This is a genomic window from Stutzerimonas stutzeri, from assembly GCF_024448935.1.
GTDB lineage: Bacteria > Pseudomonadota > Gammaproteobacteria > Pseudomonadales > Pseudomonadaceae > Stutzerimonas > Stutzerimonas stutzeri_AO.
On the sequence record NZ_JAMOIE010000039.1, the window covers coordinates 1 to 42,219 of the forward strand.

A 42,219-nucleotide genomic window follows, 5' to 3' on the forward strand; every position below is an offset into this window, starting at 1 on the left:
GCCCATCAGGGTGGCGGCTGGTGCCGATAGGCTGTCAAGCTTTTTCTGCTTTCCCGCTGTTACTTGCAGCTTGTGGCTTGCAGCTTGCCGCTGCTTTTAAACGTCAAGGTAGTCGAGGATGCCTTCGGCAGCCTGACGCCCTTCGAAGATCGCCGTCACCACCAGATCGGAGCCGCGCACCATATCGCCACCTGCGAAGATTTTCGGATTGCTGGTCTGGTGTTTGAACTGGCCCAATTCCGGCGCCACGACGCGGCCCTGGTTGTCGGTCTGGATGGCCTGACCTTCGAACCAGTCGGCCGGGCTCGGACGGAAGCCGAAGGCGATCACCACGGCATCCGCCGGCAGCACTTCCTCGGAACCGGGAATCGGCTCGGGGCTGCGACGGCCACGGGCATCCGGCGCGCCGAGACGGGTCTCGACCACCTTGACGCCTTCGACTTTGCCTTCGCCGACAATGGCGATGGGCTGCCGGTTGAAGAGGAACTTGACGCCCTCTTCCTTGGCGTTCTTCACTTCCTTGCGTGAGCCCGGCATGTTCGCCGCGTCACGCCGGTAGGCGCAGGTCACGCTCTTGGCGCCCTGACGGATCGAGGTACGGTTGCAGTCCATGGCCGTGTCGCCACCGCCCAGCACCACGACCTTCTTGCCCTTCATGTCGACGAAATCTTCCGGCGACTTCTCGAACCCGAGGTTGCGATTGACGTTGGCGATCAGGAAGTCCAGCGCGTCGTGAACGCCAGGCAGGTCTTCACCAGGGAAGCCGCCCTTCATGTAGGTATAGGTGCCCATGCCCATGAACACGGCGTCGTAGTCGGCGAGCAGCTGTTCAATGCTGATGTCCGTGCCCACTTCGGTGTTCAGGCGGAACTCGATCCCCATCCCGGTAAAGATTTCACGGCGGCGGCTGAGGACCGTCTTCTCCAGCTTGAACTCCGGGATACCGAAGGTCAGCAGTCCGCCGATTTCCGGATTCTTGTCGAACACCACCGGGGTCACGCCGCTGCGCACCAGCACGTCGGCGCAGCCCAGACCGGCCGGGCCAGCCCCGATGATGGCGACCTTCTTGCCGGTCGGCTTGACCTTGGACATGTCCGGACGCCAGCCCATGGCGAAGGCGGTGTCGGCGATGTACTTTTCCACCGAACCAATGGTGACCGCGCCGAAACCGTCATTCAGCGTGCAGGCACCCTCGCACAGGCGATCCTGCGGGCAGACGCGGCCACAGACTTCCGGCAGGGTATTGGTCTGGTGCGCCAGTTCGGCCGCGGCGAGGATGTTGCCTTCCGAAACCAGCTTCAGCCAGTTGGGAATGTAGTTGTGAACCGGGCACTTCCACTCGCAGTAAGGGTTGCCGCAACCCAGGCAGCGGTGGGCCTGCTCGCACGCCTGCTGCGGCTTGAAGGGTTCATGGATCTCGACGAACTCTTTCTTGCGCTGTCGCAGCAGCTTTTTCTTCGGATCCTTGCGCCCGACTTCGATGAACTGGAAGTCGTTATTCAGACGTTCAGTCATTTCAAGACCTCTCAACGGCAGCGGCAAGCCATAAGCTGCAAGCTGCAAGATTCTTTGCGGCAGCCGCAGGCCTCTTCACTTGTCGCTTGAGGCTTGCGGCTTGCGGCTGCTTTATTGCGGATTGGCCCGAGTGCTCGACAGCAGTGACGCCAGGTTGGCCGCCTTTGGCTTCACCAGCCAGAAGCGACGCAGATAGTCGTCGAGGTTTTCCAGGAGTTTCGCGCCCCATGCGCTGCCGGTTTCGGCGACATATTCGCGCAGCACTTCCTGTAGATGGCTACGTTGCGCTTCCATGGCCTCCCCCGTGATCCGCTGCAGGTTGACCAGCTCGTTGTTCACCCGGTCGACAAAGCTGTTGTCCACGTCCAGCACATAGGCGAAACCGCCGGTCATGCCGGAACCGAAGTTGTAGCCGGTCTTGCCGAGCACACAGACGAAGCCGCCAGTCATGTACTCACAGCAATGATCGCCGGTGCCTTCCACAACCGCATGGGCGCCAGAGTTACGCACGGCAAAACGCTCACCCGCGGTACCCGCAGCGAACAGCTTGCCGCCGGTGGCGCCATACAGGCAGGTATTGCCAAGGATGGCCGAATGCTGCGATTCGAAAACGCTGTTCCTGGGCTGGGTAACCACCAGTTTGCCACCGGTCATGCCTTTACCGACGTAATCGTTGGCATCCCCTTCCAGATACAGGTGCAAGCCGCCCGCGTTCCAGACGCCGAAGCTCTGACCGGCGGTGCCCTTGAAGCGGAAGGTGATCGGCGCGTCTTTCATGCCCTGGTTGCCGTGCACTTGGGCGATCTCGCCGGAGACGCGGGCGCCGATGGAGCGATCGCAATTGCAGATGTCCAGTTCGAACTCACCGCCGCTCTTGGCATCAATGGCAGCACGAGCGAGCTTGACCATTTCTTCGGCCAGCAACCCCTGATCGAACGGTGGGTTCTTCTCCACCTCACAGAACTGCGGCTTGTCGGCTGGAATCTGATCGCTGCCAAGCAACGGCGACAGATCCAGATGGTTCTGCTTGGCGGTTTCACCTGGCAGCAGCTCGAGCAGATCGGTACGCCCGATCAGCTCCTGCAGGGTGCGCACACCAAGCCGAGCCAGCCACTCGCGGGTTTCTTCAGCCACGAAGGTGAAGAAGTTGACCACCATGTCAACCGTGCCGATGAAATGGTCCTTGCGTAGCTGATCGTTCTGCGTGGCGATACCGGTGGCGCAGTTGTTCAGATGGCAAATACGCAGGTACTTGCAACCCAGCGCAATCATCGGGGCGGTGCCGAAACCGAAGCTCTCGGCGCCAAGAATAGCGGCTTTGACCACGTCCAGGCCGGTCTTCAACCCGCCGTCGGTCTGTACGCGAACCTTGCCCCGCAGGTCGTTGCCACGCAGGGTCTGGTGCGTTTCGGCCAGGCCGAGTTCCCAGGGTGAGCCGGCATAACGAATGGAGGTCAACGGCGAGGCGCCTGTGCCGCCATCGTAGCCGGAGATGGTGATCAGGTCGGCGTAGGCCTTGGCAACGCCAGCGGCAATGGTGCCGACCCCAGGCTCGGCCACCAGCTTGACCGAAACCAGCGCCTTGGGATTGACCTGCTTGAGGTCGAAGATCAGCTGGGCCAGATCCTCGATCGAATAGATGTCGTGGTGCGGCGGTGGCGAAATCAGCGTGACGCCCGGCACCGCGTAACGCAGCTTGGCGATCAGGCCGTTGACCTTGCCGCCCGGCAGCTGGCCACCTTCGCCGGGCTTGGCACCCTGGGCAACCTTGATCTGCAGCACCTCGGCGTTGACCAGGTATTCCGGCGTGACACCGAAGCGGCCAGTGGCCACCTGCTTGATCTTCGAGCTGCGTTCGGTGCGATAACGTGCAGGATCTTCGCCGCCCTCACCGGAGTTGGAGCGTGCGCCAATGCGATTCATCGCCGCGGCAATCGCTTCGTGCGCTTCCGGGGACAGCGCGCCGAGCGAGATGCCGGCCGAGTCGAAGCGCTTGAGGACCTGTTCCAGCGGCTCGACTTCTTCGAGCGCAAGGGGCTGCTCCGACACCTTGAGCTTGAGCAGGTCGCGCAGCATCGCCACGGGACGCTGATCGACCAGCGCGGTGTATTCCTTGAAGCGGTGGTAATCGCCCTCCTGCACCGCAACCTGTAGCGCTGCCACCACGTCCGGGTTGTAGGCGTGATACTCGCCGCCGTAGACGAACTTCAGCAGACCGCCCTGCTGGATCGGCTTGCGGGGACTCCAGGCCTCGGTCGCCAGCGCCTTCTGCTCGGCTTCCAGATCAGCATAGCGCGCGCCCTTGATGCGGCTGGCGACCCCACGGAAACTGACCTCGACGACCTCGTCCGCCAGACCCACGGCTTCGAACAGCTGGGCGCCGCGGTATGAGGTGATGGTTGAGATGCCCATCTTCGAGATGATCTTCAGCAGCCCTTTGGAGATCCCCTTGCGGTAGTGCTTGAACACCTCGTAGAGGTCGCCGAGCACCTCGCCGGTACGGATCAGGTCGCCGAGCACTTCGAACGCCAGGAACGGATAGACTGCGGTCGCACCGAAACCGATCAGAACGGCAAAATGATGGGGGTCGCGTGCAGTGGCGGTTTCCACCAGGATGTTGCAGTCACAGCGCAGGCCGGTTTCGATCAGGCGGTGGTGCACCGCACCTACGGCCAGCGATGCATGCACCGGCAGCCTGCCCGGCTGGATGGCGCGGTCGCTGAGGATCAGCATGACCTTGCCGCTGCGCACGGCCTCTTCGGCCTGGTCGGCGATATTGCGCACCGCCGCTTCCAGGCCGAGGGACTCGTCGTAGTTCAGGTCGATGAGATGGCGCTCGAAGCCAGGGCGGTCGAGCTCCATGATCGTCCGCCACTTCGCCGGAGAGATCACCGGCGTGGTCAGGATCGCGCGATTGGCGTGCTCGGCGGTTTCCTCGAAGACATTGCGCTCGGCACCCAGGCAGGTTTCCAGCGACATCACGATGGACTCGCGCAGCGGGTCGATCGGCGGGTTGGTGACCTGCGCGAACTGCTGGCGGAAGTAATCGAACGGCGAACGTACCCGCCGGGACAGCACGGCCATCGGGGTGTCGTCGCCCATGGAGCCGACCGCTTCCTGGCCCTGCTCGGCGAGCGGACGCAGAACCTGATCACGCTCCTCGAAGGTGACCTGGAACATCTTCATGTATTGCTTGAGCTGGCCGGCATCGTAAAACGCCGAGCCATGGTCGTGATCGTCCAGGGTCGACTGGATACGCAACGCGTTCTGGCGTAACCAGGTCTTGTACGGGTGCTGAGACTTCAGACGGTTATCGATGTCATCGGTATGCAATACCTGTCCGGTTTCGGTATCCACCGCCAGGATCTGCCCCGGCCCGACACGACCCTTGGCGATCACGTCTTCCGGCTTGTAATCCCAGACGCCCACTTCGGAAGCCAGGGTGATGTAGCCATTCTTCGTCGTAACCCAACGCGCAGGGCGCAGACCATTGCGGTCGAGCAGGCAGATCGCATGGCGGCCATCGGTGAGCACTACGCCCGCAGGACCGTCCCAAGGCTCCATGTGCATGGAGTTGAATTCATAGAAGGCGCGCAGATCGGGATCCATGGTCTCGACGTTTTGCCAGGCCGGAGGAATGATCATGCGCAGGCCGCGGAACAAATCCATACCGCCGGTGACCAACAGCTCCAGCATGTTGTCCATGCTCGAGGAATCGGAGCCCGTACGGTTGACCAGCGGATCGAGGGCTTCCAGGTCGGGAAGCAGCTCATTGGCAAACTTCGTTCGGCGCGCCTGCGCCCAGTTGCGGTTGCCGGTGATGGTGTTGATCTCGCCGTTATGAGCGAGGAAACGGAACGGCTGGGCCAACGGCCATTGCGGCATCGTGTTGGTGGAGAAGCGCTGATGGAACACGCAGATGGCCGTGGCCAGACGCTCATCGCCGAGATCGGGGTAGAACTGCGCCAGGTCCGCCGGCATCATCAAACCTTTGTAGATGATGTCTTTGTCGGAGAGGCTGCAGGCGTAGAATTCCTTGTCACCGGCGAGGGCAACTTCGGCACGGCGACGAGCGAAGAACAGCTTGATGCCGAAATCACGTTCGGACAGGCCTTCCGCCGAGACGAACAGCTGTTCGATGCGCGGCAGGCGCTCCAAGGCGAGACGGCCCAGAACGGTGGTATCGACCGGAACCTCACGCCAGCCAACCAGGGTCAGACCCTGGGCAGCGATCTGTTCGTTGAGGCTGGTTCGGGCCGCTTGCGCCTTGGCCGCGTCCTGGCTGAGGAAGATCATGCCGACCGCATAAAGCGCCGGCAGATCGGCGTCGAAGTGCTGCTTGGCCATGGCGCGAAGAAACGCGTCAGGCTTCTGCATCAGCAGGCCGCAACCGTCGCCGGTCTTGCCGTCAGCGTTGATGCCGCCGCGATGAGTCATGCAGGTGAGTGATTGAATCGCGGTCTGAAGCAGGTGATGGCTTGCCTCGCCTTGCATGTGGGCGATCAGACCGAAGCCGCAGTTATCCTTGAACTCTTCAGGACGAAACAGACCTGCTCTCATAGGCACTCCACCAGCTAAATGCGTTGTAAATCAACCCCTTATTGACGGCGCACAGAATCGCCCCGTCATACACGTGGGCAAAAGGGGGAGCAGTTTACAAAGCCCGGTAGAGCGACACAATTTTATTTTTGCAAGCCCCAAAACAGGGCGCTGCGCGCTATTTTGGTGCAGTTACTGGCGAGTCGGCGAAATTTCCTGCTGGACGCTGGTGAAACTCCGCACCCAAGGCTTACCCGCCTGTAGCGAGGGCGGCAATTTCTTGATGGCCTCCAATGCAGCATTGCGACTGGGGAAACTGCCGTAGGTCACCACATATAGGGGCCTACCCTCATGCTGCTTGACAAAATAACGGAAACCGTCACCTTGCCGTTTGACCAAGGCCTCAGCGTTCGCCTGGGTCCGCGTACCCAGCACCTGAACCAGGTAGTTGGTTTTGGACTGGTTGGCGTACCAGCTCGCAGGGGAGGCAGGCGCATCCGCGACAACTTGACGCACAGGCTCCCGCGGCACCTCGGCTACGCGATTGGGCTGAGCGGCCGGAGGCTCCACAGCCACCGGGGCAGCGATTTCTGCAGGCGCCCGGAGACTGTCGTCAGCCAGTTCCCCAACAGGCGCCGGCTCCTCGACAGCCTGCGTCGATGGATCATCCGCCTCGGCACTACCAGCAGCAGCAAGCGGCTCGCGGATGACCGGCTGAGCAGGCGGCACCGGGACGATCTCCGACGCCGTATCGGCCTCCTCGTCAAGCGCCTCGGTTACCGGTGCCGTCCCCAGCGGCAATGTGGTGGTGACAGGCGTCGCTGACGAGTCATCCGAGTCACGCATCAGCAAGCTGATCAAGACGATAAAAACGACGACGACCAGTGCCAGCACGTGCTTCATGGGTAGCGGCAAGCTCCATCCGGCCGACTTCCGACGCCCTTTCGATTGTTGCATTGCCTCAAGAAGCTCCTCTCTAGCGGTCTGATTTATGGCACCCGGCCAACCGCCGGAATCGACATGAATTCGCTCGACCTGCTCTTCAGTGAAACAGTCCAGCCCAGATCCAGCCCCTTCGAGGCGCTGCGCGAGATACTCCCGAGTTTCATCTTGCTCGTACGGTTGAAGCGCAATCACATGGAAGCGTTCTTCACCTTCCACCAACGCCTCCAGACGCGCCACCAGTGCAGGCTCACCGAAGAGAAAGACGTGCGGCCGTCCTTCAGGGCTACCCTGAGCCAGTCGCAGCAAGGTTTCGACGGCCGCCCCCGTAAGCCGTTCGGCATCGTCGACCAGCAGATACACGTCCTGACCGGTCAACGCCAATTGAATGATCTGCGCCATGATCGAGTCGAAGTCGGCGCGCTGAGTGCCGAGCGCCTGGGCGATCTGCTGCAAAAGAATGTTCGAATCGAGCGTTTCCTGGGGCGAGATGACCACGCTCTGAACCGCCTGCTTGTTACTGCTGGCCACCAGGGCCTGACGCACCAGTGTCTTGCCGCCACCCTCGGGGCCCGTCACTACCAGCAGTAACTGGCTGTAGCGCGCCAGGTGATGCAACTGCCCCAGCACGGGCTTGCGCCGAGCCGGGAAGAACTTGAAGCTGGGCACGCGTGCAGCAAAGGGATCATGGCTGAACCCGTAATGATTCAGATACGAATCGTCGGCAGACAAACTGGACATGGACATCTCTTAGGTTCTGACTATTGCGTAAGCGCGTCGTAGTTGACGTTCAATGTGGCCGCCAGCACTTCACGGGGGAAGTCCCCAGTCACCACGGCTTCGCCCAGGTGCTTGAGCAGGACCAATCGCAACTGGCCGTTCAGCACTTTCTTGTCGACTGCCATGTGCTTGAGGAAATCCTCGGCGCACATATTGGCCGGGGGCACTACCGGCAAACCGGCACGCGACAGCAAGCTCACGGCACGGTTTCGCTCGGCAATGGAGAGCCAGCCGAGCCGGTGCGACATTTCCAGGGCCATGACCGTGCCCGCCGAGACTGCCTCGCCGTGCAGCCATACACCATAGCCCTGATGGGTCTCGATGGCATGGCCGAACGTATGACCGAGATTGAGCGTGGCACGAATGCCTGACTCTCGCTCGTCTGCGCCAACCACCTTGGCCTTGGCCATACAGGAACGTTTTATCGCCTCGGTAAGCGCCACTTGATCCAACGCGCGAAGCCTGTCGATATTGTCCTCGAGCCAGCCGAGGAACGGCTCGTCACAGATCAACCCGTATTTGATCACCTCGGCGAGGCCGGCGGACAACTCGCGCGCCGGCAGCGTTACCAGGGTAGCAGTGTCGATCAGCACTGCCTGCGGTTGGTAGAACGCACCGATCATGTTCTTGCCGAGCGGATGGTTGATACCCGTCTTGCCGCCCACCGAAGAATCGACTTGAGATAGCAGCGTTGTCGGAACCTGAATGAAGTCGACGCCTCGCTGGTAGCTGGCCGCTGCGAAACCGGCCATATCGCCGATCACGCCGCCGCCCAGCGCGACAATAGTGGTGTTGCGATCATGCCTGGCCGAGAGCAACGCATCAAAGATCAACTGCAGGGTCTGCCAGTTCTTTTGCGCCTCTCCGTCGGGGAGCACGATCGGAGTCAGCTTGAATTCGCCGAGGCTGCGCGAAAGGCGCTCGAGATAGAGCGGCGCAACGGTGTCATTGGTAACGATCGCAACCTGCCTGCCACGGATATGGCGGGCCAACAGCTCACCCTGATCGATAAGCTGCGCAGCAATCACGATCGGGTAGCTTCGCTCGCCGAGATCGACCTGTAGAGTCTGCATGGGGCCCCCGTGATTAAAGGGGCTAGGATAGCGCAGATCGGTCCAGGCTTTCACGAGGCCCGGGAGACTGGAGCTGACTGAGGATCTCCTGCACCACCCTGCGCGGGGGGCGCTCGTCCGTCTGGATGATGATGTCGGCAATTTCGCGGTACAACGGGTCCCTTACAGCCATCAATCCGGTCAGTACCTCGCGCGGATTCGAAGCTCGCAGCAACGGTCGATTGCGGTCGCGGGAGGTACGCTCAAGCTGCTGATCGACCGAGGTGCACAGGTAGATAACATATCCCCCTGCGCGCAACACTTCGCGAGTGTCCTTTCGAAGCACCGCACCGCCGCCCGTTGCCAGCACGACGCCGTGCATCTGGCAGAGCGCCTGGATGGCGACGTGTTCCCTCTCGCGAAAACCCTGCTCACCTTCAACATCGAATATCAGCGGAATGCTGGCACCGGTGCACTGCTCGATCTCCTTGTCGGAGTCCCGAAAGGGGAGACGAAGCTCCTTGGCAAGCAGGCGTCCGATGGTGCTTTTTCCAGCGCCCATCGGACCTACGACGATAATATTTTTCAATGATGTCAACGATTCACGGCGATTGCCTGATGATTCAGGATTCTGGGTGTAAGGAACACCAACAGTTCAGACTTGGCATCCGTCACGACATCGCGACGAAACAAGCGGCCAAGATAAGGCACATCGCCCAGAAACGGAACCTTGTCGACGCTTTTCGACTGGCTGTTGGAGAACACCCCACCGATCACGACAGTTTCTCCATCGTTTACCAGAACCTTGGCATTGACTTCGTTCTTATCGATTGGCGGGACGCCGTCAATCGCGTTGCGGAAATCTGGCGCATCCTTCGTCACCTTGACCTCCATGATGATGCGGTTATCCGGCGTAATCTGCGGGGTCACCTCCAGGGACAAGGCCGCCTCTTTAAAAGAGGTGCTGGTCGCACCGCTTGAGCTGGCCTCCTGATAGGGCACTTCCGTGCCTTTCAGAATCTTCGCTGTTTCTTTGTCCGCTGTCATGACCTTGGGCTGGGACACGACTTCTCCATTTCCGGTTTTCTCCATCGCAGAGAGTTGAAGATCCAGTAGGAGATGATCCGAAATAAAGCCGATGCCCACACCGGAAGTGCTCCCTAGTACCCCCATGTCAACAAAGGGAACTGGGGCCACGCCTTCGTCGAGCGTGAAGTTGCCAACGGTATCTGAACCCGGCAGCCGCAAAACCCCATCATCATCGATAGACCTGCTGCCATCCTTGCCATAGACACTCCACTGATCGTTCGCAAGTTGACCGCCCCAGCGCACCCCAAGCGCTTTATCGTAGCCAACGTTCGCCTCAACAATCCGCGCCTCGATCATGACCTGGCGAACCGGGATATCCAGTTGGGTTACGATACGGCGCAGTTCATCCAAACGTTCCTGGGTTTGGTAGGCGATTATGTTGTTCGTGCGGTCATCAACCGCGATGGAGCCCCGTTCGTCAGGCTGCCCATCGACCGCAGTCACCGACTGAAAGAGCTTGGCAATATCCGCAGCCTTAGCGTAATTCACCTGCACGACTTCACGACGCAGCGGCGCCAGCTCGGCAATTTGCCGCTTGGACTCCAGCTCCTGACGCTCCCGCGCGGCAATCTCGTCTGCCGGGGCCACCAGCAGAACATTGCCCACCTGACGTTTGTCCAGGCCTTTGGTTTTCAGCACCAGATCCAGCGCCTGATCCCAGGGTACGTTCTGCAAACGCAGCGTGATATTGCCCTGCACGGTATCGCTAGCCACCAGGTTCAGGTCGGTAAAATCGGCAATCAGCTGCAGAACAGAGCGAACGTCAATGTCCTGGAAGTTCAGCGACAGCTTCTCCCCGGAATAGGTGAAATGTTCGGCCTTGCGTTGCTCGGCATCTGCCTCGCTGAGCGGCTTGACGCTGATGGTCAGCTTGTCGTCGGTCTGGTACGCCAGGTAGTCGTAGCGACCGCTGGGCTCGATGGCAATACTGGCGCCATCGGCCTTGCTGCTCGAATCGACAAACTTAACTGGGGTGGCAAAGTCCTGGACGTCCAGCCGAACACGCAGCGATTCCGGCAATTGCGTCCTGGCGAAGAAAACCCGAATTTTGCCGCCTTGCTCTTCAATGCTTGGACTGATCGACGGATCAGACAAGGTGATGACCACATTGCCGGCCCCGTCATCCCCTCGGCGAAAATCGATATTGCTGATGGATTGTCCAATAGCCAGGGGAAGGTTCGGCGTGGCCGATGTCTTGGCGGTTGCGGCAGCAGCCGAAGCAGCCGCCGGGGCACCAGCGGATTCGCCGAGCACGACGAACAGGTTGTTGCCGTCAACACGGGTCGAATAGGGAACCAGAGAAGTGAGATTGACGATGAGCCGGGTACGCCCCTGCGCCTCCACCACGGTCACGCTTCGTGCATTACCGACACCCAGCTCATGGTTTTTCGACCCCAGCTTGCTGGAGACGCCTGGTAGATCAAGGGCGATGCGGGCGGGCTGGTCGACTGTGTAACCGCGCGGAGTCGCTACCGGCTCGTCGAAAGCCAGCTTCAACTCAACCCGGTCGCCAGGCAGTGACGCGACGTCGAGGGAGTTCAGATTTGCCGCCAGCAGAGCAGGCGAGATGAGCGCTGCCAGCAACGACAAGCCGAGACGGGTGAGAGTGGTATTCATAAAAGGCTTCCGTTGTGCAGACCGGTACAGGTTTCCATTTTTGCCATGACTCAGGAGCGCTCTTTCAAGGTCAGGCTACGCGGGCGCTCAAGCCACCCACCCTCTCCGTCCGGAACGATTTCAAGCACATCCACCTCGGCCTCGCTGATCTCAACGATACGGCCATGGTTGCGCCCCAGATAGTCACCGACCTTGACTCGGTGAACCCCGTCACCCCCTTTGATCAAGGCGTAGCTACCTGCGCCATTGGCCAGCGTGCCCACCATGACGAAGTTCTCAATGTTGAATTCCTCAAGAAACTGCTTGATACGGCTTTCGTCGGGCCTTACATCCTTTGTCCCTTTCTGCCGCCGAGTCAGATCGATCTTCATAGGCGGCTGGAAGGGATGGCGCAACGACGCCGCGCTGTAGGTAAACGCCTCGTACGGCAGAAACGCGGGCAGCGGCTCGATCGAGCCTTTCGGCTTGGCTCGCACCTCATCCATGTAACTGCGCAGATCGTCGAAATCTCCGCTGACACCGCACCCGGCCAGCACCAGCATGCCCAGGCCCATCGCCAGACATCGGGCTCCTTTCATTTCTGCAGCCCCTTGTCGTTATAGCGATAGGTCTTTGCCAGGATGCTCATGTGCAGCTTGGAAGGCGAATCCTTACTGTTCGGCTTGATCTCGAAATCGTGCAGGGTAACGATGCGTGGCAAGCTCGATACGCCGCTGACGAAAGTGGCGAGGTCGTGATAAGCGCCGACGACCTTGATCTGTATCGGCAACTCGATATAGAACTGCTGGGTCACTTCTGGCTGCAGCTTGATTTCTTCGAATTCGAGCCCGCTGCCCAGGCCAGTACGGGTGATATCCTCAAGCAAACCCGGCACCTCGGTATCGCTTGGCAACTGGCGCAGCAGAGCGCCAAAAGACGCTTCCATCTCAAGCATCTGCGCCTTGTACGCCTCCAGATTCGCCGCCTGAAATGCTTTCGTGGAGAACTGTTGCTTGAGCCGGTCTTCCTCTGCCGCTTGCTGGTCGAGGCTGGCCTGCAAATCACTGAGATAGAAGTAGTAACCACCGCCAAGAATCAGCACCATCAGCAATATCGCAGCGATGGCTTTTACCGCTGCGGGCCAGGACCCCAGGTTGTTCATGTCCAGATCAGACAGATCGACGCTACGGAGATTCTCCAGCGAGCTCGCCAGGCTCATGGTTTCTCTCCTTCGACGGCAGCAGCCGGCTGGGTCTGCTGTACCGTTAACTGGAACAGGTTCTCCTGGTCGACCGCCCCTGCGGTGACGGCCTTCACTTCGTTCAGGTTCGGCGCATCCAGCCAATCAGAGCCATCCAAGTTACGCATCAGGTTAGAGACTCGGTTGTTTGACTCGGCAGCGCCAACGATGGCGATGTTTTTCCCGGTCATCTTCAACCCGGTGAAGTAAACGCCATCGGGAAGCGTGCGCACCAGTTGGTCGAATACACGGCCGATGATCGGCCGATTACCCTGCAGGTCCTGGATGATCTTCATCCGCTCGAGCAGTTGTTGCCGACGTTCTCTCAATTCCTTGATTTCTGCGATGCGGGTATCCAGAACGGCAATTTCCTTGCGAACGAAATCATTACGCGCGCTCTGTCGCTCGATGGCATGGGTGTAGTACTGGTCTGCAAGAAACAACAGACCCACTGCCGCAACCGCGACCCCGGCCAGCGACACCAGGAAACGCTGTTTACGCTCTTCGCGCAGCTGCTCGCGCCAAGGTAAAAGGTTGATCCTGGCCATCAGTCGAAACTCCTCAAGGCCAACCCACAGGCGATCATCAGGGCCGGCGCATCACTGGCGAGAGCGCCAGCGTTGACCTTGCTGCTCAATGCCATATCGGCGAACGGGTTGGCGACTGAAGTCTGGGTACCGATTTTCTGCTGAATCAGCCGATCCAACCCCGGGATCGATGCCGTGCCGCCCGCCAGGAGAATGTAATCCACATCATGGAACTGCCCGGCAGCGAAGAAGAACTGCAGGGAGCGCGAAACCTGTTGAACGACCGCCTCCTTGAACGGCTGCAACACTTCGCTATCGAAATCGTCTGGAAGGCCGCCCTGTTTCTTGGCCAGGCCCGCCTCTTCCATCGACAACCCATAACGCCGTTGTATTTCCTCGGTGAGCTGGCGGCCGCCGAACAGTTGCTCGCGCGTATAGATGGTACGGCCGTTGTGCAATACGCTGAGCGTGGTCATGGTCGCACCGATGTCGACGAGCGCGACGGTCAGCTCGTCATGCCCAGCACCCAACTGGGGCGCCAGCAAGCCATAGGAACGCTCCAGCGCATAGGCTTCGACATCAACGACCCTTGCCGTCAGCCCCGCCAAGGCGAGTGCTGCTTCACGTATTTCCACGTTTTCCTTGCGGCACGCTGCCAGTAACACTTCAACCCGGCCAGGCGAACGAGGGGCCGGACCCTGCACCTCGAAGTCGATGGCAACCTCTTCGAGAGGGTAGGGAATGTACTGGTCAGCTTCGATCTTCAACTGGTTTTCCAGCTCTTCGTCGCTGAGCCCGGCTTCCATCTCGATGCTTTTGGTAATGACCGCCGAACCAGAGACCGCCACAGCAGCAGACTTGGCCCCAGTTTTTGCTTTGCCTAACAGTCGGGAAAGCGCCTGCCCCACGCCCTCCAGCTCAGCAATGTTTTTTTCAACCACGGCATTTGGCGGAAGTGGCTCAACCGCATAGGACTCAACCCGGTACCGGGAACCTGAGCGGCTTAGTTCCAGTAGCTTGACGGACGTCGAACTGATGTCGATCCCAAGCAGCGTCTGCGCTTTCTTAGTGAATAGCCCTAGCACGGCTGATTTCCTATCTTTATCCGCTACTTATGGATTAATCATGGATGTCGGCATTAGATAACAGCCTTGACAGAAGCGCAAATGGCTCCCTTGCGGAAAAACCGCTTATAATGTGAACGGTTTTTCCTTTCAGCAGCGTCTGCGGCACACACCTCGTTCCCATCCTGGATTCAACAACCCCGATGCGTTTTCTGAAGTTTTTCCTATGGTCGTGCTTGGCTATTTTCTGCGGTCTTTTGCTCAGTCTCAGCGGCGCGTTTCTCTACCTCAGCCCCAACCTGCCGTCTGTCGACTCGCTACGCAGCATACAGCTGCAGATTCCGCTGCGGGTCTACAGCCACGATGGCAAGCTGATCGCCGAATATGGCGAAATGCGCCGCTCCCCTATCAGCTTCGATGAAATACCCAAGGACTTCATCGCCGCTTTGCTGTCGGCAGAAGACGATAACTTCGCCAATCATTATGGCGTCGATATTTCCAGCCTGATGCGCGCTGCCACGCAATTATTGAAAACCGGCCATATTCAGACCGGCGGCAGCACCATCACCATGCAGGTGGCGAAGAATTACTTCCTGACCAGCGAGCGCAGCTTTTCGCGCAAGATCAATGAAATCCTCCTCGCTCTGCAGATTGAACGAGAACTGAGCAAGGATGAAATCCTCGAGCTGTACGTCAACAAGATCTACCTGGGCAACCGCGCCTATGGAATAGAAGCTGCAGCACAGGTGTACTACGGCAAATCAATCAGCGAGCTGAGCTTGGCGCAGATGGCCATGATAGCCGGCCTGCCCAAGGCACCTTCAGCCTTCAATCCGCTCGCCAACAAGGAACGCGCCAAGGAGCGACGGGACTGGATTCTCGGGCGAATGTACCGGCTCGGAAAAATAGACGAGCCCCGTTATCACCAAGCATTGGCGGAACTCGTCGATGCGTCTTATCACGGCTCCTCGCCCGAACTTGACGCACCTTACATTGCCGAAATGGCACGCGCCGAAATGGTCGGCCGCTTCGGCAGCGCTGCATACACTGACGGATTCCGCGTCTATACCACCGTCAGCAGCGAACGTCAGGTCGCTGCCAACCAAGCCCTTGCCCAGGGACTGATCGAATACGACCAGCGCCACGGCTATCGTGGCCCGGAAGCTCACCTGGCTGGCACGGATGAAGCAGACTGGCTGAGACAGCTCGGTGACTATCGCAGCCAGTCCGGGATGCAGCCGGCAGTCGTAACTCGCATCTCAAAAGAGTCCGTCCAGGCGCGACTTCGAGACGGCAGCCAACACAGCATCGCCTGGGACAGCATGAAGTGGGCCCGCCCATTCATTAATACCAACAGCCTGGGGCCACAACCCAAGGCACCGTCCGACGTGGTCAAACCGGGAGATGTCATTCGGATCCGCATTGTCGAAGGTGAAGCGCTATTCGGCCAGATACCCCAGGCGCAGGGCGCACTGGTATCTCTCGATCCGCTTGACGGATCCATCGAAGCGCTGACCGGAGGGTTTTCCTTTGGGCAAAGCAATTACAACCGCGCCATTCAGGCCAAGCGCCAGCCCGGCTCAAGCTTCAAACCCTTCGTTTATAGCGCCGCACTGGATGCAGGGTTCACCCCTGCCACGCTTGTTAACGACGCCCCCATCGTGTTCGTTGAAGAAGGCCTGGACCGCGCTTGGCGACCCAAGAATGACAACAACACCTTCCTCGGCCCGATCCGCTTGCGAGAGGCACTGTACAAGTCACGCAACCTGGTGTCGATTCGCCTGCTGCAAACGCTCGGCATCCCGCAGACCATCAACTACATCACACGTTTTGGATTCAAGCCCGAAGACCTGCCCGCGAACTTGTCGCTTGCGCTTGGTACAGCAACCTTGACACCCATGGAAATCGCTACCGGCTGGACAGTATTTGCCAATGGCGGCTACAAGATAGAGCCCTATCTGATAGAGCGGATCGAAGACAGGGACGGGAAGGTGATATTCAGCGCAGACCCTGTGCGCGTGCCAGAACGCAACACCGCAGGTCCAACCTCTGGAGCCGCGACCGAGGCGACGGCCATTTCCTACGCACAGAACGACTCGTTCATTGCCGACAATAGCTCAGAGCTGCCCCGCCGCCCCCCCAGGTACGCCGAGCAGATCATTGATGATCGGACCGCGTACATCATGACCAGCATGCTGCAAGACGTCATCAAACGAGGCACGGGCCGAAAAGCCTTGGCGATGGGCCGTGGCGATATCGCGGGAAAGACCGGGACCACCAACGAATCAAAAGACAGCTGGTTCTCGGGCTATAACGCCGACATCGTCACCACCGTCTGGACCGGGTTCGATCAGCCTCAGAGCTTGGGTCGCCGTGAGTACGGCGGCACGGTGGCCCTGCCCATCTGGATGAAATACATGAGCGCTGTGCTGGAGGGCAAACCTGAACATGCCCCGGCTGAACCTGAAGGCATCCTGACCCTGCGCATCGACCCTGACAGTGGCCGCGCAGCGGCACCAGGAACACCAGATGCCTATTTCGAAATATTCCGAAACGAGGACTCACCGCCAGGCATGAACGATGAGCTGATGCCAGGCGCAACCATCCCCGGCAGTCCGCTACCGGCCAGCGAAACGGCACCTATGGATCTTTTCTAAAGTCGAGTACGACGTGAGCGCGTAGCCGTGCTCCGCCAGGTGTCTGCGGGATTTCGATGGTAAGAAACCGGCCATTTGGCCGGTTTTTCTAACTACAGCCCCGTCAAAGCGGAGCCATACGACCAATCAACCACCGAATACGTCATCGACAGACTTAAGCGGGTAGTTCGAGGGGTAGGGCAGGGTCGCCACGCCGCTTTCAATGGCAGCCTTGGCGACCGCATCGGAAACCAGCGCGAGCAGGCGCGGATCCATCGGCTTCGGAATGATGTACTCCCGACCGAACTCCAGACTCTCAACGCCATAGGCGGCCGCCACCTCGGCCGGCACCGGCAGCTTGGCAAGGTCACGCAGCGCCAGCGCGGCGGCTATCTTCATTTCCTCGTTGATGCGCTTGGCCCGGACGTCCAGCGCACCGCGGAAAATGAACGGGAAGCCCAGCACGTTGTTGACCTGATTCGGATAATCCGAACGGCCGGTCGCCATGATTACATCGGAGCGCGTCGCGTGCGCCAGCTCCGGACTGATCTCAGGGTCCGGGTTGGAGCAGGCAAATACCACCGGATTGGCCGCCATACGCTTGAGACCTTCGGCACTCAGCAGATTGGCGCCAGACAGGCCCACGAAGACGTCGGCACCGTCTAGCGCGTCATCCAGGGTGCGCTTGTCGGTCTCATGTGCAAACACTGCCTTGTACTGGTTTAGATCGTCACGACCCGCATGGATAACACCCTTGCGATCGATCATGGAGATGTTCTCGATTTTCGCGCCCATGCTAACCAGCAACTTCATGCAGGAGGTTGCAGCGGCGCCGGCGCCGAGGCAGACGATCTTGGCCTGTTGCAACGTCTTGCCGGCAATTTCCAGCGCATTGAGCATGCCCGCTGCAGCGACGATAGCCGTGCCGTGCTGATCGTCATGAAACACGGGAATGTCGCATTGTTCGATCAAGGTCCGTTCGATTTCGAAGCATTCAGGCGCCTTGATGTCTTCCAGATTGATCCCGCCAAAGGTGATGGAGATACGCTTGACCGTATCGATAAAGGCCTGCGGACTCTCCGCATCGACTTCGATATCAAACACATCGACCCCGGCGAATCGCTTGAACAGCACACCCTTGCCTTCCATAACCGGCTTGGATGCCAATGGCCCAAGGTTGCCAAGACCAAGAATCGCGGTGCCATCGGAAATCACCGCAACCAGATTGCCTTTGCCGGTGTATCGATAAGCCAACTCCGGATCTCGGGCAATCTCCCGGACCGGCTCCGCCACACCAGGACTGTAGGCCAGCGAAAGATCGCGAGCGGTGGACGTGGGCTTGGTCAGCTCGACGCTCAACTTTCCCGGACGGGGTTGGGAATGGTAGTCGAGAGCGGCAGTTTTCAGGTCAGTCATGGGGGCAGTTCCGCTTATTGTACTGGGACAGACAGGTGGTCGAGGATACGCCAAGACCGAGCGCCGTCACAAGGGAACGGAAAACCTGGCTGTCAAGGCCTGGCCGTACGACTGTGGCGACGGCTTCAGGACAAAGGCATGCGCATCGATGGGTGGCCTAGCCTCAACAGCCAACGCGCCCGCCGCGACCGATCACCACGACTCTTTCGATCGATGACCCACCCCTGGCCTCGACATCCTTCCCAGACAGGCCCCTCAGCGCATCATCGAAAGCGGCAACGACCTGAGGAGTGATCTGCACCACAAGCGAACCACCCAGTTCCAACCAGACACCTCCCCGGTTGGTCTCCACGCGCGCGACTCGCTGGCCGGGCAAAGCGCGGCAGCCTGCAAGCTGAAGAAGCTAGAAAGCGAAAAAGGCGCCCATCAGGGACGCCTTTTTCAGGTGCTCGGAGAATCCCATCGGATTCCCGGAGCGGCGACAGCTTGTTACTTGGCGCCAAACACACCAAAGCGCTGCTTGAAGCGGTCGATACGGCCGCCGGTATCCAGCACTTTCTGCTTGCCGGTGTAGAACGGATGGCACTCAGAGCAAACGTCGATGCTCAGGTTCTTGGCCAGCGTAGAGCGAGTCTTGATGACGTTGCCGCAGCTGCAAGTGGCGTCGATTTCTACGTAATTAGGATGGATATCGGCTTTCATGGAAAAATCCTCTAGGACTTGTGCCGCCACCCGACCCTATGTCGAGTACCGCACGGAAGGACGCGAATGATAACAGAGCAAGGAAGCGATGCAAGGGCTGCTGATCGGCCAGATATCGCGCACCCCACAGCCCGAGACTACAGGCCAGCCTGCTACCCCGCCGGATCGTTTAAGATCGGCATTCGCCGCCAAGGACTTTCGCGTGCCCCGATCCATACTCCGCCTCGCGCTGCCCTCGCCATTGCGCAGACTCTTCGACTACCTCCCGCCTGCTGGCGTCTCAAACGCCGGGCTGCAGCCTGGTATGCGCCTGCGCGTGCCGTTTGGCCGACGCGAGGTCATCGGGATATTGGTAGAGGTCGTCAGTCACAGCGAAGTCCCCGAGGCGAAGCTCAAACCGGCTCTGGAATTGCTCGATGCGCGACCTCCCCTACCGTCGCCGCTGTTCAAGCTATGCCTGTGGACTGCCCAGTATTACCAGCACAGCCTCGGCGACACGCTCAGCTGGGCGCTGCCAGTCCTGCTGCGCCAGGGCGAACCCGCCGAGGCGAGACAGGAACGTTTCTGGCATGTGGTCAACGGCGCGCGGCCCGAAGACCCGAGACTGAGCCGGGCGCCACGCCAACGCGAAGCATTGAAGACCATCGCTCAGCATCCTCACGGCATGGCGCATGCCCTGCTTTCGCAGCTGCAGCTGAGCAAGGACAGCCTCGATCTGCTGTTGCAGAAAGGCCTGCTGCGCGTCGAGACCCGGCGCTGCCAGCAGACTCCGCGGCACCAGGGCAGCTGGCTGCTGCAGGCGGAACTACCGCTGAACCAGCAGCAACGCGCCGCCTTTGAAGCCATTCGTGCAGGCCTGGATGGCTTTCAGGCATACCTGCTCGCCGGCGTCACCGGGAGCGGCAAGACCGAGGTTTACCTGCAACTGATCCATCAGGTGTTGGAGGCTGGCAAGCAGGCTCTGGTGTTGATTCCCGAGATCAACCTCGGGCCACAGACCCTGGCGCGCTTCGAAAAACGCTTCAATGCCCGCATCGCCCTGCTCCACTCCAATGTCAACGACCGCGAACGTCTGGGTGCCTGGCTTGCGGCGCGGGACGGTGAGGCCGACATCATCATCGGTACCCGCTCAGCGTTGTTCACCCCGATGAAAAACCCGGGGTTGATCATTCTCGATGAAGAGCACGATGCCTCTTATAAACAGCAGGAAGGCCTGCGCTATCACGCGCGCGACCTCGCCGTGGTCAGAGCGCGCCAAGAGAACGTCCCGATTTTGTTGGGGTCGGCGACACCGTCGCTGGAAAGTCTGCACAACGCCTACAGCGGGCGCTACGGACTATTGAAGCTGACCGAGCGTGCCGGAGGGGCACAAGCGCCACGCTTGCTGCGCCTGGACATAAAGAGCCGCCCGCTCGATTCCGGCATTTCCGGCCCGTTGCAGCAGGCCATGGCGCAGACACTTGCCGCCGGACAGCAGGTGCTGGTGTTCCTCAACCGGCGCGGCTTCGCCCCCTCGCTGCTGTGCCACGATTGCGGATGGATCGGCCAGTGCCCTCGCTGTGACGCCAGGATGACGCTGCATCAGCGGCACAACGAGCTGCGCTGCCACCACTGCGGCCATGCCGAACGCCCGCCGCATAGCTGTCCAGACTGCAACAAGCTCGACCTGAGGCCCGTAGGCGCGGGCACCGAGCGAGCGGAGGAGCGACTCGCAACGCTCTTTCCCGACTACCCGGTGCTGCGCATCGATCGTGACAGCACCTCGCGCAAAGGCTCGATGGAGCAGCTGCTGGCCACCATCAACCGCGGCGAGCCATGCGTGCTGGTGGGCACTCAGATGCTCGCGAAAGGCCACCACTTCCCGCGCGTGACCTTGGTCGCCATTCTAGATGCGGACGGTGGCTTGTTCTCGGCCGATTTCCGCGCCAGCGAACGCATGGCTCAGCTGATCGTACAGGTAGCCGGCCGCGCCGGGCGGGCCGAGGAGCCCGGCAAAGTGATCATCCAGACCCACTTGGCGGACCACCCGCTGCTGGTTCAGCTGTCCGAGCAGGGCTACTTCGCCTTCGCTGAACAGGCGCTGAGCGAGCGTCGCGCGGCCGGCTTGCCACCTTTCAGCCATCTTGCGCTGTTGCGGGCCGAGGCAGTGAAACCCGGCCAGGCCGAAGATTTCCTCGATCAAGCCTGTATTCAGGCCGAACAGCTGATAGCGCAACTCGGCCTGACGGGTGTCGAGCTGCTGGGGCCGGTGCCCGCTCCGATGGAGCGACGAGCCGGGCGGTTTCGTGCGCAGCTGCTGCTACAAGCCAACGCCCGCGCACCACTGCATAACCTGATGAGCGCCTGGATGCCGCAGGTAGAGGCACTGCCGGCTAGCCGCACCGTCCGCTGGTCGTTGGATGTTGACCCGATCGACCTGTTCTGAAGTCGGCCTGTCGCACAGACTCCAGCGCAACTAAGCGCCTTAAGCCTTGAAGGTTCGGCCTCGAGGCACCGATAATGCCCAGTTTTCGACCAAAGCCTTCGGCCGACCGAGCACATCATGAAAGACAGCATCCGCCATCTGATCCAGCAAGCCCTGGCCCGTCTCACCGCTGACGGCGTGCTGCCGGAGGGGTCGAACCCGACTATTCAGGTGGAGTACACCCGCGACAAGACCCACGGCGACTTTGCCAGCAACGTCGCGATGATGCTGGCCAAGCCCGCCGGGATGAAGCCGCGCGAGCTGGCGCAAAAGCTCATCGAAGCATTGCCAGCAGACCCCGGCGTCAGCAAGGTTGAGATCGCCGGCCCGGGCTTTCTCAATTTCTTCCAGAACAGCGCTGCGCTGGCGCAGCGGCTGGACGCCGCCCTCGCCGACCCTCATCTCAGCGTCAGCAAAAAGGGCTCCAAGCAGCGCGTTGTGGTCGACCTCTCCTCACCGAACCTGGCGAAGGAAATGCACGTCGGTCATCTGCGCTCGACCATCATCGGCGACGCCGTGGCGCGCGTGCTCGAATTCCTCGGTGACGAGGTTATCCGGCAGAACCATGTGGGCGATTGGGGCACCCAGTTCGGCATGCTGCTGGCTTACGTGAAGGAACAACCGAAAGGGTTCGACTCACCGGAGCTGGCAGACCTGGAAGGCTTCTACCGCGCAGCGAAGCAACGGTTCGACGAATCGGCAGAGTTTGCCGAACGCGCGCGCAAGCTAGTCGTGGAGCTGCAAGCAGGCGATGCCGAATGCCTGCGGCTGTGGAAGCAATTCAACGAACTCTCACTCAGCCATGCGCAAGAAGTCTACGACCGCCTCAACGTCAAGCTCACCCCGGACGATGTAAAAGGCGAAAGTGCCTACAACGCCGAACTTGCCGACATAGTCGCCTCGCTCAGGGCCAAAGGGCTGCTGAGTGAGAGCAACGGAGCCCAATGCGTCTTTCTCGATGAATTCAGGAACGCCGAAGGCAACCCGCTCCCGGTGATTGTGCAGAAAGCCGGTGGCGGCTATCTCTACGCCACCACTGACCTGGCCTCCATGCGCTACCGCAGTCAGCAGCTAAAGGCCGATCGCGCGCTGTATTTTGTCGATCAGCGCCAGGCGCTGCATTTCCAAATGACCTTCGAGGTGGCTCGACGCGCCGGCTTCGTCCGCAGCGACATGCAGCTCGAGCACATGGGTTTCGGCACCATGAACGGCGCTGACGGTCGCCCCTTCAAGACCCGTGACGGGGGCACGGTGAAGTTGGTCGATCTGCTTGACGAAGCCGAACAACGCGCCTACAGCCTGGTTAAGGGAAAAAACCCCGATCTTGACGAAGGAGAGCTGCGGCAAATCGCCCACGCTGTGGGCATCGGCGCAGTGAAATATGCAGACCTGTCCAAGCATCGCGCCAGCGATTACAGCTTCAACTTTGAGCAAATGCTCAGCTTCGAGGGCAACACCGCCCCTTACCTGCTCTATGCCTATACCCGAGTGGCCAGCGTGTTTCGCAAGCTGGGAACCAGCATGGACGAATTGACCGGGGAGATAAGTCTGGAGGCCGAACAAGAGCAGGCGTTAGGTGCGAAGCTTGCTCAGTTTGCCGAAGTGCTTAACGCTGTGGGCGAGAAGGGTGTCCCCCACTTGCTGTGCAGCTATCTCTATGATCTGGCGGGGCTGTTCTCCAGCTTCTACGAGCACTGCCCCATCCTCACGGCCGAGCACGAAGCTGTAAAACAGAGTCGTCTGCGCCTGGCCGCCCTGACCGGCAAGACGCTGAAACAAGGCCTTGCCCTGCTTGGCCTGGAAACGCTGGAGCGGATGTAAGTGGCAGCCAGGAAAAAACCCGCCCCGAAACGTGGCGCGAGCCGCTACCAGGCGCCCGCCAAGAAGCCGGTACCTGGCTGGGTCTGGCTCCTGTGTGGCCTGGTCACCGGTGGCTTCATCGTGTTCCTGATGAACCTTGAACCTGGCGGCGATGAGATCAAGCGCAGCAAGGCCACAGCCAAGTCCAATGAGCTGCCGAAGCGTTCGCCTCCCGCCACGGGCCAGCCAGCCAAGCCGAAGTACGACTTCTATACGCTGCTGCCTGATTCGGAAGTGATCCTACCGCCAGACGCATCAAAGCCGGAACCGCCCAAGCCGGTCACACCGGAAGAGGCTGCCAAAATCGATGCGGCGCGTGCCGAAGCCGCCCTGAACGGCCAGGTCCCGCCACCTCCACCAACCGTGGCCAAGGCACCGGTGACCCAGTTCTTCTTGCAGGCCGGCTCGTTCCGCAAGAAGCCGGAGGCGGAAAAGGTCAGGGCGCAGATCATTCTGCTCGGCCAGGATGTCCGGGTGGAGAATGTGAGCGTGCGTGACGAGGACTGGTACCGGGTGTTGGTCGGGCCGTTTGCCGACCGGGAAAAACTGGGTCAGGCCCAGAAGGCGCTATCGGCGAGTGGCTACAACAACCTGCTGCTTCAACAGCGCCAAGCGCGCTGAACCGGGCCTCTACTCAGGCGCAGAAACGCTGTAAACCGCGCGGCTCTGTCACTGACTCACTGACCTGCAGGACAGGGCGAACGCTCGGTCCTAACGGTCCCGTGGTGCGTAGGCGAAAACGTCTGCACGCATCTGCTTCGCATCCATCCCGGCCTCTACCAGCGCATCCAGCGTGCCGTAGACCATCGCGGGGGAGCCGCTGGCGTAGACATGAACCGGCTGCAGATCGGTGAAGTCCGCGCAGACAGCCTGGTGCAACATGCCGCACCGCCCAGCCCACTCACAAACGTCACTGACAATCTGATGCAGAAACAGATTGGGCATCTGTTGCCATTCCTGCCAATGCGGCAACTGATAGAAGTCTTCCGGGCGCCGCACCCCCCAGTACAGATGCACCGGATAAGCGAAGCCCTCGGCTCGGCAATGCTCGATCAAACTGTGCATCTGCGCCATCCCGGTGCCTGCAGCAATCAGCACCAACGGTCCCTCTGGCAGTTCGGCGAGGTGGGTATCACCGAACGGCATCTGCACGCGGGCCGTCCCGGTGCGCCTGATTTGCTGCAGCAGGTCGATCGCTGACGATTCACGCGCCAGCACATGGAGCTCCAACTCACGCCCGCGCCCTGGCGCCGACGCCAGCGAAAAGGCGCTGTATTCACCATCCTCCCGCTCGATCAACAAGTACTGCCCAGCGTGGTAGCGCGGCAGTTTTCCGGCCGGCGCACGGAGCAGCAGGCGAAACACGTCGCCTCCCACGTCTTCACAGCTGACGAGCTGGCAGCTGAGCGTGCGCACCGGTAACTCCCCCGGCGCAAGCACACCATCCCACAGCAGCACGCAATTTTCCTCTGGCTCAGCCAGGCAGGCGAAAATTTCGCCATGATCATGGCTTTCACCACGCTGACGCACCCGGCCATCAACCAGCAGGGCAGCGCATATCAGGCAATTACCGTTGCGGCATGCTTGCGGGCAGTCGTAGCCCAACCGGCGCGCGGCGTCGAGGATCAACTCACCCCGCTCGACGTCGAGCACTGCCCCGGAGGGTTGCAGGGTTACTTTCATCAATTCAAAACCTGAGTAAATGCGCGGCTGTCATCAGTCGATGCCAAGCTCGGCCCAGAGTTCGTCGACCCTACGCTTCACCGCCTCATCCTGCACGATGGCGCGTCCCCATTCACGAGTAGTCTCGCCGGGCCACTTATGCGTGGCATCGAGGCCCATCTTGCTGCCGAGACCGGACACCGGTGAGGCGAAGTCGAGATAGTCGATGGGTGTGTTCTCGATCAGCACCGTATCGCGCTTGGGATCCATGCGCGTGGTAATGGCCCAGATAACGTCATTCCAATCCCGTGCGTTGATGTCATCGTCGGTCACGATGACGAATTTTGTGTACATGAACTGCCGTAGAAAGCTCCATACACCCAGCATCACGCGCTTGGCGTGGCCGGGGTACTGTTTTTTCATGGTCACCACCGCCATGCGGTAGGAACAGCCTTCCGGCGGCAGATAGAAATCAGTGATTTCCGGAAACTGCTTCTGCAGGATCGGTACGAAAACCTCGTTGAGCGCGACACCCAGTATCGCCGGCTCATCTGGCGGCCGACCGGTGTAGGTGCTGTGATAGATCGCGTCGCGACGTCGGGTGATGCGCTCCACGGTGAACACCGGGAAGCGATCGACTTCGTTGTAGTAGCCGGTGTGATCACCGTACGGCCCTTCATCGGCCATCTCGCCAGGCTGAATGCAGCCTTCCAGAACAATTTCGGCACCGGCCGGCACCTGCAGATCGCTGCCCCGGCATTTGACCAGCTCGGTACGGCTGCCGCGCAACAAGCCAGCAAAGGCATATTCGGAGAGCGAATCCGGAACCGGTGTAACAGCACCGAGGATCGTGGCCGGATCAGCGCCGAGCGCCACCGCCACTGGGTAGGGTCGGTCGGGATACTTCTCGCACCACTCACGAAAGTCCAGCGCACCGCCTCGATGGCTGAGCCAGCGCATGATCACCTTGTTGCGACCGATCACCTGCTGGCGATAGATACCGAGGTTCTGCCGCTCCTTGTTAGGGCCCTTGGTAACGGTCAGCCCCCAGGTGATCAGTGGCCCAGCATCGCCTGGCCAGCAGGTCTGAACCGGCAAGGTGGACAGGTCGACATCGTCACCTTCGATGACCAGCTCCTGACAGGGCGCATCCTTGAGCACCTTGGGCGCCATGCTGATGACCTTTTTGTAGATCGGTAGCTTGCTCCAGGCATCCTTCAGCCCTTTTGGCGGCTCCGGCTCCTTGAGAAAAGCCAAGAGCTTGCCGATCTCACGTAGCTCGGACACTTCCTCCGCCCCCATGCCCAGGGCAACGCGCTTGGGTGTGCCGAAGAGATTTCCGAGAACCGGCATATCGAAGCCGGTCGGATTCTCGAAGAGCAGCGCCGGCCCCTGCTTGCGCAGGGTTCGATCGCATATCTCGGTCATTTCCAGCACGGGGGACACGGGAACGGCAATACGCTTTAGCTCGCCGCGCCGCTCAAGGGCACGAATAAAATCGCGCAGGTCGGAATATTTCATCAGGCTTCTCGATAAAGCGCTGAAGGCTGGAGGCTGGACGAAAAGCCACGCACCGTCCTGCCTTCAGCCTTCAGCCCGGGCGGCTTGCCGTCTGTCGATCACTTTCGCTTCATGGACATGAAGAATTCTTCGTTGGTCTTGGTGTCCTTGAGCTTGTCGAGCAGAAACTCGATGGCAGCGCTTTCGTCCATCGGATGCAGCAGCTTGCGCAGAATCCAGATGCGCTGCAGCTCTTCCTCGCTGGTCAGCAGCTCTTCACGACGGGTGCCGGAGCGGTTGATGTTGATCGCCGGGAATACCCGCTTCTCGGCGATACGACGATCAAGCTGCAACTCGAGGTTACCGGTGCCCTTGAACTCCTCGTAGATCACCTCATCCATCTTCGAGCCGGTTTCCACCAGGGCGGTGGCGATAATGGTCAGACTGCCGCCTTCCTCGATGTTTCGCGCGGCGCCGAAGAAACGCTTGGGCTTCTCCAGGGCATGGGCATCGACACCACCGGTCAGTACCTTGCCGGAGCTAGGAATCACAGTGTTATAGGCACGGGCCAGACGGGTAATGGAATCCAGCAGGATGACCACGTCCTTCTTGTGCTCGACCAGGCGCTTGGCCTTCTCGATCACCATCTCAGCGACCTGCACGTGGCGGGTCGGTGGCTCGTCGAAGGTAGAGGCGACCACTTCGCCGCGCACGGTGCGCTGCATCTCGGTCACCTCTTCCGGGCGCTCGTCGATCAGCAGAACGATCAGGTGGCATTCGGGGTTGTTGCGGGTGATGTTGCTCGCAATGTTCTGCAGCATGATCGTCTTGCCCGCTTTCGGCGGTGCGACGATCAGACCGCGCTGGCCCTTGCCGATCGGCGCACAGAGGTCGATCACCCGGCCGGTGAGGTCTTCCGTGGAGCCGTTACCGGCTTCCATCGTGAGTCGCTTGTTGGCGAACAGCGGAGTCAGGTTCTCGAACAGAATTTTGTTCTTCGCGTTTTCCGGGCGATCGAAATTGATCGTGTCGACCTTGAGCAGCGCGAAGTAGCGCTCGCCTTCTTTCGGCGGGCGGATCTTGCCGACGATGGTGTCGCCGGTACGCAGGTTGAAGCGGCGGATCTGGCTCGGCGAGACATAGATGTCATCCGGGCCGGCGAGATAGGATGAATCCGCGGAGCGCAAGAAGCCGAAGCCGTCTTGCAGGATCTCCAGCACGCCATCACCGGAGATTTCCTCACCGCTTTTCGCGTGCTTTTTCAGCAGAGAGAAGATCACGTCCTGCTTGCGCGAACGGGCCATGTTGTCGATGCCCATCTGTTCGGCCATTTCCAGCAGTTCGGTGATGGGCTTTTGCTTAAGTTCGGTCAGATTCATAGAAAGAGTCAGAAGGGATGAAGAAAGCGATTAGCTTGAGAAGCCGCGCAGCAGGAAACGAACAGGTTCGTTGTGCTTTAAGAGGCTGAAGTGCGTCGGCGACGGCATGCAGAGGACGACGGAGAAGCGTCGCAGGGCCGAATTTAGCACCGTGCAGGCGAAGCGTCCACCCTGCAGGGATAAAAAAGCCCCCGCATTTGCGAGGGCTTTTGCAAGCAGCAACCGTAAATCAGATATTGCTATCGAGGAACGCTGCCAGCTGTGACTTCGACAGAGCGCCCACCTTGGTGGCCTCGACATTGCCGTTCTTGAACAGCATCAGCGTCGGGATGCCCCGTACGCCGTACTTCGGCGGGGTTCCCTGGTTCTCGTCGATGTTCAGTTTGCAGATTTTGAGCTTGCCTTCGTACTCCTTGGCGATCTCATCGAGTACCGGAGCAATCATCTTGCACGGGCCACACCACTCGGCCCAGTAATCGACCAGAACAGGACCATCGGCCTGGAGCACGTCCTGCTCGAAGCTGCTGTCGCTGACATTGTTGATGTATTCGCTCATGGAGTTTCTCCAGGGTCAAAATCAGAAGTGACGCCATCATAGCCCGGCTTGGTGTGGATCGAAAGTCGCAGCCCGTCGCTTGGACAATAGAGCATGGAAGGCACAATGGATCAATGACGGCGCGCTATGGCGCAGCGCTGCGCGTTGGCGGATGAGGGCGATCATGTCAGGATGTCGGGGTTTTGCACAGAGACTGATTACCCCATGCGCCCAACAGCCGCCGTACCCTTCCCGATGATCGCCGCCCTTGATCTTGGCTCGAACAGCTTCCACATGGTGCTGGCCCGCACCAGCATCGGCGAGATGCGCATCCTCGAGCGGCTCGGCGAAAAGGTCCAGCTGGCCGCCGGCATTGACGAGAACAGACAGCTCGACGAAGCTGCCATGCAGCGCGGCCTGGACTGCCTTCGGCGCTTCGCTCAGCTGGTCAATCATCTCCCCCAGGGCGCGGTGCGCGTGGTCGGCACCAATGCCCTGCGAGAGGCGCGCAACCGCGCGCAGTTCATTCGCCAGGCCGAGGCGATCATCCAGCATCAGGTCGAGGTGATTTCCGGCCGAGAGGAAGCGCGACTCATCTACCTTGGCGTATCGCATACCTTTCCCGCCTCTAGCGGCAAGCGCCTGGTCGTCGACATTGGCGGTGGCAGCACCGAATTCATCATCGGGGAAGGTTTCGATTCGCTCTTGCGTGAAAGCCTGCAAATGGGTTGTGTGAGCTTTACCCAGCGGTTTTTTCAGGACGGCAAGATTACGCCGGCCCGCTACGCGCAGGCCTATACCGCCGCGAGGCTGGAGCTGATGAGCGTCGAGCACGGCCTGCACCGGCTCGGCTGGCAGAATGCGGTGGGTGCGTCCGGTACCATTCGCGCCGTCGGTCTCGCAATCAAGAGTGCCGGGCTTAGCAACGGCGAAGTCACGGCCGATGGCATCGGCTGGCTCAAGCGCAAGCTGTTCAAGCTGGGCGATGTGCAAAAGCTCGACATGGACGGTATCAAGCCGGACCGCAAAGGCATCTTCCCGGCGGGCTTGGCCATTCTCGAAGCGATCTTCGACGCCCTGGAGCTGACCCGCATGGCGCACTCCGAAGGCGCACTGCGCGAAGGCGTGCTCTACGATCTGATTGGTCGGCACCACCAGGAAGACATCCGCGATCGCACACTGAGCTTTCTGATGGAGCGCTACCACGTCGACACTGACCAGGCCGCCCGGGTCGAAAGCAAGGCGCTGGAAGCCTTCGATCAGGTCGCCAGCGATTGGGCATTAGATGAACAATGGCTGCGAGAACTGCTCAGCTGGGCGGCGCGGATACATGAGGTCGGGTTGGACATCGCGCACTACCACTACCATAAGCACGGCGCCTACTTGATCGAGCACTCGGACCTCCCCGGTTTCTCACGTCAGGATCAACAGATGCTGGCGCTGCTGGTTCGCGGCCATCGCCGCAATATACCCAAGCAGAAATTCGAGGAAATGAGCGAGGACGGCGTGAAGCTGACCCGGCTTTGTGTATTGCTGCGTTTCGCGATTCTCTTCCACCACATCCGCGGGCCGCAGCAAGCGCCAGCGTTTCAGCTCAAGGCCGGCGATAACAGTCTGGACGTGGCTTTTCCTGAAGGCTGGCTGGCTCAAAACCCGCTGACACAAGCCGATTTTGCCCAGGAGGCAGATTGGCTCAAGCGGATCGACTTCACCCTCGGCGTGCGCTGAGTTTGGCAGCGGTGGCCGAACCGCCGCCCCTCCCAATAACCCCGGATGTTTATCGCGCAGTCGGGCTTCCCAGACGCTCCAGCAACGCGTTCTGCACGTTGCGTGGATTCTGATTGCCGCTTGGGCTGTTACGCAGATAACTGCCGTCGGACTGCAGCACCCAGCTCTGGGTGTTGTCGGTCAGGTAGCCCTCCAGCTCCTTCTTCACCCGTGTCACCAGCTTCTTGCCCTCGACCGGGAAGCAGGTCTCGACCCGCCGATCCAGGTTGCGCTCCATCCAGTCGGCGCTGGACAGGTACAGCTTCTCGTCGCCGCCGTTGAGGAAATAGAACACTCGGCTGTGCTCTAGGAAGCGACCGATGATCGAGCGCACGTGGATGTTGTGCGAGACCCCGAGAATGCCAGGGCGCAGGCAGCACATACCGCGGACGATGAGCTCGATGCGCACGCCGGTCTGGCTGGCCTTGTACAACGCCCGGATCATTTTCGCATCGGTCAGCGAATTGACCTTGAGAATGATATGCGCCGGCTTGCCTTCGCTGGCGTGCTGTGTCTCCTGCATGATCATGTCGAGCAACGCCTTCTTCAGGGTGAAGGGCGCGTGCAGCAGCTTTTTCATGCGCATGGTCTTGCCCATGCCGATCAACTGGCTGAACAGCTTCGACACGTCTTCGCAGAGCGCATCGTCCGAGGTCAGCAAGCTGTAATCGGTGTACAGCCGCGCGTTGCCGGCGTGGTAGTTGCCCGTACCGAGATGGGCGTAGCGGCGCAACTCGCCATTTTCCCGACGCAGGATCAACATCATCTTGGCGTGGGTCTTGTAGCCCACCACACCGTAGATCACCACGGCCCCGGCCTGCTGTAGGCGGCTGGCCAATTGCAGGTTGGACTCCTCATCGAAGCGCGCACGCAGTTCGATGACGGCAGTGACCTCCTTGCCGTTACGTGCGGCTTCAACCAGCGCATCGACGATCTCCGAATTGGCACCAGAGCGATAAAGCGTCTGCTTGACGGCCAAAACGCAGGGATCCTTCGCCGCCTCGCGCAGGAGGTCAACGACGGGCGTGAAGGATTCGTAGGGATGCAGCAGCAGGATATCCTGCTTGCCGACCACGCTGAAAATGTTCTCGCTGTTCTGCAGCAACTTCGGGATGGCTGGCGTGAAGGGGGTATATTGCAGTTCGGGATGACTATCCAGCCCGGTGATGCTGAACAGCCGGGTCAGGTTGACCGGTCCGTTGACCCGATACAGCTCGCTTTCACTCAAGTTGAACTGCTTGAGCAGGAAATCAGCGAGATGCTTCGGACAGGTATCCACCACCTCCAGCCGCACTGCGTCGCCATAGCGCCGTGAAATCAGCTCGCCACGCAGTGCCCGGGCCAGATCCTCGACGTCTTCGGTATCGACCGAGAGGTCGGCGTTACGCGTCAGGCGAAACTGGTAGCAGCCCTTGACCTTCATGCCGTGGAACAGATCATCGGCGTGCGCGTGGATCATCGAGGAAAGGAACACGTGGTTGGCGCCAGGCCCGCCCACTTCCTCCGGCACCTGGATGACCCGGGGCAACAACCGCGGCGCCGGAATGATCGCCAGCCCGGAGTCGCGACCGAAGGCATCGATACCTTCAAGCTCGACAATGAAGTTCAGGCTCTTGTTGACCAGCAATGGGAATGGGTGCGTCGGGTCCAGACCGATTGGCGTGACGATCGGTGCGATCTCGTCCCGAAAGTAACGGCGCACCCAGGCCTTGATCTTGGGTGTCCAGTTGCGCCGACGAATGAAGCGCACCTGATGCTTGGCCAGTTCCGGCAGCACGATCTCGTTGAGGATCGAATACTGTCGGCTGACCTGCTCGTGAACCAGTTCGGAAATACGCGCCAGCGCCTGGTGCGGCTGCAGACCGTCGGCACCTGCCTGCTCGCGCGCGAACGTGACCTGCTTCTTCAGCCCCGCGACACGAATCTCGAAGAACTCATCGAGGTTGCTGGAAAAGATCAGCAGGAATTTGAGCCGCTCCAGCAGCGGATAGGACTCGTCCAGCGCCTGTTCCAACACGCGAATGTTGAATTGCAGCTGTGACAGCTCGCGGTGAATGTAGAGGCTGTTGTCGTCCAGATTCGGCGGCGGAGCCGGTGGCGCTGGCGCTGGCGCTTCCTCTGTTTTCTCCACTACAGGCGCTGACGGGGCCATTTCCTCGAGAGGTTGCGCCTCGAAGGCAGCAGCCTGCGATTCGCCTTCGCTGAGTCCCTGATTAGTCATCGATCTGCCTCGGCGGGGCTCATTGCCCCTGTTTTAATTGTTGTGCCGCCTGCTTGGCGAAATAGGTGAGGATGCCATCGGCACCGGCGCGCTTGAAGGCGGTCAGCGATTCGACAATCACGGCATCGCTCAGCCAGCCGTTCTGAATCGCCGCCATGTGCATCGCATACTCGCCGCTGACCTGGTAGACGAAGGTCGGCACTCGAAAGGCATCTTTAACCCGCCAGAGAATATCCAGATAGGGCATGCCCGGTTTGACCATGACCATGTCGGCGCCCTCTGAAAGGTCGGCGCCGACTTCGTGCAAGGCCTCGTCACCATTGGCCGGGTCCATCTGATAAGTGCCCTTGCTGCCCTTGCCCAGATTCGCCGCCGAACCTACCGCATCGCGGAACGGCCCGTAGTAGGCACTGGCGTATTTGGCCGAATAAGCCATGATTCGCACAGTATGATGTTCGGCCACTTCCAGCGCCTCGCGTATCGCCTGGATGCGCCCATCCATCATGTCCGATGGCGCAACCACCTGCGCGCCTGCCTCAGCATGGGACAGGGCCTGACGGACCAGCGCGTCGACCGTGACGTCGTTCTGCACATAGCCATGCTCGTCAAGAATCCCGTCCTGGCCATGAGTGGTGAAGGGATCCAGCGCAACGTCAGTGATGATGCCAAGTTCCGGGAAGCATTCGCGCAGTGCCCGGGTGGCGCGCTGGGCGATGCCTTCGGGATTCCAGGCTTCCGCCGCATCGAGGGATTTCTTCTCCAGCGGGGTCACCGGAAACAGTGCCAACGCAGGGATGCCCAGCGCGACCAGTTCCGCGGCTTCTTTCAACAACAGATCGATGGAAAGACGTTCGACGCCGGGCATCGACGGCACCTGCTCGCGGCGATTTTCGCCATCGACAACAAACACGGGCAGGATCAGGTCATCCACGCTCAGTCGATGCTCGCGCACCAGTCGGCGGGAAAATTCATCACGACGATTGCGGCGCAGCCGTGTAGCGGGGAACAAGCGATTGGCAGGAACGAAACTCACAACGAACTCCTGGCCCGCAGAACGGGCGAATATGACGTTTATAAGCCGACATCGTGACAGCTTGATGACATGCAATCAGCGCCGGCCGGAGGTAGCGCTCATTGTCGCCACCAAGGGCAGGCACTGCCAGTGCTTTGAGCAGTCTGCCGCCGAGCTGAAGTGCCCAGGCCAGATGCGCCCACAGTTGACCACCCGTCGCGATAAGGCATCCACCCTTATCGCGATGGACTTACCTTGAGCCCCGCCAAGGGCTAGCATCGAAGGCCGTCGCCTGGCGTTGCCAGGCTGCTGAACCTGACCAGGAGTATCTCCATGAACAGAAAAGTCGCCGTGATTCTTTCCGGCTGTGGCGTATACGACGGCTCGGAAATCTACGAGAGCGTGATCACGCTGTTGCGCCTGGACCAGCGTGGCGCCAAGGTCCAGTGCTTTGCGCCGAACATCGAGCAGATGCAGGTAATCAATCATCTGACCGGTGAAGAGATGCCGGAAAACCGCAACGTGCTGATCGAATCCGCGCGCTTGGCACGGGGAGAGATCAAGGATCTGCGCGACGCCAATGCCGAGGAATTCGATGCGCTGATCCTGCCAGGCGGCTTCGGCGCAGCGAAAAACTTGTCCGACTTCGCCACCCAGGGCGCCGGCTGCAAGGTGCTTCCCGACGTGTTGGCGCTGGCCCAAGCCTTTGCCGCGGCCGGCAAGCCGGTCGGCATGATGTGTATCGCGCCTACCATGGCGGCACAGATCTTTGGCCGCGGCGTAGTCTGCACCCTGGGCAACGACGACGATCCGGCTGCAGCGGCAGTACGGCAGATGGGCGCCGAACATCAACCGTGCTGAGTCACTGAGATCATCGAGGATTCGCGGCATAACCTGGTGACCACCCCTGCGTATATGCTGGCGCAATCCATCAGCGACGCGGCTTCGGGCATCTACAAGCTGGTCGATAGGGTGCTGGCGCTGACCGGCAAATAGCGCCTCGGCTCGCCTTGCCCTTCCCGGTCCCAACCGCGGGCGCCGGGGCATCCGCCGTTACGATACCGCCAATCTTACCGGCGCTCCTGCCGCGCCACTGGTCAATCCCCCCACCCTCTGGCAGCTTAGTTCGATCTGCCGGAGAACCGCACGCATGAACCACCCGATCGATACCATCGAAGAACAACAACACGCCGTGCGCCAGCTGTTCGAGCGCATTCCGTTCAATGAATACCTGGGCATCGAGCTGGATGAGATGTCCCGCCAGCGCGTGGTGATGCACCTGCCGATGAAACAAGAGCTGGTCGGCAATTTCTTTCACGGCATCCTGCATGGCGGCGTGATCGCGTCGCTCCTCGACGTCGTCGGCGGCGCCATGGCAATGATCGGAGCCTTCGACAAGCATCAGCACCTGACCACCGAAGAGCGCGCCCTGCACCTATCGCGCCTCGGCACCATCGACCTGCGCATCGACTACCTGCGCCCAGGGCGCGGGAAACGCTTCAGTGCCGGCGCTACCTTATTGCGTTCCGGCAACAAGGTGGCGGTGGTTCGCTCCGAACTGCACAACGAAGAAGGGGTGTTGATCGCAGTAGGGACCGCCAGCTATCTTTGCGGCTGAACTGAATGTTCGACCCTCAAACGGAACAGTCCCGCACCAGTCGGGTTTCTTAGCGGACGCCGGCACGGGCAAGCTGCGTCAGCAGACGGTCCAGCGCGTTGGCAAACGCTTGCCGATCACGGTCGCCGTAAGCCCCCTGCCCCCCGCCCACCTGGCCCTGCTCACGCAGGTCGGTGAACAGGTTGCGCACCGCCAGACGACCGCGCGGATCGAGGGCAGCCACGCCTTTTTTCACCAGGCGATCAGCCAGCGGCACATCGCTGCAAATCACCAGTTCGCCAGGCTGCGCATGCTCGACCAGGTAGTCATCTGCCGCGTCCGGGCCGCTCGGTACGACGATCAGGCGAACACAGGCGAAGGCCGGTTTGATCTGGCTCTGGCCTGCCACCAGCAGCACCTCGAATTTGCGCTTGAGGGCGAACTTGATCAGCTGTTCTTTGGCAGCCTTGGGACAGGCATCAGCGTCGACCCATACCCGAAGCGGTGCAGCCGCCGTCATGCCGCCGCCCGCCGCACCGTAGCCAACAAGGCGGCAGCACCGGCAAACATAGCGGCGAAACTGCGATTGACCAGGCGCTGCTGACGCGGCGTGCGCAACATGCGCAAAACCCGGGACGCCAATCCCGTATAGCCCGCCATGACGATCAGGTCGACCACCACCATCGTCGCCCCCATGTGCAGGTACTGCAGCACCAGGGCGCGCTGTGGATCGAGAAACTGCGGCAGCACAGCGAGAATGAACACGATGGCTTTGGGATTGCTGGCATTGACCAGAAAACCGCGGAACAGCAAGGCTAACGGGCGGCCGATCGGGCGCGGCGCAGCGCTGTCCTCAACCAGCGATGGCGCCGCCTGCCACTGCTTAAGCGCCAGCCACAACAGATAGACGACCCCGCACCATTTGATCAGGCTGAAAGCGAGCGACGAGGTCGCCAGCACCGCCCCGACACCGGCGGCCACTACGGCTATCTGCATCGCCAGCGCAACCTGCAAACCGACCGCGTTCCAATAACCGCGCCAGAAGCCGTACTGCAATCCGCAGGACATCGAGGCGATCGCTCCCGCCCCCGGCGACAGGCTGATGACCCAACAGGCAAGCAGGAAGGCAAGCCAGGTTTCGAGCGTCATGATTGATCCTCCGGGAAGCTGCGCCTGACAGGCGCAGCGTTCAGCACAGCCCTCAGTCCGGTATGTCTTTGCCGAGCTTGACCGGCTCCTTCAGCTTGCGATGCATCGCTTTGCGCATACGAATGTTGATCGCCTCGACCGCAAGCGAGAACACCATGGCGAAGTACACGTAGCCCTTGGGCACATGCGCGCCGAAGGCTTCGGCCACCAGCAGCGTGCCGACTACGATCAGGAACGACAGCGCGAGGATTTTTAGCGTCGGATGTTTCTCGATAAATTCGCTGATGGTGCCGGCGGCCAGCATCATTACCCCGACGGCAATCACAATCGCGGCGATCATCACCTGCACGTTGTCCACCAGGCCCACCGCGGTGATCACCGAGTCCAGCGAGAAGACGATATCGATCACTGCGATCTGCAGGATGACGCCAACGAAGCCGGCCCTGACCGCACCTCCGGTGCTGCCGTCCGATGCTTCTTCGCCTTCAACGCTATGCCAGATCTCCATGGTGCTCTTGAACAGCAGGAACAGGCCGCCGAAAAACAGGATCAGGTCACGCCCGGACACACCGTGCCCGAACAGGGTGAACAAATCATTGGTCAGGCGCATGACCCAGGCGATCGATAGCAACAAGAGGATCCGCGTGCCCATTGCCAAGGCCAGGCCGAAGAAACGCGCCTTGGGTTGCTGCTCCTTCGGCAAGCGTCCGACGAGGATGGAAATGAAGATGATGTTGTCGATACCCAAGACGATTTCCAGGGCAGTCAGGGTCAAAAAGGCGACCCATATTTCGGGACTGCTAAGCCATTCCATGCGTGTTACTCGCGTGTGTTGTGATGAGGGGGCTGGATCTCGCTGCCACGCCAGCGGCGCAAGACCTTTTGAAAGAACAGACTGTTAGGAACCTGAACGATCGCACCGGTTCCGCTATCGGACGACTCCTCCAGGGTGGTGTAAAGCAGGTTTATGTCGATGACGCGCCCCTTGACGATGGGTTTGTCGAAACTTTCCACCAGCTCCACCAGGTCGCCCAACCGAAACGGACCAACGGTCATGATCAGCACAGCACAGAGCAGGTTGGAGAGCACGCTCCAGATCGCAAAGAAGGCCACGGCTGCGACTGCCACAAACCCGGAGAAGGCGGTCCAGAGCACCGTTGCCGACACCCCGGCGCGCTCGAGCACCATGATCAGCGCACCGCCGATGATGAACCAGCGAATCCCGCCACGCAGTGGCAGCAGCAGTTCAGGCGGCAGCGGATAACGGCTGCCAAGGCGTGCCAGCCCGCGCACGACCAGCCGTTGCAACAGGTAGGCGATGAACAGGATCAGCATAACTTGCAGCCCGAGCAGCAACGGCTCGCGCCATTGCTGGGAAAGCAGCAGCAACCGCTCGTTCATGCGTCAGCCTCGAGCTGACCCTGTAAAGTTTCGAGCGCTTCCAGCACGACCAGCCAGGCCTCCTCCAGCTCACCTTCGCGCACCTTCAGCTCAGCCTGTTTAGCCAGCAGTTCGCGCAATTCATCCTTGCGCGCCGCTTCGTAGAGCGCAGCATCGCCCAACCGCTGTTCCAGCACGGCCAGCTTATCCTGCACCCCAGCCAAGTCTTTCTCGAGCTTGTCCGCCTGACGCTTGAGCGGCGCCAGTTGCTGGCGCAACGCAGCCGCCGCCTGACGCAAGGCGCGCTTATCGGTCTTGTCGGCAGCGGGTTCGACTGCGCTCGACGGTTGTTGACGGCTGCGATAATTCACCAACCACCGCGCGTAATCTTCGAGATCGCCATCAAAGGTGACCACACGCCCTTCAGCCACCAGCAGAAACTCATCGGTCGTGCTTTTCAGCAGGTGCCGGTCGTGGGACACGACGAGCACGGCCCCCTCGAAGTCCTGCAAGGCCAGCGTCAATGCCAGCCGCATCTCGAGATCGAGGTGGTTGGTCGGCTCGTCGAGCAGCAACAGATTGGGTTTGCCCCAGGCGATCAGCGCTAGCGCGAGCCTCGCCTTTTCACCGCCGGAGAAATTAAGGACCGGCTCATCGCAGCGATTGCCGCGGAAATCGAAACCACCGAGAAAATCACGCAGTACCTGCTCCCGTTCGCCAGGGGCGATACGCTGCAGATGCAACAGCGGGCTGGCCTTGGCGTCCAGAGCGTCCAGCTGATGCTGGGCGAAATAGCCGATGACAAGGTTCTCGCCACGCTGCAGGCGTCCACCCAAGGGCTGCAGTTCGTTGGCCAGCGTCTTGATCAGCGTGGATTTCCCCGCTCCGTTGGGGCCAAGCAAACCGATGCGGCCGCCCGGGACCAACTGCAGCTTGACCTTCTCCAGCACCACCTTGTCGCCGTAGCCAAGACGCCCCTGCTCCAGATCCAGCAGCGGGCTGGAGACCCTATCCGCCTCGCGAAAAACGAAGTCGAACGGCGAATCGATATGCGCCGGGGCCAACTCCTCAAGCTTTTCCAGGGCCTTGATCCGGCTCTGCGCCTGTCGCGCTTTGCTCGCCTTGGCCTTGAAGCGCCGAATGAAGTCCTCCATGTGCTCGCGCTGTGCCTGTTGCTTTTCGAACACCTGCTGCTGCTGCGCCAGGCGCTCGGCCCGGGCCCGCTCAAAGGCCGAGTAGCCCCCGCGATAGAGCGTCAGCTTGCGCTGCTCGACGTGCACCACATGACCGACCACTTCGTCGAGGAAGTCGCGATCATGGGAAATCAGCATCAGTGTGCCCGGATAGCTCTTGAGCCAGGCTTCCAGCCAGAGGATGGCATCCAGATCGAGGTGGTTGGTGGGCTCGTCGAGCAGCAACAGATCAGAGGGACACATCAGCGCCTGCGCCAGATTCAGACGCATCCGCCAACCTCCCGAGAAGCTGCTTACCGGCAGATCCATCTGCTCGTTGGCAAAACCCAGGCCGGCCAACAACTTGCGTGCCCGTGCGTCAGCGGTATAGCCGTCGGCGTTATCGAGCTCGGTATGCAAGCGAGCCAGTGCCCCACCGTCAGGGGCTGCTTCAGCTTCGATCAACGCACCCTGAATGCGGCGCAGCTCGGTATCGCCGTCCAGCACGTAATCGACCGCCAACCGATCGAGCGTATCGACCTCCTGACGCATGTGTGCAATGCGCCAGTCGGGCGGCAGCTGGCAGTCGCCCTCGTCGGGGCTGAATTCGCCGCGCAGCAAGGCGAACAGGCTGGACTTACCGGCGCCATTGGCGCCAACCAGCCCGACCTTCTGGCCAGGATGAAGGGTCAGCTCGGCACCTTCCAGCAAACGCTGCGGGCCGCGCTGTAGAGTCAGGTTCTGAAGTCGGATCATAATGGCGGCGGAGTTTATCAGGTCGCCCGGAAATCCATCCGGCTGCTTACCAAAAAAACCGACACTCATGAAACATGACGATCTTTGGACCTTTGCCCTCGCCTGTTATGCAGAGCCCGGCGTGGAAAAGGCGTGTCTTGAGCTGCAGGCGCTAGGGATGGACGTTTGCTTGCTGCTCGCCTGCGTCTGGTTGGAAATTCGGGGCGTCCAGCACAACGCGCAGCGACTGGAAGAGCTGAAACAGCTCAGCGCGGACTGGCAGAGCGCAGTGGTACTGCCCCTGCGAAATCTGCGTCAGGCATGGCGTCAGCAGGCAGCCATCGACACCGAGCTCGCCAGCTTGCGCCAGCGAGTCAAAACGCTGGAGCTAGACGCCGAACGAACTCAGCTCGAGCGCCTTCAGCAGGCAACGCAGCATTGGCTGCGGGAGGACGGCTCCAACAACTGGCTGAACCAGCTGTGTACAGGGGTCGACGGCGACCCCGGTGCATTGCTGACCGTGCTGCGCCGTGCAGCTTCTCAGCTGGATGCCGGCGGGGCGGGCTGATCCGCATTGCCGGCCTCGGTTGATGCGGGCTTGCCTGTGGCGGCAGGCTTGCGCGCTGCAGCGGGCTTGGCAGAGCTGGATGACTGGGTGGCAGCAGATTTTGGCTTCGCGCGGCTATTGGCAGGCCTAGCGGGACGTTTCGGAGCGCCACTGTCGGCTGCGCCCAGGCCGCTGGACGCATTAGCCGTGGAAGACGTGCTCGCCTCAACTTTGGAGGCCGCTGTTCGGGCGCGGGCTGTGGCTGGCCTGCTCACTCCCGGGGTCGAGCTGCTGGACGATCGCTTGGCAGGAGCTGGCTTGGTTGACGCTGGCGCAGCCTTGCGTTGCGCTGAAGCCGAACGTGACGGCGCGGCCTTGCTGCGTGATGCCAGTGCTTGCGCCGCAGCCTCTTCAACCCGAGCGACATCCTGCACCAGGTTCAAGCTCTGCTCGGCGTCGCGTTTGAGGTCGGCCAGGTAACTCAAGGTTTCGCTCTGCCGTGACTGCAGCAAGGCAAGCATGTCATCCAGTTCGGACAACCTGGAGCGAGCCTTGCTTTGCGCCTTCGACTTGCCAGCATTGCCGGCCTCGTCGAGCTTGGTGCGCGCCTTGATCAGTTTTTCCTGCGTCTTGCCACGCTGTTTCTCGAGCTTGGCCAAGAGGATCTCTGCTTCCTTCTGCGCATCAGTGCAGGCTTTTTCCAGATGCACGACCAGGCTTTTCGATAACTGCTGAAGCAAGTGCAGCGGGGTTGTGACCGCCGCGTTCTTCTTTGCTGACATGAAAGCGCCTCCTGGCGGAAATGGTGCAGCCATACTAGACGGGCCGCAGCGATCCGCCAACCGATCCGCGATGCGTGCCACAGGCGATCCTTCGCTCGCAACTGACCGGCATCGGTCAGGCGGTAGCAGCAGGCTCTTTATGCGCGGTGTGCAGCACTTCTATCAGGCAGTCTTCAAGCTCGAAGCGCTCGTGCAGCAACTGGCCCAGACGCCTCAGCTCTTCTGGAAGGCCAGGGCTTTCAAGACAATCGCCCTTGTCGCAGCGGTCATTGAACGCAACCGCCACCTGGGTAATCGCCTCGATACGAGGATAAATCTGACGCGCCAGATCCAGCCCTCGCTTGTCGCCAAAGGCTTCTGCTTCGTTGAGCAGTTGCTCGTAGATCTCGAAATGACCAGCCGACACATAGTCGAGCAAGAGTTCGCAGAATTTTTGCAAGCCCGGGCGAGTAGCCGCTTCGGCACCCTTAGGCAGCCCTTCGAATGCGTTGATCAATGCATGGCGTTCCTGCAGCCAGCGGTCGACCAGCAGGTGCACACCTCCCCAGCGTTCCTGGGCGTTCCGACAGCTCTCGAGCATGGTGACCTCACTTTCCCTAATCGATGATGCCTGTTGCGCCTTCCGAGACGGTTTTTTGTCTTGGGATATCGGCCTTGGGTGAGTGACAGCGAAATTGGCAGAAAACCGACGCCGCCAGGGCAGACTAAGCTGCGCGGAACGAAGCATCAAGCAGCAAGGATGAAATTCAACCGGCATCACTAGCATGACCGCTTCGCCCTGCTCATTGACCATCAGGCGGGGCGATCATTCGCCCGCCTCGACAAAAAGCCTGGTCGCGGCGCAGCAACTGCCAGAAACAGAACAGAGCCATTGCAATGAATGCGAGCAACGTCCACTCCGGAATACTCATTCCGAGCAGTGTCCAGGTAACTTCGGCGCAATCGGCCGTACCGTGAAGCACCAAGCGGGCAATTTCCTGGAACGGCAACGCATCCATCATGTATTCGAGACTGGGCAGGCAGCTCGGCAGCTGATCGGCAGGCATGTTCTGCAGCCATATCTGGCGTATCGCCGTGGCCCCTCCCGCAACGGCGAACAGCAGCGCCATGAGCGAATAAACACGGCGACCGGTCTTGCCTGGGCCGTGCAGCGCAGCGACCAGACAGACCAGGCCGAAGCCGATGACGCAGATACGCTGAACGATGCACAGCGGGCAGGGAACCAGTCCGACAACATGCTCGAGATACAGGGCAGCGACCATCATCAACGCGCAGCCGATGAAGGCCAGAAGAAACAGCGAACGTGGGCTGGCCAGGTTCATGGCGACTCCGCAGACAGGAAACGTCCGCTACGGTAGT

The 42,219-nt window shown here is 60.5% G+C and carries 33 protein-coding genes and 1 pseudogene; 8 read left to right on the forward strand and 26 right to left on the reverse strand.

The window, feature by feature from the left end:
• Positions 1-96: 96 nt before the first annotated feature.
• The 10 genes from NA637_RS12590 to NA637_RS12635 form a co-directional block, all read right to left on the reverse strand.
• A complete protein-coding gene (locus NA637_RS12590) occupies positions 97-1,515 on the reverse strand; it encodes an FAD-dependent oxidoreductase (RefSeq protein WP_256072582.1) in 1,419 nt (472 codons plus the stop codon).
• Between the two features lie 111 nt (positions 1,516-1,626).
• Positions 1,627-6,075, reverse strand: coding sequence for a glutamate synthase large subunit (gene gltB, locus NA637_RS12595; protein WP_256072585.1), 4,449 nt, complete (start codon positions 6,073-6,075; stop codon positions 1,627-1,629).
• A gap of 171 nt (positions 6,076-6,246) precedes the next feature.
• The gene (locus NA637_RS12600; RefSeq protein ID WP_256072586.1) at positions 6,247-7,737 is read right to left on the reverse strand and encodes an AAA family ATPase; all 1,491 of its coding nucleotides are present in this window, start codon (positions 7,735-7,737) and stop codon (positions 6,247-6,249) included.
• Between the two features lie 20 nt (positions 7,738-7,757).
• Positions 7,758-8,849 (reverse strand): 3-dehydroquinate synthase, encoded by a 1,092-nt coding sequence (gene aroB, locus NA637_RS12605; protein WP_256072587.1) that lies wholly within the window; start codon positions 8,847-8,849, stop codon positions 7,758-7,760.
• Positions 8,850-8,871: 22 nt separating this feature from the next.
• Entirely contained in the window at positions 8,872-9,417 is a 546-nt protein-coding gene (aroK, locus tag NA637_RS12610) for a shikimate kinase AroK (protein WP_256072589.1), read from the reverse strand.
• 5 nt (positions 9,418-9,422) lie between these two features.
• Positions 9,423-11,534, reverse strand: a complete 2,112-nt coding sequence (pilQ, locus tag NA637_RS12615) for a type IV pilus secretin PilQ (RefSeq protein WP_256072590.1) — start codon at positions 11,532-11,534, stop codon at positions 9,423-9,425.
• Positions 11,535-11,584: 50 nt separating this feature from the next.
• The gene (gene pilP / locus NA637_RS12620) at positions 11,585-12,112 is read right to left on the reverse strand and encodes a type 4a pilus biogenesis lipoprotein PilP (RefSeq protein ID WP_256072591.1); all 528 of its coding nucleotides are present in this window, start codon (positions 12,110-12,112) and stop codon (positions 11,585-11,587) included.
• Entirely contained in the window at positions 12,109-12,732 is a 624-nt protein-coding gene (gene pilO / locus NA637_RS12625) for a type 4a pilus biogenesis protein PilO (protein WP_256072592.1), read from the reverse strand. Before pilO ends, pilP begins: the two co-directional genes overlap by 4 nt.
• Positions 12,729-13,301: a type 4a pilus biogenesis protein PilN gene (pilN, locus tag NA637_RS12630; RefSeq protein ID WP_256072593.1), complete on the reverse strand. Its 573-nt coding sequence runs from the start codon at positions 13,299-13,301 to the stop codon at positions 12,729-12,731. The genes pilO and pilN overlap by 4 nt, the downstream gene beginning before the upstream one ends.
• A complete protein-coding gene (locus NA637_RS12635) occupies positions 13,301-14,365 on the reverse strand; it encodes a type IV pilus assembly protein PilM (RefSeq protein WP_256072594.1) in 1,065 nt (354 codons plus the stop codon). Before NA637_RS12635 ends, pilN begins: the two co-directional genes overlap by 1 nt.
• Positions 14,366-14,547: 182 nt before the next feature.
• On the opposite strand from NA637_RS12635, the gene NA637_RS12640 reads away from it, so the two are divergent.
• Positions 14,548-17,001 (forward strand): penicillin-binding protein 1A, encoded by a 2,454-nt coding sequence (locus NA637_RS12640; RefSeq protein WP_256072595.1) that lies wholly within the window; start codon positions 14,548-14,550, stop codon positions 16,999-17,001.
• Between the two features lie 126 nt (positions 17,002-17,127).
• Here NA637_RS12640 and NA637_RS12645 read toward each other — a convergent pair whose 3' ends face one another.
• A complete protein-coding gene (locus NA637_RS12645) occupies positions 17,128-18,396 on the reverse strand; it encodes a malic enzyme-like NAD(P)-binding protein (protein ID WP_256072597.1) in 1,269 nt (422 codons plus the stop codon).
• A 489-nt stretch (positions 18,397-18,885) separates the two neighbouring features.
• Positions 18,886-19,098 carry a 50S ribosomal protein L31 gene (rpmE, locus tag NA637_RS12650; RefSeq protein ID WP_019341291.1) on the reverse strand — a complete coding sequence of 71 codons (213 nt, stop codon included), beginning with the start codon at positions 19,096-19,098 and terminating at the stop codon, positions 18,886-18,888.
• A 202-nt stretch (positions 19,099-19,300) separates the two neighbouring features.
• Between rpmE and NA637_RS12655 the strand changes: the two genes are divergently transcribed.
• The 3 genes from NA637_RS12655 to NA637_RS12665 all read left to right on the forward strand — a co-directional run bounded on the left by NA637_RS12655 (position 19,301) and on the right by NA637_RS12665 (position 24,043).
• On the forward strand, positions 19,301-21,523 hold the full coding sequence (locus tag NA637_RS12655) for a primosomal protein N' (RefSeq protein WP_256072598.1): 2,223 nt from the start codon (positions 19,301-19,303) through the stop codon (positions 21,521-21,523).
• A gap of 117 nt (positions 21,524-21,640) precedes the next feature.
• Positions 21,641-23,383 (forward strand): arginine--tRNA ligase, encoded by a 1,743-nt coding sequence (gene argS, locus NA637_RS12660; RefSeq protein ID WP_256072599.1) that lies wholly within the window; start codon positions 21,641-21,643, stop codon positions 23,381-23,383.
• A complete protein-coding gene (locus NA637_RS12665; RefSeq protein ID WP_256072604.1) occupies positions 23,384-24,043 on the forward strand; it encodes an SPOR domain-containing protein in 660 nt (219 codons plus the stop codon). It begins immediately after the preceding gene.
• A 90-nt stretch (positions 24,044-24,133) separates the two neighbouring features.
• Here NA637_RS12665 and NA637_RS12670 read toward each other — a convergent pair whose 3' ends face one another.
• The 4 genes from NA637_RS12670 to trxA form a co-directional block, all read right to left on the reverse strand.
• Positions 24,134-25,105 carry a CDP-6-deoxy-delta-3,4-glucoseen reductase gene (locus NA637_RS12670; protein ID WP_256072605.1) on the reverse strand — a complete coding sequence of 324 codons (972 nt, stop codon included), beginning with the start codon at positions 25,103-25,105 and terminating at the stop codon, positions 24,134-24,136.
• 33 nt (positions 25,106-25,138) lie between these two features.
• The gene (gene ubiD / locus NA637_RS12675; protein ID WP_256072606.1) at positions 25,139-26,605 is read right to left on the reverse strand and encodes a 4-hydroxy-3-polyprenylbenzoate decarboxylase; all 1,467 of its coding nucleotides are present in this window, start codon (positions 26,603-26,605) and stop codon (positions 25,139-25,141) included.
• Between the two features lie 98 nt (positions 26,606-26,703).
• On the reverse strand, positions 26,704-27,963 hold the full coding sequence (rho, locus tag NA637_RS12680; protein ID WP_045430829.1) for a transcription termination factor Rho: 1,260 nt from the start codon (positions 27,961-27,963) through the stop codon (positions 26,704-26,706).
• Between the two features lie 229 nt (positions 27,964-28,192).
• Entirely contained in the window at positions 28,193-28,519 is a 327-nt protein-coding gene (gene trxA / locus NA637_RS12685) for a thioredoxin TrxA (RefSeq protein WP_256072608.1), read from the reverse strand.
• A 204-nt stretch (positions 28,520-28,723) separates the two neighbouring features.
• Here trxA and ppx point away from each other — a divergent pair, with 204 nt between their 5' ends.
• The gene (gene ppx, locus NA637_RS12690; protein WP_256072609.1) at positions 28,724-30,226 is read left to right on the forward strand and encodes an exopolyphosphatase; all 1,503 of its coding nucleotides are present in this window, start codon (positions 28,724-28,726) and stop codon (positions 30,224-30,226) included.
• Positions 30,227-30,275: 49 nt separating this feature from the next.
• Here ppx and ppk1 read toward each other — a convergent pair whose 3' ends face one another.
• Together ppk1 and hemB are read right to left on the reverse strand one after the other, a co-directional pair.
• The gene (gene ppk1 / locus NA637_RS12695) at positions 30,276-32,486 is read right to left on the reverse strand and encodes a polyphosphate kinase 1 (protein ID WP_256072610.1); all 2,211 of its coding nucleotides are present in this window, start codon (positions 32,484-32,486) and stop codon (positions 30,276-30,278) included.
• A 19-nt stretch (positions 32,487-32,505) separates the two neighbouring features.
• Positions 32,506-33,519 (reverse strand): porphobilinogen synthase, encoded by a 1,014-nt coding sequence (gene hemB, locus NA637_RS12700; RefSeq protein WP_256072611.1) that lies wholly within the window; start codon positions 33,517-33,519, stop codon positions 32,506-32,508.
• Between the two features lie 312 nt (positions 33,520-33,831).
• Here hemB and elbB point away from each other — a divergent pair.
• Both elbB and NA637_RS12710 read left to right on the forward strand, forming a co-directional pair.
• Positions 33,832-34,494 (forward strand): annotated as a pseudogene (elbB, locus tag NA637_RS12705) (isoprenoid biosynthesis glyoxalase ElbB).
• A gap of 154 nt (positions 34,495-34,648) precedes the next feature.
• Entirely contained in the window at positions 34,649-35,116 is a 468-nt protein-coding gene (locus NA637_RS12710) for a thioesterase family protein (protein ID WP_256072612.1), read from the forward strand.
• A 49-nt stretch (positions 35,117-35,165) separates the two neighbouring features.
• Here the strand turns inward: NA637_RS12710 and NA637_RS12715 are convergent, their stop codons facing one another.
• Genes NA637_RS12715 through NA637_RS12735 form a run of 5 tightly spaced genes read right to left on the reverse strand, consistent with a single transcriptional unit; the run spans position 35,166 to position 39,552 of the window.
• Entirely contained in the window at positions 35,166-35,615 is a 450-nt protein-coding gene (locus NA637_RS12715) for a YaiI/YqxD family protein (RefSeq protein ID WP_256072613.1), read from the reverse strand.
• Positions 35,612-36,244, reverse strand: coding sequence for a LysE family transporter (locus NA637_RS12720; RefSeq protein WP_256072616.1), 633 nt, complete (start codon positions 36,242-36,244; stop codon positions 35,612-35,614). Before NA637_RS12720 ends, NA637_RS12715 begins: the two co-directional genes overlap by 4 nt.
• A 52-nt stretch (positions 36,245-36,296) precedes the next feature.
• Positions 36,297-37,058, reverse strand: a complete 762-nt coding sequence (locus tag NA637_RS12725; protein WP_256072617.1) for a TerC family protein — start codon at positions 37,056-37,058, stop codon at positions 36,297-36,299.
• Positions 37,059-37,063: 5 nt separating this feature from the next.
• Positions 37,064-37,645 (reverse strand): mechanosensitive ion channel family protein, encoded by a 582-nt coding sequence (locus NA637_RS12730; protein WP_256072618.1) that lies wholly within the window; start codon positions 37,643-37,645, stop codon positions 37,064-37,066.
• Positions 37,642-39,552 (reverse strand): ATP-binding cassette domain-containing protein, encoded by a 1,911-nt coding sequence (locus tag NA637_RS12735; RefSeq protein ID WP_256072620.1) that lies wholly within the window; start codon positions 39,550-39,552, stop codon positions 37,642-37,644. The genes NA637_RS12730 and NA637_RS12735 overlap by 4 nt, the downstream gene beginning before the upstream one ends.
• A gap of 67 nt (positions 39,553-39,619) precedes the next feature.
• On the opposite strand from NA637_RS12735, the gene NA637_RS12740 reads away from it, so the two are divergent.
• Positions 39,620-40,099 (forward strand): TIGR02444 family protein, encoded by a 480-nt coding sequence (locus NA637_RS12740; RefSeq protein ID WP_256072621.1) that lies wholly within the window; start codon positions 39,620-39,622, stop codon positions 40,097-40,099.
• On the opposite strand, the gene NA637_RS12745 is transcribed toward NA637_RS12740, so the two are convergent.
• The 3 genes from NA637_RS12745 to NA637_RS12755 form a co-directional block, all read right to left on the reverse strand.
• Complete coding sequence (locus tag NA637_RS12745; RefSeq protein ID WP_256072623.1) at positions 40,072-40,860, reverse strand: AlgP family protein; 789 nt, start codon at positions 40,858-40,860, stop codon at positions 40,072-40,074. The two genes, NA637_RS12740 and NA637_RS12745, sit on opposite strands and share 28 nt — an antisense overlap.
• Positions 40,861-40,975: 115 nt before the next feature.
• The gene (gene rsd / locus NA637_RS12750; protein ID WP_256072624.1) at positions 40,976-41,440 is read right to left on the reverse strand and encodes a sigma D regulator; all 465 of its coding nucleotides are present in this window, start codon (positions 41,438-41,440) and stop codon (positions 40,976-40,978) included.
• A gap of 202 nt (positions 41,441-41,642) precedes the next feature.
• On the reverse strand, positions 41,643-42,182 hold the full coding sequence (locus NA637_RS12755) for a disulfide bond formation protein B (RefSeq protein ID WP_256072625.1): 540 nt from the start codon (positions 42,180-42,182) through the stop codon (positions 41,643-41,645).
• Positions 42,183-42,219 lie beyond the last annotated feature (37 nt).

Bases quoted from the DNA above. Each gene is read 5' to 3' on its own strand.
- NA637_RS12600 (WP_256072586.1), bottom strand. From the start codon at position 7,737: ATGTCCAGTTTGTCTGCCGACGATTCGTATCTGAATCATTACGGGTTC.
- NA637_RS12720 (WP_256072616.1), bottom strand. From the start codon at position 36,244: ATGACGCTCGAAACCTGGCTTGCCTTCCTGCTTGCCTGTTGGGTCATC.
- ubiD (WP_256072606.1), bottom strand. From the start codon at position 26,605: ATGAAATATTCCGACCTGCGCGATTTTATTCGTGCCCTTGAGCGGCGC.
- NA637_RS12640 (WP_256072595.1), top strand. From the start codon at position 14,548: ATGCGTTTTCTGAAGTTTTTCCTATGGTCGTGCTTGGCTATTTTCTGC.
- NA637_RS12735 (WP_256072620.1), bottom strand. From the start codon at position 39,552: ATGATCCGACTTCAGAACCTGACTCTACAGCGCGGCCCGCAGCGTTTG.
- rsd (WP_256072624.1), bottom strand. From the start codon at position 41,440: ATGCTCGAGAGCTGTCGGAACGCCCAGGAACGCTGGGGAGGTGTGCAC.
- NA637_RS12730 (WP_256072618.1), bottom strand. From the start codon at position 37,645: ATGAACGAGCGGTTGCTGCTGCTTTCCCAGCAATGGCGCGAGCCGTTG.
- NA637_RS12670 (WP_256072605.1), bottom strand. From the start codon at position 25,105: ATGAAAGTAACCCTGCAACCCTCCGGGGCAGTGCTCGACGTCGAGCGG.
- NA637_RS12590 (WP_256072582.1), bottom strand. From the start codon at position 1,515: ATGACTGAACGTCTGAATAACGACTTCCAGTTCATCGAAGTCGGGCGC.
- trxA (WP_256072608.1), bottom strand. From the start codon at position 28,519: ATGAGCGAATACATCAACAATGTCAGCGACAGCAGCTTCGAGCAGGAC.
- aroB (WP_256072587.1), bottom strand. From the start codon at position 8,849: ATGCAGACTCTACAGGTCGATCTCGGCGAGCGAAGCTACCCGATCGTG.
- pilQ (WP_256072590.1), bottom strand. From the start codon at position 11,534: ATGAATACCACTCTCACCCGTCTCGGCTTGTCGTTGCTGGCAGCGCTC.
- NA637_RS12645 (WP_256072597.1), bottom strand. From the start codon at position 18,396: ATGACTGACCTGAAAACTGCCGCTCTCGACTACCATTCCCAACCCCGT.
- NA637_RS12715 (WP_256072613.1), bottom strand. From the start codon at position 35,615: ATGACGGCGGCTGCACCGCTTCGGGTATGGGTCGACGCTGATGCCTGT.
- NA637_RS12710 (WP_256072612.1), top strand. From the start codon at position 34,649: ATGAACCACCCGATCGATACCATCGAAGAACAACAACACGCCGTGCGC.
- NA637_RS12745 (WP_256072623.1), bottom strand. From the start codon at position 40,860: ATGTCAGCAAAGAAGAACGCGGCGGTCACAACCCCGCTGCACTTGCTT.
- pilO (WP_256072592.1), bottom strand. From the start codon at position 12,732: ATGAGCCTGGCGAGCTCGCTGGAGAATCTCCGTAGCGTCGATCTGTCT.
- gltB (WP_256072585.1), bottom strand. From the start codon at position 6,075: ATGAGAGCAGGTCTGTTTCGTCCTGAAGAGTTCAAGGATAACTGCGGC.
- NA637_RS12740 (WP_256072621.1), top strand. From the start codon at position 39,620: ATGAAACATGACGATCTTTGGACCTTTGCCCTCGCCTGTTATGCAGAG.
- rpmE (WP_019341291.1), bottom strand. From the start codon at position 19,098: ATGAAAGCCGATATCCATCCTAATTACGTAGAAATCGACGCCACTTGC.
- pilP (WP_256072591.1), bottom strand. From the start codon at position 12,112: ATGAAAGGAGCCCGATGTCTGGCGATGGGCCTGGGCATGCTGGTGCTG.
- rho (WP_045430829.1), bottom strand. From the start codon at position 27,963: ATGAATCTGACCGAACTTAAGCAAAAGCCCATCACCGAACTGCTGGAA.
- NA637_RS12755 (WP_256072625.1), bottom strand. From the start codon at position 42,182: ATGAACCTGGCCAGCCCACGTTCGCTGTTTCTTCTGGCCTTCATCGGC.
- argS (WP_256072599.1), top strand. From the start codon at position 21,641: ATGAAAGACAGCATCCGCCATCTGATCCAGCAAGCCCTGGCCCGTCTC.
- NA637_RS12725 (WP_256072617.1), bottom strand. From the start codon at position 37,058: ATGGAATGGCTTAGCAGTCCCGAAATATGGGTCGCCTTTTTGACCCTG.
- ppx (WP_256072609.1), top strand. From the start codon at position 28,724: ATGCGCCCAACAGCCGCCGTACCCTTCCCGATGATCGCCGCCCTTGAT.
- ppk1 (WP_256072610.1), bottom strand. From the start codon at position 32,486: ATGACTAATCAGGGACTCAGCGAAGGCGAATCGCAGGCTGCTGCCTTC.
- pilN (WP_256072593.1), bottom strand. From the start codon at position 13,301: ATGGCCAGGATCAACCTTTTACCTTGGCGCGAGCAGCTGCGCGAAGAG.